Here is a 54,976-nt window from a genome sequence, read left to right as displayed (position 1 = left end):
ACCGCTGAGCCGGGCCCCCCAGCGCCGCGGTAGCGGTCGGCGGAGGAAGGGTGTCAGAGCGTCGCGAGCAGGTTAGTGCAGGCCTGTTCACAGCGGCGGCAGGCGTCGGCGCAGACCCGGCAGTGCTCGTGCATGTCCGCGTGGGTGTCGCACTCGGCGGCGCATGCGGCGCACGCTGCGCGCAACGCCTCCAGCGCGGCACGAAGCACGGTGGTGTCCGTGCCGGTGTGGCGAGAGAGCAGGCGCGCGGTGGTGTCGCAGAGGTCGGCGCAATCCTGGTTCAGACGGATGCAGGTGGTCAGATCGGCGACCATCTCCTCGCTGAGACAGGCGTCGGCGCAGGTCGTACAAGCCTGGCCGCACTCGAGGCACGCGTCGATACAGGCCAGGAGCGCGTCTCGGTTGGCGATGTCGTTGGCTCGGGGGTGGGTGTCGAACATTTGGGCGGTGACGGTCACGGCCTTCTCCTTTGAATCGGTGAGGGGGTTACGTTACGTCGCTGTTCCGGATGCCGGCGACCCCCTTGGGTTACGGTGCGGGGGTATGGTACGGACGGTAGGCTGGACGGGATGATCGGCCTGTCCGCGTTGCGCCTGCGGCTGCCGCACCCGGTGCGGTGGCTGGTTGCCGTGTGCTTCGCTGCAGCGGTCATCGTCGGGTTGATGGGGATGCACACGATCTCCTCGGGACACACCGCCCCTACGACCTCGGAGAATGTCGAGATGCCGGGCGGGGCACCTCACCACTCGTCGGCGCCCGCGACCGGCGATGAGGATGCGGAGGCGTGCGCGTCGTGCAGCCCGAGCGGGGGCCATGACGTTCTGATGATGATGTGCGTGCTGGCGTTGCTGGCAGCCGCCCTCGTGCTGCTGGTCCCCCGCGCCGCATGGTCGTCTGTGTGGGAGCGGCATGCATTGCGTCCGCCGGTGACGCGGTGCCGGCCGGCCCCGGACCGGCCTCCCTCACTCCTGGAGCTGTCGATCAGCCGAACGTGACACGCACTGTCCCTGCCCTCTGGGGCGGGGGTGAGGTTCATTGCCCGTACGCGGGTTTCACGAGTGTTTGAGAGGACTGATGATGAACAAGAAGATGCGTTTGGCAGCGGTCGCGGCCGTACCGCTGGCAGCGGTGCTGTTCCTGGCCGGCTGCGCGGACAACGGAGGCAGCATGCCTGGAATGGATCATGGTGGGTCGTCGTCGGCCCCGTCGGAATCGGCGGAGGCGGACTTCAACATGGCGGATTCGATGTTCGCGATGATGATGATCCCGCATCACGAGCAGGCCGTCGAGATGAGCGACATGATCCTCGCCAAGAGCGACGTTGATCAACGGGTGCTGGATCTGGCTCAGCAGATCAAGGACGCCCAGCAGCCGGAGATCGAGACGATGCAGGGATGGCTCGCCGAGTGGGGCGTGTCCAGTGACGACATGGACATGGGTGAGATGGAGCACGGCGGCGGGATGATGTCTGACGAGGACATGGCGGCGCTGGAGTCGGCGTCCGGGGCCGAGGCGGCACCCCTGTTCCTGGAGCAGATGATCGCCCACCACCAGGGGGCGATCGAGATGGCCGAGACCGAACTCGCCAACGGGAAGAACGCGGACGCGTTGGCGCTCGCGCAAGCCGTGGTCGATACACAGTCCGCGGAGATCGAGACCATGCAGGATCTGCTCGGCCAGCTCTGAGCCCGATCCGTCGAGTGGGGGCGCCGCTGCCATGCGCGGTGCCCCCACTCTTCGAACGCGGAGGTACGCGTATGCACGTCCATACGAAGACACTGGCGGCGGGCGCCGCTGCTTCCGCCCTCCTGATGCTGGCGGGGTGCGCGGACACTCCGACGTCGCCGCCGGCTGGGGACGGGCGCACCGGGGTACCGAGCCATGTCCACGCGGTGGTCGTCGCCCCGGACACTGACCAGCTTCTCCTGGGAACGCATGAAGGCATCTACGAGGTCACCGACACCGGGGAGTGGGGTGGCCGGGTCAGCACGGACAGCTTCGACGCGATGGGACTCACCGCCACTTCGCAGACACTGATCGCGTCCGGTCACCCCGGCCCCGGAAGCCCCGCCGAGTGGGGGGCACCGAACCTGGGCGTGATGCGCAGCACCGACGCAGGGGTGAGTTGGGAGTCGGTGGTGTTCGGTGGGGAGAAAGACTTCCACGCCCTCGCCGCCGGCGCCGATGACACGGTGTACGCCATCGCCACGGACGTCAGCGACGTGATCCGCAGCGACGACGCCGGGCTGACCTGGGAACCTACCGGTGCGGATCTGGTAGCGGCCAGTCTCGCCGTCGACGGTCGCGGACGGGTGATCGCGGCCACCGAAGAGGGTGTGCAGATCAGCACGGACGGCGGTGCGTCCTTCGCGGCGTGGCCCGAAGCGCCGCTGCTGTACACGTTGGGGGCTGCGGCCGACCGGACTCAGGTGGTCGGTGTCGGCACCGATGGGCAGATTTGGGTGACCGGAGCCGGTGCCGCGAGCTGGGAGCCGGCAGGTCGCGTGGACGGCCGGGTGCAGGCGGTCGGTATGGACGCCGCGGGCCGCATCGTGATCGTCGACGAGACCAGCGGCATCACGATTCTGCCCGGATAGCCCGCCGGGCACGCGACGGGCCGTATGCGAGGTGCCTACGGGAGTCGAACCCGTCTAGACGGCTTTGCAGGCCGTTGCCTGACCGCTCGGCCAAGGCACCGAGTGTCCCCTTACCGGGGACGTGGACGCAGCAGCGTGGGATCGCCCGTCTGGTCCGGTTAGGACCGGACCAGACGGGCGATCGCGTCGCTGGCTTCCTTGATCTTCTGCTCCGCCTGGTCACCCTCCATGCGCGCCGCGTCGAGCACGCAGTGTTTCAGGTGGTCGTCAAGCAGCCCGACGGCCACGGCCTGCAGGGCGCTGGTCAGAGCGCTGATCTGGGTGAGGATGTCGATGCAGTACTTCTCTTCATCGACCATCTTCGAGATGCCCCGCGCTTGACCTTCGATCCGCTTGAGCCGGTTCAGGTATCGGTCTTTGTCGGTGATGTACCCGTGGGGGGCGTGAGCGGTGTCGGGTGCGGGTGTGGTCATGGCCGGGTTCCTTCGGGTTTAGCTGTCCAGCGCTGCGCGGGTGCTGGCTTCGGGGCTGAGGTCGATGCGGCGCAGCAGCTGCGCGTTCAGGGCGACCACGACGGTGGACAGGGACATCAGGATCGCACCGATCGACATCGGCAGGACGAACCCGATGGGGGCGAGCACGCCGGCGGCGAGCGGCACGGAGATCAGGTTGTACCCGGCAGCCCACCACAGATTCTGCTTCATCTTCCGGTACGCCGCACGCGACAGCTGGATCACCGACAGCACACTGCGCGGGTCGGAGCTCGCGAGGATGACCCCGGCGGACGCGATCGCGACGTCGGTGCCGGCGCCGATCGCGATGCCGACGTCGGCCTGCGCGAGGGCGGGGGCGTCGTTGACGCCGTCGCCCACCATCGCGACCTTGCGGCCCTCCTTCTGCAGCTCGGCGACCTTGCTGGACTTGTCCTCCGGGCGCACGTGCGCGAAGACCCGGTCGATGCCCAGCTCGGCGCCGACGGCGTTCGCGACGGCTTCGGCGTCGCCGGTGATCATGACCACCTGGACACCCAGCTTGTGCAGGGCATCGACGGCTTCACGGGACTCGGGGCGGATCTCGTCGGCGAGCTTGAGCCCGCCGATGACTTTTCCGTCCCGGGTCACGTGCAGGATGATCGCGCCCTCGCTACGCCACGCGTCCGCCGTGTCGACCTCGCTGGCACCGACGTCCTCGAGCAGACGGGGACCGCCGACACGGATCTCCGCACCGTCGACGGTCGCGGTGACACCGACCGCCGGGGAAGAGGAAAACCCGGTCGCCTTCGGCAGGGTCAGGTTCTTGTCCTTCGCGGCGCGAACGATGGCCCTAGCGAGCGGGTGCTCACTGTCGGCCTCGGCCGCCGCGGCGATCGCGAGCACCTGGTCAGCGTCCAGGTCACCGACCGGTTCCACGGCGGAGACGGTGGGCTCGCCCTTGGTGAGGGTGCCGGTCTTGTCGAACAGCACGGTGTCGACGGTGCGCATGCTCTCGAGCGCGAGCCGGTCCTTCACCAACACCCCGCCACGGGCGGCGCGCTCAGTGGCGATGGACACCACCAGCGGGATCGCCAGGCCCAGCGCGTGCGGGCAGGCGATGACCAGCACGGTGATGGTGCGCACGACCGCCGCATCGGGATTGCCGACGACAGTCCACACCACCGCGGTGATCGCGGCGGCGCCCAGCGCGAACCAGAACAGCAGCGCCGCCGCCTTGTCGGCGATCCGCTGCGCCCGAGAGGACGAGTTCTGTGCCTCCGTGACCAGCCGCTGAATACCCGCGAGGGTGGTCTCATCCCCCGTGGCGGTGACCTCCACGCGAAGGCCGGAGTCTGTGGCGACGGTGCCCGCGGTAACGGGGTCGCCAGTGCCGCGGGCGACGGGGCGGGATTCACCGGTGACCATGGACTCGTCCATGTCGGCGCGGCCGTCGACGATCTTCCCGTCGGCGGGGACGCTGCCGCCGGGGCGGACCACCACCACGTCCCCGACCTGCAGGTCGGCGGGTGAGACCTTGACGATCTGGTCCCCTTCGACGCGCTCTGCCTCATCCGGGAGCAGCGCCGCGAGGGTGTCCAGCGCGGAGCTGGTCTGGGCGAGGGAGCGCATCTCGATCCAGTGACCGAGCAGCATGATCACGATCAGCAGCGCCAGCTCCCACCAGAACTCCAGCTCGTGGTGCAGCAGGCCCAGGGTGGCGCCCCAGGACGCGAAGAACGCGACCGTGATGGCCAGACCGATCAGCAGCATCATGCCGGGTTTGCGGGAGCGGAGTTCGCTGACCGCACCGGTCAGGAACGGCCACCCGCCCCACGCGTACATGACGGTGCCGAGGACGGGGGCGATGAACAGTGCCCAGTCGGGGACGGTGTAGCCGAGGATCATCGCGAACATCGGGGAGAACGCCACGACCGGGACGGCGATGATCAGGTTGATCCAGAACAGTCGCCGGAACTGGCCGACGTGATCCCCGTGCCCACCGTGCCCGCCGCCGTGGCCACCACCATCGTGACCTGCGTGGTCCCCGTGGCTGGCCTGCGTGCCGTGGCCGGTGTGGGTGTCGTGCTGGGTGGGCGGCTCGGGGGTGTGGTCGCCGTGGCGGGTGTCTCCCCCGGTGGCGGTGGCGGCCTTGCCGGTGGGGTGGTCGGTGTGGTGTGCGTGCGGGTCAGTCATCGGTTCACTTCCCTGTGCCTAGCGTTGGTGTGAGTCTGCCGTCGCGGTTCCCGCGGAGGCGAGGTCCTGCGGATCGGTCGCGGCAGGAGTATGAAGGTTCGGCATCCACCCGAACACCGCGGGCACGGCGTCCAGCCCGAGCACCCCGACGGGGACACCGTCATGCTCGTGGACGACCAGGAGCGGGTCGGTAGTGTCGATGCGTGCGGAGGTGTGACCCCCGGTGATCCCGGCACCGGCGACCATCATGCCGTGCACGGTTGCCGTGAAGGGGGCGCGGGGCTGGTAGTCGCCCGGGTGGGTGCCGGCGCCGAGGTCGGCGAGCATGGTGCGTGCGGCATGTTCACCCTGCGCGGCCGCGTCCGACCAGTGATCGATGCGCCAGGCGCCCAGGGTGGTGTCATAGTGTGCGGCGACCCCGCCGGCGCTGTAGACGCCGGGGGTGGCGGTGCGCAGCTTCCCGTCCACGATGACCCCGTCTTCCCAAGGGGCGGGGCCGGTCGGGGTGGTTCCGTGGGCGATGATCAGCAGATCCGCCGTCAGCTGTGTGGTGTCGTCCAAGGCGAGCTCGAGCTGTGTGCCGGTGTCAGTGACGGCGGTGAGGGTGCGGCCGAACGCGACGTCCACGTGCTCCCGGTGCGCGGCGGCGAGGCGCTCCGCGGCGCCGGCGCCGAACACGCTGACCCCGGGGGTGGTCGCGCGGGCGAGGAGGGTGACCTGATGTCCACGGTCGCGGAGCAGCGTGGCGGTCTCGGCCGCGACCAGACCGGCACCGGAGATGACGATCTGCGCGGGGCGGCCAAGCGTGCCCAGGAGGTCGCGGACGGCGACCGCGTCTTCCAGGGAGTGCAGGGTGGTGACCCGTCCTGCCTCCGTGGCGGCGGTCAGGCCGGGCAGCGTGTCCGGCAGCAAGCGGGGGGTGCTGCCGGTGGCGAGGAGGAGCGCGTCGTACGGTTCGATCCGGCCGGATGCGAGCCGCACGGTCTTTCCCTGTGGGTCGACCTCGACCGCGGTGTCACTTATGACCTCCACCCCGGGGGTGACGACCTGTTCCGGGGTGAGCAGCCCGATCGCGACCCCCTTGTTGACCAGGGTGCGGTTGTACGGGGCCTGTCCGGTGCGGTCGACGAGGGTGACGCTCACCGTGCCGGAACCGTGAAGAACGCGCGCCGCGGCCGCGCCGGCGGCGCCGGCTCCCAGGATGAGGACCTTCTGGGGTGACAATGTTGCTCCTTGCGTCTCGCGAATGTGGGGGCTGGTGACCGGTATCCCCGGCCTGTGGTCGGTTAGGCGGCCGTGGCGTACTTGGCGGGGTCGGCGTCGAAGAGGGGGCCGCAGGCGGAGCAGCAGAACCAGTACCGCTGCCCGTCGTAGTCCCGGTAGAGGCCTTGGGCTTCCGCGGTGCTCTTGCTGACGGTGCTGCCGGGCATCACCGGGCAGGTGACGATGTCATCGGCGGGGGTGCCGGCGGGTGCTTCGTGGTGATGGTCGTGGCTCATATCCGTTGCTCTCCGTGATGTGGGTCCGGGGCGGCAGCCGTCGTCGCTGCCTCGTTTGTCTGCGTCCGAACCCCTCCAGGCTATACCCTGTACGGGTATGACAACAGGTGGGGTGTGGCGTGTATTCCCTGGACTGCTGGTGCTCAGGGGCGGTAGGCGAGCACGGTCATCATCCCGGCTTCGCCGTGGTAGATGTTGTGGCAGTGGGTCATCCATTGGCCGGGGTTGTCGGCGTCGAACTCGAGGTCGAGGGTTTGGTTCGGCAGCACGATGGAGGTGTCTTTGCGGGGGCCGCCACCGGCGTGCTGATAGGTGTGGCCGTGCAGGTGGAAGGGGTGCCACATGTCGGTGTCGTTCGTCACCCGCAGCCGCACCCGTTCCCCCGCGACCAGTGCGTGCGCGCCGCGCAACGGGTTGTGCATGTCGAACTGGGTGCCGTTGAACCCCCAGTCGTAATTGGCCATGCTGCCGGTGAGGGTGAGGTCGAGGGTGCGGTCCACGTCACGACGGTCGAGGGTGACCTCGGGTGCGGCGAAGAGCATGCTCGCCACCGCGACGACGCGGCCTTCGCCCAGTTCGGCGATGTCCGCGTCCGGGGTGGGCGCCTGTCCGCTGCCGGTGCGGATGATGGCGAAGCCGCGTTCCCGCTTGCCTTCGGCCTCCGCCACCAGGGGGAACGCACCGTCGCCCAGGGTGACGATCACGTCGTAGCGTTCCCCCATTCCCACCAGGACGCTATCGGCAGCGACCGGGTCGACGGGGAACCCGTCGGTGTGGGTGACGGTCAGCCGGTGCCCGCCGATGGCGACGCGGAACGCGGTGTCGCCGCCGGCGTTGATCAGCCGGATCCGTACCCGCGTGCCGGGCGTGCCGGTGAATTGGGCGGGGTCGGCGGCGGGTTTGCCGTTGATCAGGTAGTGCGGGTAGTACACGTCGCCGGCGTCGCCGCCGAGTAGGTCGGAGTCGGCGCCCATCAGCATGTTCCCCATCCGCATGAACATGTCGCCGTGCCCGCCCATGTCGCCCATTCCTTCTCGCAGCTGCTCGAGCACCGCGTCGGGGGTGGCGGTGACCCCGTCCAGCCAGTCGTCGAGGACGATGACCCATTCGTCGTCGTAGCGCAGCGGCTCATTCGGGTCTTCGACGATGAGCACCCCGTATAGGCCGGTGTCCAGCTGGGCGCCGACGTGCGGGTGGAACCAGTGCGTACCGGGGTCGGGGGCGATGAACTCGTATTGGAACGACTCGCCGGGGCGGGTCGCGGTCTGGGTGAGTGGGGGGACGCCGTCCATGTCGTTGCGGAGTGCCAGGCCGTGCCAGTGCACGGACGTGTCGACGGGGAGGGTGTTGCGCAGGGTGGCCTGCAGGGTGTCTCCTGCCTGGACGCGCAGGACAGGCCCGGGGATGCTGCCGTAGGAGAACGTGGACGCGGGTGTTCCTGCCAGATCGAGGGTCGCCGCCGCCGCCGTCAGCGTCGCGGTGACCACGCGGCCGGTGCCGCCACGGCCCCGTTCGGTGCGGTCGACGGCCGCTCCCGTCGGGCTGACCCAGGCGGGGGTGGGGGTGCAGGCGGCCAGAGCTCCAACCGCGGCGGCGGTGGCGCCGAGGGCGAGGAAGCGTCGCCGGGTGAGGTGGGGGGAACGGCGGGGCGCGGGGGCGGTCATGGTCGGCGGGTCCCTTTCGGTCGATGTTGCGTGGCGGGCGGTGTGAGCTCCGTGGGGGTGCGCAGGTGGGTGAGGGTGGCGGTGATGCTGAGCAGCACCACCACTCCCCCCAACACGGCCGCGGCTCCAGGGAGGGTGAGAGCGGGGACGAGGAAGCCGGCCAGCACGACGGGGACGGACATCGCGAGGTAGGAGATCGTGTAGATCACGGCCATAACGGTGGCGCGCTGCCCGGGGTCGACGTGCGGCAGCAGGGTGCGCATCGCGCCCATGAAGGCAGTCCCGAACCCGGCACCCACGACCGCGACACTGGCGAGGTACCCGGGCAGAGTTGGCACGGCCAGCGCGGCGAGGCTGAGCACGGTGCCTGCGCCGAGAGACACGGCCCCGAACACGCTGATCCGCCGGGCGGTGGCCCCCTGCAGTGCGGTGGCGGCGACCACCCCGGCCGCGGCGAGGATGATGATGGACCCGGCCTGGTGCAGGTAGGTGTCGGCGTGGAACCGGGTGGCGATGATCCCCGGTCCCAGGGCGAGGAACAGACCGTTGGTGACCCACCCGGCGATGATGGCGGGGGCGACCGAGACGATGATCCGCCGCCGCGTCGCCGCCGAGACCCGCCGGGCCCGTGGGTCCGGTCCCGCGTCCCCGGGAAGGACGGGTGGGGTGGGAATGGTCCAGGCGGTGGCGGCGAGGAGAGGGAACACCGCGGCGAGGAGCAGAAAGATGGTGCCCGCGTCGATGCCGGGTAGGTCCAGCAGTCCAGCGGCGGTGAGCGCCCCGAGCCCGAGACCGGCCATGGGGGCCACGGTGTTGGCCAGCGCGGCCGCCCCCAGCCAGCGGGAGGGTTCGTGGTCGACCATCATGGCGTTCAGAACCGGGACCAGCAGTCCCGCCGCCAGGCCTTGCAGGGCGCGGGCGGCGAGCAGCAGCAGGAAGGAATCGGCGGCCCAGAACATCAGCAGGCTCACCGACAGGGCCACCGATCCGACGGTGAGGATGCCGCGACGCCCGACCCGGTCAGAAAGCGACCCGAGCGTCAGCAGTGCGAGCAGCAGCGGGATGGCGTAGATCGCGAAGATAAGAGTGGTGGCCACCGGGGGCAGCTGGAGCTGCTCGGTGAGTTGCGGGTAGAACGGGGAAGGCGCCGACGCGGCCGCCATTAGCACGACGGTGCCGGTCACGGCGAGACAGAACCCGCCGCGGGCACGAGTGGCCGGGGTCACAGGGGTGGCGGCGGTCATGCGGCGCTCTCGTGCAGGTGCTGGGCGGTTTCGTGGACGGTGGCGACCGCGTCGACACCGCTCACCCCCACCAGAGCACCGTTGAGCGTGTGCGTGACGAGGGTGCCGGGTCCTGGGCCCTGTCCTTCGGTGGCGGGCGTCATGGTGTACCCGATGCCGGTGATGGCGGTGCCGTGGATCAGTGACGTGTAGGAGCTACGAGGACGGTAGGGTCCCGGGTCGGCGGCGCCGGTGCGGTCGTGGAGCACCGCGGCGGCGGCGTGCTGTCCTTGCGCGGCCGCGTCGGCCCAGTGATCCAGGCGCCAGATCCCGAGGTGGTCGTCGCGGTGTATGGCGGTGCTGCCGGCCGCGTACACGTGCGGGGCAGTGCTCCGCAGCCGGTCATCGACAGGCACCCCGGAAGAGAACGGTCCCGGTGCGGTGGGGGCGTTGCCGAGGGCGGTGATGAGCAGGTCGGCGGAGAGCGTGGTGGTGTCATCCAGGGTGATCCCCAGCAGCGGGCTCCTGTCACGGACGGCGGTGATCGTGCGGCCCAGGAATGTGGTGATTTTGCCGCGATGGATGCCGGTGATGTGGGCGGCGATCTGCGCGCCGAAGGAGGCCCGCCCGGGGATGCGGGAGCGGCTGATGAGGGCGACGTGATGTCCGGCGGCGTGGAGTGCGGACGCGGTCTCCGCGCCGGTGAATCCGCCGCCGTAGATCGCGACCCGGGACGGCCCGGCGGTGCGGGTGAGGTGTTCTCGGATCTGTTGGGCGTCCTGGATGCTGTGCAGGGTGACGACCTGGTGCCGTGCAGCGGGAGTGTGCCGCCCGGGCAGGCCCGGGGTGAGGGTGTCCGGGCGGCTGCCGGTGGCGATGATGACCGCGTCGTAGCGCAACTGTGCGCCGGAGGCGAGGTGCACGATGCGGCTGATCGGGTCGAGGTGGGTGGCGGTGTCTGCCAGCACGGTGACGGGCGGGAGCGGCGCGTGGATGGTCTCGGGCAAGGTGGGACCGAACGCGACGCCGGTGATGTGCATCCGGATGTACGGGGTCTCGTGGGTTCTGCCGACCAGGGTGACGTGGATGTCCTCGTGGCGGGCGAGGGCTGTTGCGGCGGCGACGCCGGCTGCTCCTGCCCCGAGGATGAGGACATGGTGGGTGGGCATGAGGTGCAGTTCGCTTCCGGGGTACGGGGGTCGCGGCGCTGCGAGGAGGGCAGGGTCAGGACCGGATCAGCTGGGTGATCGCGGTCGAGGCGGCATCAAGGACGGTGTCGTCGGTGAGGGTGCCGGTGGCGTGCGCGTGGCGCAGGTAGTCCGTCAGCAGGGCGAGACCGACACCCTGGAGCGCGCGTTGGGTGGCGGAGATCTGGGTGAGGGTATCGATGCAGGGGCGTTCCTGCTCGATCATCCCGGTGAGCCCGCGAATCTGCCCTTCCAGACGGCGCAGCCGGTTCCGGTAGGTGCGGGGGTCGGTGATGTAGCCCGGTTCGCGGGCGGCCGCGATGGTGGAGGTCATGAAGGGTCCGGTCTCCCGGTGCCCGCACGGGGTGTGTGGGCACCGGGAGTGAGGCTCAGGCCATGGCGGCGGCGTAGCGGGCCGGGTCCGCGTCGAACGCGGGACCGCAGCCGGCGCAGCAGAAGTAGTACCGCTCGCCCTCGTAGTCGCGGAACAGGCCGGCCGCCACGGCGGTGGCCTTGTTGACCGGGGTGCCCTCCATCACGGGGCAGGTGGTCATGTCGGCGCCACCGGCGGCGTCGAGGAGGTTCTCACGGCCGCCGGGGGCGGGGGCGCTGGTGCTGCAACAGCTGGACATGGGTGGTGTTCCTTCCGATGTGGGTGGTAGGTGCTGCCGGGTTGCCCGGTCAGCGGGCGATGCTCTTGAATCCGCGCAGACGCAGGCTGTTGCCCACGACGAACACGCTGGACAGTGCCATGGCGGCACCGGCGAGCATCGGGTTGAGGAGACCGAGGGCTGCGACCGGGATCGCGGCCGTGTTGTAGGCGAAGGCCCAGAACAGGTTGGTCTTGATAGTGCCGAGGGTCTTGCGGGACAGCCGGATCGCGTCAGCGGCGCTGCGCAGGTCGCCGCGGACCAGGGTGATGTCCGAGGCCTCGATCGCGACGTCGGTGCCGGTTCCCATCGCCAAGCCGAGGTCGGCCTGCGCGAGCGCGGGGGCGTCGTTGACACCGTCTCCGACCATCGCGACGACCTTTCCCTCGCCTTGGAGGCGGGTGACGACATCGACCTTGTCCTTCGGGAGGACTTCGGCGATGACCTGGTCGATACCGACCTCGGCGGCGATCTGGCGGGCGACCGCCTCGTTGTCGCCGGTGAGCAGCACCGGAGTCAGGCCGAGTGCCTTGAGCTGGGCGATGGCCTCCTTGCTGGTCGGCTTGACGGTGTCGGCGACGATGAGGATGCCGCGAGCGGCACCATCCCATCCGACGGCGACGACGGTCTTGCCTTCGCTTTCGGCCTGCGCCTTCGCGGCGGCAACCTCGGCGCTCAGGCGCAGCGACCACTCGGCCAGCAGCGATTCCCGGCCGACGATGAGTGCGTGTCCGTCGACGACACCCTGCACGCCCTTGCCTTCCAGGTTCGTGAACCCTTCCACGGTGGGGAGGGTGCCGGTCTGCTGGGTGGCGCCCTTCGCGATCGCCTGCGCGATGGGGTGCTCGGAGGCGTCTTCGAGTGCACCGGCGAGGCGGAGTAGCTCGTCCGCATCGGTGCCCGGCTCGGTGACGACGTTGACCAGGGTCATCTTGCCGGTGGTGACGGTGCCGGTCTTATCGAGCACGACGGTGTCGACCTTGCGGGTGGATTCCAGCACTTCCGGGCCCTTGATCAGGATGCCCATCTGCGCGCCGCGGCCGGTGCCGACCAGCAGCGCGGTCGGCGTGGCAAGACCCAGGGCGCACGGGCACGCGATGACCAGCACGGCGACGGCGGCGGTGAACGCGGCAGCGACAGGGAACCCGGCACCCAACCATGCCCCCATCGCGACGACGGCGATGAGGATCGCAATCGGGACGAACACGCCGGAGATCTTGTCGGCCAGGCGCTGCACCTCAGCCTTTCCGGTCTGGGCGTCCTCGACGAGCTTGGCCATCTGCGCCAGCTGCGTGTCCGAGCCGACCCGAGTGGCGCGAACTACCAAGCGTCCGCCGGCGTTCACCGTGGCTCCGGTGACGGGGTCGCCTTCGGCGACCTCGACCGGGACGGATTCGCCGGTGAGCATGGAGGCGTCCACGGCGGACGTGCCGGAAACCACGACACCGTCGGTGGCGATCTTCTCGCCCGGGCGGACGATGAACTCGTCCCCCGCCTGCAGGTCCTCGACCGGGATCTTCGTCTCCACCCCGTCGCGCAGCACGGATACTTCCTTCGCGCCGAGCTCGAGCAGCGCGCGCAGCGCGGCGCCGGCCTGACGCTTGGACCGCTTCTCGAAGTAGCGGCCGGCGAGGATGAACATCGTCACCCCGGCGGCGACTTCGAGGTAGATGTTCGCGGCTCCTTCCGAGGGGGCGAGGGTGAGCTCGAACGGGTGCGTCATCCCGGGGGTGCCGGCGGTGCCGAAGAACAGCGCGTACAGCGACCACAGGAACGCGGCGGTCGTGCCCATCGAGATGAGCGTGTCCATCGTCGCGGTGCCGTGCTTGAGGTTCGCCCACGCCGCCTTGTGGAACGGGAACGCCGCCCACACGATGACCGGCGCCGCCAGCGCCAACGACGCCCACTGCCAGTAGGTGAACTGCAGGGCGGGGACCATCGCCATCGCGATGACCGGGACGCTCAGGACGATGGAGACGATGAGCCGATTGCGGAGGCTGGTCAGCTCCGGGTCGGCATCGTCCGCGTCCCCGCCCTCGGCGGTGTCGTTCTTGGCCTTCTTCGGGGCCGGAAGCGCCGCGCTGTAGCCGGTCTTCTCGACCTCGGCGATCAGCAGGGCCGGGTCGTATCCGGCGGGGATGGTGACCTTCGCCTTCTCGGTGGCGTAGTTGACCGTGGCGGCGACGCCGTCGAGCTTGTTCAGCTTTTTCTCGATCCGCATCGCGCAGGAGGCGCAGGTCATCCCGCCGATCTGGAGTTCGACGGCGGAGTCCGCGGTCTGTTCTGCGGGGGCTGTGGTGCTCATGGTGTTCCTTCTTCTCTCAGATCACCGCGGGGCGGTCAGTGACCGTCGCCCGTGTCGCTGTGTGTGTCGTCCGTGTCCGTGTCGCCGGTGCCGTGCCCGGCGTCCACGACGAACTCGGCGGTGTGGACCTGCCCGTCGACCTGGAAGTCGAGGTAGAGCAGGTACCGGCCGGTGGTAGGCGCCTCGGCCGCGAATCGGATGTCGGGTCCGGCGGTGTCGCCGTCCTGCGGGTCGTCGCCTTCGGCGTGCACGTGCAGGTAGGCCAGGTCCCCATCGCGCAGCGCGACGAGGTGCCCGAAGGCCCCAAGGTACGGCTGCAGGGTGGTGACTGGCTGCCCGTCACGGGTGACCGACAAGGTTAGCTCGGAGCTCTCCCCCGCGGTCAGGTCCCCATCGAGGGTGACCGTGTACCCGTCGACCTCGCTTGTCGTCGACGTGGCGGTCGCCGGGTTCGGGGTGAACGCGCCCGCGACGTCGACCGTGCGGGTCAGGGTGACCTTGTCGGGGCCGTCGGCGACGTCCGGCACGAAGTCGGCATAGATCCGGTAGCTGCCGGCTTCGGTCCACTCCCAGGAGGTCGTCCAGGTGCCGGTGGCCTCGTCGAGCGTGGGGTGCACGTGCCGGAACTGGGTTCCATCGGTGCGCACCACGATCAGGTGCAGGTCCTTCTCATGCGAGGACTCGTACGCGGTCAGCGCAGTCCCGTCAGCGTCGAGGATCTGGAAGCTCAACTCGCCTGACTCGCCCGTTCCGGTGGGCGCGGCGATCGGGCTGAGTTCGTATCCGTAACCGGAGAGGGAGACGCCGGGGATGGTGGCGGTCTCGGCGGTGTCCTCGCCGGTCATGCCGGCGTGATCGGCCATCGAGCTGTCGTCAGCCGCGGCCGTCCAGTTGGCGACGGCGCTGTCCGGGACGACAGCTGCCGCGATGCCGAACGCCCCGCCGAAAGCCACGACGACGCCGGCGCCATACAGGCTGAGTCGTCCCGCAGCGTTCATCAGGCGCGCACCGCGGAGTAACCAGCCTCGTCGACCGCGGCCAGCACGGCGGCGTCATCCAGAGCACTGGTGGAAGACACGACGAGCTTGCCGGTCTGGGCGCTCACCTGGATCTCGTCCACGCCGGGGATCTGGGAGACCTCTTCACGGATGGACATCTCGCAGTGTCCGCACGTCATGCCGGTGACCTGGTACTCGCTGGTGGCCATGATGGTTTCCTTCCGTCGGTGATGCGCCAGAATCGGCGACACCCACCCTAACACCCCTACCCCCCTAGGGTATTCCGGAGTACTGAGGAAATCGTGGTGTCCATGCTCAGATTTGTTTGTGGCATCGCGTGAGACCTACCGCCTCGAACCGGCCGCCTGTGCGTGAATTACGTCTCCCGCCCAGCAGCTATCCCCTTGCTGCAGGAGAGATCACCCGAACCACCCGACCGAAATGTCCATATGGACACCACGTGGACACTTCATCTGCGAAATGGACATTTTAGAAAAATCCCTACACCAAGTGCGGGCCAAGTTGACACAGAAACGGCCATCTTCACGTGGAACCTACAGCTGCTGTAGGTTCCCGCTCGAGATGGCGGATAACCCCAGGGATTCCACGCTAGTTGGCGGTGGTCCCGGACTCAGGATTCCACGGGAAATGGCGGATTCCTACACCGCTCTCTGACGCGCCGACCCTGTCTGGTCAGCGGCCTGTCACGGCGGCGAGAGCGCTGGAGGTCACTGCAGCTGGCCGAGCTCGAGCATCTCACCGTCGAGGAAGAACGTCGGAGGGGAATGCTGAAGCTTCGGTTGACTCTGGGACTGCCAATGACCCCACCACGAACGGATGCTCGCGGTCTCACTGTCACCGTTCCAGCACGACGGCGAGGCCTTGACCCACGCCGATGCAGATCGCCACGACGGCGACGCCGCCTCCGCGTCGCGCAAGCTCATGCGCGGCATGCCCGAGAATGCGGCCCCCCGAAGCGCCCAGCGGATGGCCGATGGCCAGCGCTCCGCCGTGGATGTTGACCCGCTCAGGATCAAGTTCAGGCCACCCGGCGACGCATGCGAGCGACTGTGAAGCGAACGCCTCGTTGAGCTCGACCACGTCGACATCGGCCCAGGACCGGCCGGCGCGTGCGAGCGCCTTGTTCGCCGCCTCGATCGGCGCGATCGGGAACAGATGCGGATCGACGCCATGCGCCCCGCGTCCCGCAATCCGCGCGAGTGGCTCGCCGGGCAGCGCACCCTCCGCGGCGATCAGAACGGCGGAAGCGCCGTCGTTGATCGGCGAGGAGTTGCCGGCGGTGACGGTGCCTTCGCCGTCGCGCGCGAACAGCGGAGTAAGCCCGGCGAGCTTGTCCACGGAAGTGTCGTCCCGGATGCCCTCGTCGCGTGCCAGGTCGGCCCCTGGCACGTGCACGATCTCGCCATCGTAGACCCCGTCAGCCCACGCTTTAGCTGCCAGCCGGTGAGAGCGCACGGCGAACTCGTCCTGGGCATCTCGGGAGATTCCCCACTCTCGGGCGATCTTCTCCGCCGATTCTCCATTGGAGATGGTCCACTGCTTCGGCAGCTTCGGGTTGGTCATCCGCCACCCGATGGAGGTGTTCCACAGTGTCTGGTTACCGACCGCCGGCCACGGCCTCGGCGACTTCTCCACGATGAACGGCGCCCGGCTCATCGACTCCACTCCGCCGGCGAGCACGAGACCGGCGTCGCCGGTCTCGACAGCGCGGGCGGCCTGGATCACCGCTTCCAGCGACGACGAGCAGAGTCGGTTGACGGTCACGCCGGTGACACTGGTGGGGAAGCCTGCCAGCAGCGCCCCGAAACGGGCGACGTCGCGGTTGTCCTCTCCTGCTTGGTTCGCATCGCCGAAGATCACGTCATCGATGCGCGCGGGGTCGAGGCCCATGCGCGCGACGGTCGCCTTCATGACGACTGCGGCGAGATCGTCGGGCCGGATGCCGCTGAGCGCGCCACCCGCCCGCCCGAAGGGGGTGCGGACAGCATCGTAGACAAAGCTCGCGGTCATGGCGGGCTCCCTTCCGTGGTCGGCCGAGGGTCAGGCGAACGCCGATATTCCGGTGATCTGGCGGCCGATGATGAGCGACTGGATGAAGTCGGTCCCCTCATATGTGTGGACGACTTCCATGTCGGTGAGGTGGCGGGCGACGTGGTTCTCCAGAAGGAGTCCGTTGCCGCCGAGGAGGTCGCGGGCATCCCGGCAGAGTGCACGCGCGTGCTGGCCGGTGAACATCTTCGCGAGCGAGGCCTGTTCGTTCGTCAGTCGCCCTTCATCCTGCAGAGTGGCTGTGCGGAAGCAGAGCAACTGCATCGCGGTGAGATCGGCGAGCATGTTGGCCAGCTTGTTCTGCACCAGCTGGAAGCTGGCGATGGGCTTGCCGAACTGGACACGTTCCTGGACGTAGACCGCCGCTGCCTCGTACGCGGCGAGAGCGTGCCCGAGCGCCTCCCACGCGACGGTGCTGCGGGTGCGGTTGAGGATCGCGGAGACGTCACGGAATGAGGTCGACTTCGCCAGCTTGTTCCCGGCAGGGATCCTCAGTCCGGAGATCTCGATGTGCGCCTGCTGGATCGCGCGCTTAGCGATCTTCCCGGTGATCGCCTCCGCAGAGTACCCCTCGGGATACTGTCCGTCAGCGCCTTTCTCGAGCACGAATGCCTTCACTTTGGCATCCGCTGTGTCGCGGGCCCAGATGATGACGAGGTCCGCAACGTGTCCGAGCCCGATCCACCGTTTGGCACCGTCTATGACATACGCGCTCCCGTCGCGGCGGGCAGTGGTCTCCAGGGCGACGGAGTCGGAGCCGTGATCGGGCTCGGTCAGCGCGAACGCGCCGAGCTTGCGGAGGGCTGCCATTTCGGGCAGCCAGCGCTGCTTCTGCTCGTCGTCGCCGAGCAACGCGATGCTGCCCATCGCAAGTCCCGAGTGCACGGCATTGAGCGTGTTCACACTCCCGTCTCCACGAGACAGTTCCATCGCGACGAGGCCGGTCTGCAGTCGGGTCAGTCCCGGACAGCCGTAGCCCTGGATCGCGGTGCCCACGATTCCCAGCTCGCCCAGTGCGGGGAGGATCTGGTAAGGGAAGTCCGCTAACTCCCAGTACTCGTTGATAACTGGCAGGACCTCGGAATCCACGAATCCGCGCACACGTGTGATGAGATTGCGGTCGTCGTCGCCGAGAAGATCACCGATCTGATAAAAGTCCGTATCCACCGGATGTGCCGCCTTCGTGATCGTCATCTCTCAGCGTCCCTCTTTCCGAATCGCCGGGACGGTAACCCGATCGCCGACGTGGTCTTCATCGTCTTCCGCGACTTGCAGCCACCGTCGGACCGCCTCGCCATCCTGGTCGAGTGCAGGAGGCGCGGCGCGGTAACTCGCGGGGGTGCGGGAGAACGTTATGGGGTTGCGAATGGTGGGCACCGCGTGGTCGCCGGTGCCGGCCGCGACGCTGGGCTCCAGGCCGATCTTCGCAGCGAACTCGACGCCTCCACGGACATCCAGGACCGGCGCACACGGGACCTGCAACGGGCTGAAGATGTCGAACCACTCCCATGCGGTCTTGGTGACCAGCCGCGCTGTCAGCAGCGGGCGCAGGGCGTCTCGGTGCGCGCTGCGGTCTGCGTTGGACGCGAAGCGAGTGTCTGCGGCCAGCTGCGGCAGCCCGATGGCGTCGCAGAACGTAGCGAACTGCGCGTCGTTGCCGATCGCGAGCACCAGTTCCCCGTCATGGGTGCGAAACGGTGCGTAGGGGTAGATACTGGGGTGGTCATTGCCCATCCGGGTCGGAGACTGCCCGCTCAGCAGAAACCCGCCGGTCTGGTTGACCATGCCCGACAATGCGGAGGACAGCAGGTTCAGTTCGACGTGCTGTCCCTCTCCCGAGCGCTGTCGGTGGTAAAGGGCGGAGGTGATCGCGATGCACGTGTGCAACCCGGTGATCACATCGAACACCGCGACGCCCGCGCGGAACCCTTCCGTGTTCGGCGCGCCGGTCACGCTCATCAGTCCAGACAGCGCCTGTGCGAGCAGGTCGTAGCCGGCGAGCCCCGCGCCTCCCGCGGTACCGAAGCCGGTGATCGACGCATAGATCACACTGGGGTTCTCCCGCTTGACGGACTCGTAGTCCAAGCCGAATCGCCGGAGCCCGCCGGGTTTGAAGTTCTCTGTGACCACATCGGCTCGGGCCGCGAGACGCTGTGCGAGGACAAGGTCATCGGGGTTGCGGAAGTCCAGCACCACAGACTGCTTGTTCCTGTTAATGGAGAGGAAGTAGGTCGACTCGCCTCGGTACTCCGGTGGCCGGTAGCTGCGTGTCTCGTCCCCTAGCGGACTCTCCACCTTGATGACCGTCGCCCCGAGGTCCGCGAGCAGCATCGTGCAGTAGGGGCCAGCGAGTACCCGGCCGAAATCCGCGACCAGGAGACCCTCGAAAGGACCACCGGCCACGTCCTGCACCGTCCGGCCATCCGGGAGCGAGCTCTTCATCATCGGGAACACCTCAGTCGTCGTGTTCGTCCAGACTCCCAGCAGCCGTTTATGTCCGTCCAATACCTGATCAGGCACGTATTGATGCTCTAATCTCATGAAACGAGGGCTGTTCCAGAACGGCACACTCGAGGCTCCCCATTTCGACGCCACCCTGGTGGTGTCGAGGCGATGGGGCCGGGAGCGGCCCGCGCCTGGGCGTGATCAGCAATGAGGCTAAGGAGAACCCATGGGTAGCAGGCTTGCAGGCAAGGTCGCGATCGTCACCGGCGCGGCGAACGGGATGGGGCGCGCACATGTGCGCCGCCTCGCCCAGGAAGGGGCGAGCGTCCTCGCCACCGACGTCGACTCGGCCGGGCTCGAGCACACCGTCGCCGAAGCGAACCGTGACGGCGGGACGGTCGTGGGGCTGGAGCAGGATGTCGCGATCGCGGCGAGGTGGGACGAGATCGTGGCAGAAGCCGAGCAGCGTTTCGGCCGGCTCGACATTCTGGTCAACAACGCGGGGGTGCTCATCCTCAAGCCCGTCGAGGAGACCACAGAGGAGGAGTGGGACCTCATCTTCCGCATCAACGCCAAGGGTGTCTTCCTCGGCACCAAGGCCGCGGTGCCTGCTCTGGTCCGCGCAGGCGGGGGATCGATCGTGAACATCTCGTCGATCTACGGCATCATCGGCGCACCGAGCGCCGCCGCGTACGAGGCGTCAAAGGGCGCCGTCCGGCTGCTGACCAAGGCCAGCGCGGTGGACCTGGCCAAGTACGGCATCCGGGTGAACTCTGTGCATCCCGGTGTCATCGCCACCCCCATGACCACGGGGCTGCTGGCGACGCCGGAGTCGACGAAAGCCGTGCTGTCCACGACGATCCTCGACCGGCCCGGCCAGCCCGAGGAAGTCTCGAACGTCGTACTCTTCCTCGCCTCGGACGAGGCTTCCTTCGTCACCGGCGCCGAGTATGTCGTGGATGGCGGCTATACCGCGCAGTGATCTCGGTCGGCCGGGGTCTGCGCGACCCCGGCCGACTCATCCAGACTTGTATGCCAATCCACCTTCCATCGGTACGGATTATGCAATAATCCCTGGATGGATCTGCAGCAGCTGCGCACCTTCCTCGCCGTCGCCGAGGAACTGCACTTCGGACGGGCAGCCGAGCGCCTGCATATGGCGCAGCCGCCGATCAGCCGCGGCATCCAGCAGCTGGAGCGGGAGTTGGGTGCGCGGCTGTTCGAGCGGAGCACCCGCAAGGTAACGCTGACCTCGGTGGGCGAGGCCCTCGTCGCCCCCGCCCAGGAGGTCCTGGACGCGCTGGACCGGGTGAGCAGGGTCGCCCGCGCAGCCGGGACGGGCGAGATCGGTCACGTCCGTCTGGCGTACGCGGGTGCGTCCTCCAACGTGATGGTCGGATTGCTCGCCCGAGCAGTCAACCAGAACCACCCAGGCATCCACCTCGAGCTGCTCAGTCAGCACTTCGCCCAACCGGCGATGCAGCTGCTCACCCGCGGCGACATCGACATCGCCCTCGGCAGGTGGGACCACATTCCCGCCGCCGTGCGCACCCGCGTGATCGCTGTCGAGGAACTCGTCATCGCCGTCCCGGAGACCCACCGTCTAGCCGACGCCGGTGCCGTGTCGATCGCGCAGTTCGAGGGTGAGCCGTTCGTGTCGCTCCAACCGCAGACCGGCACGTTGCTGCTGGAGCGGCTGCGACAGATGAGTAGAGCCGCCGGGTTCAACGCCGATGTCGTCCAGCACGCACCGGACTCGTGGACGCTGATGTCCCTCGTCTCCGCCGAGATCGGCTGCTCATTGACCCTGTCCTCGGTGATCGACAGCATCGCCGACCCGCACTTGCGCTTCCTGCGCCTGACCGACGACGTCGCACCTGTCGAGCTGCGGATGGCGTGGCTGCGCGACAGCGACGACCGTGCCTTGCACGCCGTGCTCCGGTTGTCCGAATCCGTCCTCCCGACGCCGCAGGACTAAGCCTCGATCCACCGATGGACGGGGCGTTGAGCGAGCGTCGTGACGTAGAAATGCCCCTCTGATCAGGAAGAATAGAGCTTGCTTAGGGTTCTGTTCGTCTGGTCGGAGAGGCATCTCGTAGATGCAATTCAAGCACGCCCCCGCCGCAGTGTCTGCGGTGTTCGATGATCCGAATCTCGTGTCGGCCGCGGGGCTGGTGCCGATGCTCCGCCTGGCGCGTTCCGCGGGGTTGGACGAGCTCGCGCGTGAGCGGTTGAGCGTCCCGACGGATAAGGGCGCCAACGCGGGTGCGAAGGTGATGGCACTGGTCGCGGGCATGCTCGCCGGGGCGGACTCGATCGACGACATGAACCTGCTCCGCCATGGCGGAATGGGCCGGTTGTTCGACCGGACGTATGCGCCGTCGACGCTCGGGTCGTTCCTGCGGGAGTTCCGGTTCGGACACGTCCGCCAGCTCGACGCCGTCGCCTCCCGGGTGTTCGCGAATCTCGCTGTCGACGCGCCGCTGCTCCGAGCAGGCGATGGCGAGCGGGTGATGGTGGATCTGGACGACACCATCATCGAGGTCCACGGATACCAGAAGCAGGGCGCCGGTTTCGGGTACTCCGGCGTCCGGGGGCTGAACGCCCTCCTCGCCACGGCATCGACCACCTCGTCGGCGCCGGTGATCCTGGCCCAGCGGTTGCGGCAGGGGAAGACCGGGTCCCCGAAGGGGGCCGCGCGGATCGTCGGCGATGCTCTCGCCACCCTGCGCCGCACCCGCGCCGCGACCGGGGCCAGGCCGTTGCTGCGGGCGGACTCCGCGTTCTACGGACACGCGACCGTCGGCACCGCGATCAAGGCGGGCGCCGACGTGTCGGTGACCGTGAGGATGGACCCGGCGGTGAAGGCCGCGATCGCGACCATCCCGGATGATGCGTGGGAGATGATCGAGTACACCGACGCGATCCGTGACGAGACCACCGGGCAGCTGATCTCCAAAGCCGAGGTCGCCGAGGTCCCGTTCACCGCGTTCCGCTCGAGGAAGAAGGCGGAACAGGTCGCCGGACGGTTGGTGGTGCGGCGCATCCCCGATCTGAACCCGAGACAGGTGGAGCAGCCGACCCTGTTCGACGTCTACCGGCATCACGCGTTCTTCACCACCACAGCGAAGGAGGTGATGGACACGGTGGCCGCGGACAAGACCCACCGCGGTCACGCGATCATCGAGCAGGTCCACGCCGACCTCAAAGCGGGGCCGCTCGCGCACCTGCCCTCCGGGGTGTTCACCGCGAACAGCGCCTGGCTCGTCATCGCCGTGATCGCATTCAACCTCACCCGCGCTGCCGGTCTCGTCGCCGACCGAGCGGGACGGCTCGCGAGAGCAACGACCGCGACGATCCGCCGCACCCTGATCCACGTCCCCGCACGGCTGGCGCGCTCCGCGCGCCGAATCACGCTGCACCTGCCCGAGGCCTGGCCATGGCAGACCGCGTTCGACCGGCTCTTCACAGCCACGCACGCGCCACCGCCAACGGTGACCACCTGACCATCGCCGCAACGCGGCACGACCGAGGACCAAGTGGACGACCGGGATGCGACGCCCGGAACTCAACCCTGCCCTCGACGCGTCACCGCGCCCCGATCATGCCGCCCCGGCACACCCACGGCTCATCGGTGGATCGAGGCTAAGGGTCGCCAGGTATCAATCCGCCTGCCATTTGGTATTGGAGAGAATCAGAACGAAGTGGAAGCGTGGAGTCCACTGTGCGTATATCAACGGCGAGGACAACCATGCACGCATTCGCGATCTTCCAAGACGATCACACGGTGACCGATGTGGAATTGCCGACCCCGACCCCCGAAGGCACCGAAATCCTCCTGCGCGTGGTTCGGTCCGGGGTGTGCCACACCGACATGCACCTGCGTGAGGGGTACTACGATCTCGGCAGCCGGGGGCGTCTGAATCTGATCGACCGGGGCGTCACCTACCCGCTTGTCCTCGGCCATGAGGTCGTCGGCGTCGTCGAAGCGGCCGGCCCCGACGCCGACGGGGTCTCGCCGGGTGAGCATCGCCTTGTCTACCCATGGATCGGCGACGGCTCCTGCGACGCATGCCAGGCAGGTCACGAGAACCTGTGCCCCTCGCCCCGTAACCTCGGCGTCGCCCGCCACGGCGGGTATGCCGAGTTTATCCTCGTCCCGCACCCCCGTTACCTCCTCGACGTCACCGGGATCGAAGAGCGGTGGGCCGCAACTCTCGCCTGCTCCGGCCTGACCGCCTACAGTGCCGCGCGCAAGGCCCTTCCGGCCACCGCGTCCGATCCGGTCGTGGTGATAGGCGCCGGCGGTGTCGGGTTGATGGCGATCGCCACGCTGCGCGCGCTCGGCCACGAAGCAGTCCTCGCGGTGGACCTGCAGGAGCGCAATCTGGAACTGGCGCGGCAGCTCGGAGCGACCACGACGATCTCCGCCCGCCAGGAAGACCTTGCCGCCGCCATCGTCGCCGGCGCCGGTGGGCCGGTCGCGGCGATCGTGGACTTCGTCAACAACTCCACAACAGCTCCCGCTGCGTTCGCCGCGCTCCGCAAGGGCGGAACGATGGTTCAGGTCGGGCTGTTCGGCGGAGAGCTGGTCATCCCCACCGCGTTGCTCACTCTGAAGATCATCACCATCCGCGGAAGCTTCGTCGGGTCCCTCGGCGAGCTCGAGGAGCTCGTCGGGCTCGCGCGGCGCGGCGCGCTCCCGCATCTCCCGATCATCGACGGGGAGTTGTCTGCGACGGCGGTGCAGGATGCGCTGGACCGGCTCGCCGCGGGCGGCGTGCCCGGCCGGATCGTGCTCAGCGCGTGACCGCGCCGGGCGTCCAGCCGGCCACGACTCACGCGTAGTCGAAGAAGCCGCGTCCCGTCTTGCGTCCCAGCTCCCCGGCCGCGACCTTGTCGCGGAGGATCTGCGGCGGGGCGAACCGCTCGCCGAGCGTCTCATAGAGGTATTCGGCGATCCCGAGACGCACGTCCAGCCCGACAAGATCGGAGGTGCGCAACGGACCTGTCGCGTGACGGTATCCCAGCACCATCGCCGTGTCGATGTCCTCAGCGCTGGCCACCCCCTCTTCGAGCATCCGCATCGCTTCCAGCGCGATTGCCGCGCCCAGGCGGGAGCTCGCGAAGCCGGGCGCGTCGTTGACGACGATCGGGGTCTTCCCCAGCGATGTCACCCACTGCTCCGCCCGTTGCCGCAGGTCCGGGTCGGTCGACGGCGTCAGCACGATCTCGACGAGTGACGAGGGCGGCACCGGATTGAAGAAGTGCAGTCCGCACACGCGCTCCGGCCTCGCCAGCTGCGCCGCGAGCCTTGTCACCGACAACGATGAGGTATTCGTGGCCAGCCACGCCGACTCCTCCACGATCCCCTCTGCTCTCTGCATCGCCTCGACCTTGAGTGCGAATGTCTCTGGGACAGCTTCGATCACGAGCTCGGCATTCCGCAGCGCCTCGTAGTCGGCGCTGGCCGCGACGCGGCCGGCGATTGCGTCGACGTCGACCGAGGCATCCCGCTCCGCGGCCTTGCGGATCCCATCGGCCAACCGCGCGGCGGCCGCGCCCGCCGCCGCCGGGTCACGTTCGATCACGGTGACCTGGGCGCCCGCCTGAGCGAACACTTGCGCGATACCGGCGCCCATGCGGCCGCCCCCGATCACGCCGACGGTGGAGGGAACAGTGATCATCGGGTCTCCTGAGAACGGTTGAGGAATCGGGTCATCAGCTGCGTCTTGGCGTCCGACTCGAACAGGATCGCCTGCGCGAGTTCGTCGACAAGGGGGTGGGCGTCCCGCGGCGCAGCGAGCACGCGCTTCGAGACGCGGAGGGCGAGCGGATCCTGGCCAGCGATCCGATCGGCGACGGTATCCGCCGCCGCCGCTAACTGGTCGGGTTCATGCACCGAGGCCACCAACCCACACCGCAGCGCCTCCTCGGCGTCCAGCCGGCGCCCCGTGAACAGGATCTCCTTGGCCAGCGGCTCCCCCACCAGCTCGGCGAGCCGCCAGGTCGCCCCGGCCGCGGCCAGGATTCCGATCGCCGTCTCGGGGTTGCCGAACACGGCGCGGGTGGACGCGATCCGGATGTCGGCCGCGTACGCGAGTTCCGCACCGCCCCCGATCGCGAACCCGTCGACCGCAGCGATCACCGGCATCGGCAGCCGCGCGATACGGATGAACAGCCCGGAGTTGATGCCGGCCAGCGCTTCGTCGCGGCCGCGCTCGAGCAGCTGCCGGATGTCTGCGCCAGCCGCGAACACACCCCGTTCGGGCGTAGAGGTTCCGGTGAGAATCAGGATGCGGGGCTCTCGCTCCAGGCTCGTGCATACCGCGTGAAGTTCGTCGACCATGTCGTCGTTGATCGCGTTTCGCACGTCAGGACGGTTCAGTTCGACGTGAAGCCGGTCCGCGCCCTCGCGGAGTATCAGAGTGGTCACCGTCCCAGCCTCCCACCACCGATCAATGCGCGTCCAATACCCGATCCACGTACATCTGATGCGCCATCGTCATCAATCTGGGCCGGGATCAGTATTGGACGAACTCGGCCACGGCGCGACAGGCTGAGTGGGCAGTATCGCGCCAGACGACCGCCGATCTGGGCGGGCGTGGCCCGAGAGCCGCACGACAGCAATGAAGCGAGGAGACCACGATGGGTGCATACCGGACCATCAACCCAGCCACCGGCCAGACGGTCGCCGAGTACCCCGTGATCGGCGATGCGGACGTGGCCGACATCGTCGCCCGCTCGCACACGGCCTACCGCAGGTACCGGGAGCTGCCGCTCGCCGAACGGACGGGGATCCTGGCACGCGCGGCGCAGCTGCACCGGGACCGCATCGATGAACTGAGCGCGCTGCTGACCCTCGAGGTCGGCAAACCCGTCACGCAGGCCCGCGGGGAAGTCGAGCTGGTCGCCTCGATCTACCAGTACTACGCCGACCACGCCGAAGCGTTTCTCACCGACGAGACCCTCGACATCGTCGGCGGAGGGGAAGCGCTCGTCCGCACCGAGCCGATCGGGCCGCTGTTGGGGATCATGCCGTGGAACTACCCGTACTACCAGGTGGCCCGGTTTGTCGCCCCCAACCTCGCACTGGGCAACACGATCATCCTCAAACACGCCCGCAACTGCCCGCAGTCCGCCCTCGCCATCGAACGCGTGCTCCACGATGCCGGGCTTCCGGCCGACGCGTACATCAACGCGTTCGTAGACAGCCGCCAGATTGCCGGCATCATCGCCGACCCGCGCGTGCAAGGGGTGTCGCTGACCGGCTCCGAGAAGGCGGGCTCGGCTGTCGGCGAGGTGGCCGGCAGGCATATGAAGAAGGTCGTCCTTGAGCTGGGCGGCTCGGACCCGTTCATCGTCCTGGAGGATGCTGACGTCGACGCGGCCGTGGCAGCCGGCGTACGCGGCCGCATCGCCAACGGCGGCCAGGCGTGCACGGCATCCAAGCGGTTCATTGTCGTGGATGCCGTCTACGACGAGTTCTCTCGGAAGTTCATCGACGCGATCACGAAGATCATCCCCGACGACCCCACGGACCCCGACACGTTCCTCGGCCCGTTGGCGTCCGCGGATGCCGGAGATGAGCTCGAGGAGCTCGTCGAGGACGCGGTCGCCAAGGGCGCCACCCTGCACATCGCCCCCGGTGCACGCCGAGAGGGCGCCTTCTACCCGCCCAGCGTGCTCACCGGGGTCACCCCGCTGATGCGAGCCTACGAGGAGGAGCTGTTCGGACCGACCGCGGTCGTGTACCGGGTGCCCTCCCCGCAGGCCGCGGTCGCCCTGGCCAACGAGTCGCCCTTCGGGCTGTCCAGCAGCGTCTTCACGCAGGATCCTCTGGCAGCCGCGCAGATCGCCCGCGAACTGGAGGTCGGGATGGTGTGGATCAACAGCACCAGCCGCAGCGCACCGGACCTCCCCTTCGGCGGCGTGAAGCGCTCCGGCGTCGGACGCGAGCTCGCCCGGTACGGCATGGACGAGTTCGCGAACAAGAAGCTCATCCGAACCCCCGCCTGATATCCCCGTGTAACGCCTCCGCCGCGCCGAGTACGCAACTGCGAATCCAGGCCTCCCTGGTCGGCAGGCGGGGGCGCTGTTTTCAGGAGATCAGGGTGTTCTGCCCGTCGAAACCGTACGCGCGCAGTTTCCGGTACAGCGTTGTGCGCCCGATACCGAGGATCTCCGCTGCGCGCGAACGGTTTCCGTCCGCTTCCCGCAGCGCCGCATCGATCGCCCGGTACTCGGATGCGGCGATGCCGCGCAGCTGGCGGGCACGTGTGCGCATCTCGGCGGACAGAAGGTCGACGTCCAGGATGGTGCCGACGGGGCGGTACGCCACCATCGCGGCAATCAGAACCCGCAGCTCCGAGGCGCCACCAGGCCAGTCCCACCGGGAAAGCGCCTGCAGCAGAGCAGGGCTCAGTGTCACCGAGTGCTCCTGAGCGAGTCTCACGGCCAGGCCGATGACACGGTCTGGGTCATCGCGCAGCGCTGGGAGGTCGAGTCGCGGCCCCCGGCGGCCCAGGTAACTGAAGACGACGCCAGTCGGGTCGTCTGCGACACAGAACACGACCCGGGCGGACCGGATGGGATCTGCCGCGCCAGCCAATTGCTGCAGGACCGGGAAGTCTGCGTCGGTCAAAGACTCGACGCTGCGGACGACCACCGACGTGCCTGTGCTCAGCGCGTGCGCCGCCGTGGCCACGGCCCCCGGTTCCCGAAATGCCGGGGCGTCGATGACGACCGGGTCGTGGCGGTCGCGTTCGCGCAGCCAGAGCTGGGCGAGAAGCGTCTTCCCGCTGTCGCGCGGACCGTGGATCGCGATGCACCCGCTGCTGCGGCCGAGCACGTCGAGGTGCGCGGCAAGGCGGGAAAGCCGGGTGGGTTCCGGCGCTGCGGCCGGCTCGGACTCGGCAAGTTCCACGAGGTAGATGCTCTCCCCTGCCCGATTCACGATGCGGCGGGCAGTGCTCGGCCGATCCGCGAGCAAGACGGATGCGACATCCCCCTGCCAGTGGTGGGCCTGGAGCTCGTCCCACAGGGTCACGTGCCGCTCGGCCGAGAGCATCGGCAACGCGCCCGTCGAGGCGAGCACGCCGCCACGGCCGATGGCCAGCACACGGTGGCGGGCGGTACCGTCCGCGAACCGGGCCAGCAGCGCCTGCAGCTCCAGCGGTGCGGTGTTAAGCAGCGCGTCCTGGAGGTCACGAGCGGCCTGCTTCGCGATCGCGAGCATCGCGGGGTGGGACGCCCCGACGGGAGAGGCGAGGGCGAGCGAGCCGATGACCCGCCGCGAAAGAGGGTCGTGGATGGGGGCGCCAGCGCAGGCGAGGGTCTGCAGCCGGTCGTTGACGTGCTCGGCGCCGCGCACGAACACTGCGGATCTTTCCTCGATCGCCGTTCCGAGTCCGTTCGTGCCCAGCGCGGACTCCGAGAATTCGAATCCTTCGGCCGCGGACACCTTGTCGAGCCGTCTCGCGTGGCTCGGGTCGCCCACCTTTCGGGCGAGGATCCGTCCGGATCGGTCGCTGACCAGCAGCGCGACACGCATGTCCGCGAGTGATTCCGCCCATCGCGCCAGGACGATCTCAGCGGTGTCCTGAAAGCGTCCCGCCGGTTCGGAGAACGGGTGGTAGGCAGGAGTCGCCGTCGGATCGTAGCCGCCACCGGTGGTGAACGAGCGACGCCAACTGCGCTCGATCACCGGGGGGACGTTCAGTGTTCGGGGAGTGAGACCGTGCGCGCCGACGCCAGCTTCGAGAAGGCGTTCACGAGCCTGCCGCGCGCTCGCGGCGGAATAGGTATCGGTGGACATAGCTGGGACCTCGCGTCACTGCAAGTGGTCCCACCCAGTATCCGCCTCCCTATTAGGACCCGCCAATACCTAGTCCGCTGTGGATCCATCCTCTGTGCGCATGAGTCCATGGTGGTGGGGAAGCCGGTCGCGTTCGTAGGTGATGTCGGTGTAGCCGTGAGGAATGGGCTGGCCGTGGTCGTCGAGGCCGACGAAGACGATCTTCTCGATCGTCAGAATGCGGTCACGGGTGATCATGTTGCGCACCTCGGCGCGCATCGTGAGGGAGGTGCGCCCGAACGCGGTGGCGCGCAGTCCCATCTCGATCAGGTCACCTTGTCGTGCGGAGCTGACGAAGTCGATCTCGGATATGTACTTGGTGACCGCCCGAGGGTTTCCGAGCTGGATGATGGCGTAAATCGCGGCCTCTTCATCGATCCAGCGCAGCAGGCTGCCGCCGAACAGGGTGCCGTACGCGTTCAGGTCCTCGGGACGGACCCAGCGGCGTGATCGGAAGGTGACGTCTTCTGACATGTTGTCGCTCATAGGACGACCGTAGGCCGGGAAGCACACTCCCGGCCTACGGTTACCGTCGATCAGGCCGGGATGGGCTGTCCGATGCTGAATCCTTCGAAGTCCTTCGCCTGGATCTCCGAGAGGAGGCCGCGGTAGGCGCCTAGGCCGCCGAGGTAGAACATCACGGCGTGCTTCTTGCCGGGGATGTTCGCCCCGAAGATCCACGAGTCGGTCTTGGGGAACAGCGTGTAGTTTGCGATCGTCGTGCAGGTCTCGGTCCATTCGTCCTCGACCTGCTGCGACACCTCGATGAGCCCGCCTCTCCGCTCCGCCTCGGTCACCAGAGTCGTGATGAACTCGACCTGCGCCTCGATGCTGGGCACCAGGTTGGTGAACGGCCCGTTGGGGCCGAGGATCATGAACATGTTCGGGAATCCGGCCGTCATGATGCCGAGGAAGCTGGTCGGGGCGTCGGCCCAGTGCTCGTCGACGCTCACCCCTCCGCGCCCGCGGATGTCGATGCGGCGGTAGTTGCCGTCGACCGCGTCGAACCCGGTAGCCAGCACGAGCACATCCAGCTCGTGCTCAACACCGTCCGCGGTCTTCACCCCTCGTGGGGTGATCTCAACGATTGGGTTCTCCTTGATCGACACCAGCTTCACGTTGTCCTGGTTGTACACGTCGTAGTAGCCCTGGTTGCACAGGGGCCGCTTCGCATACGGCTGGGTCGGGGTGAGCAATCGCGCCGTCTCCGGGTCCTTGACCGTCTCAGCGATCTTGCGGCGGATGAACGCAGCGGCTGCCTCGTTCGACTCCGGGTTGATAGCGATGTCGTTGAACGTGCCGAACATGAAATAGAATCCGTTGCCTCGGTCCCATGCCGCCTGGAACACGCGCTCCCGCTCGGCCTCGTCGACATCGGTGGCCGCGACGGTGGACTCCTCGAACCCGAAGGCGACGCCGGAGTTTCGGACCTGCTCCCAGATCTCCGGGAACCGGGACTTGTATCCGTCCACCTCCCCCGGGCCGACCGGTCCGTTGCCGGAGGGGACGCTGTACTGCGCCGAGCGCTGGAACACGGTCAGGTGCGACACCTGCTTGGCCGCGGCGACGATGAACTGTGTTCCGGTCGAGCCAGTGCCGATGACCCCCACCCGCTTGCCCTCGATCGACAGGTCCTCCGGCCACTCCGCGGTGTGCACGAGGCGGCCTTCGAACGAGTCGATCCCGGGGATGTCGGGGATGTTGGTTGCTGCGAGCAGTCCCAGCGCCGCCACCACGTATCGGGCCGTGAAGGATTCTCCGGCGGAGGTGCCGACCGTCCAGGTGTTGGTGGCTTCGTCGAAGACGATCGACGTGACTTCGGTGTTCAGCCGGAAGTCCTTGCGGAGGTCGTACCGGTCGACGACGGTCTCAAGGTAGCGGAGGATGTCGGGCTGGTCAATGTACTTGCGGGCCCAGTCCCACTCCTGCAGCAGTTCGTCATCGAACGAGTATCGGTAGAAAGGGCTCTCCGTGTCGGACATGGCGCCGGGGTACCGGTTCCAGTACCAGGTTCCTCCGATGCCGGCGCCCTTCTCGAACCCGCGGACGCGCAGGCCGAGCTTGTCGCGCAGGGTGTGTAGCTGGTAGATGCCGCCGAAACCGGCGCCGACGACGATCGCGTCGAAGTCCGTGGTCTGTGTGGATGTCATGGTGCAACTCCTTCGGTGAATGAGGTGGGTGGGGTGCTGCAGGTCAGTGGCGAAGCCACTGGCCGATCGCCGCAAGCTCCGCGTCGACGTCCGCGTCGCGGCCAGCCAGGAACGGGTAGACGTGCTGCTGTCCTTCGGCGACATGCAGGGTGACGTCAACGCCGGCGCCCTTGGCGCGCTCTGCCACGCGGATGGCATTGTCGACCAACGACTCGACCGAACCGGCGTTGACGTACAGCGGGGGGAACCCGGTGAAATCCGCGTAGAGCGGGTTCGCGAGCGGCGCCGACGGGCTGGTGGTCTCCCCCAGCACGCCGGCGATCATGCCCTCCAGGAGCGGCACGGAGATCAGCGCGTCGGTCGCATCGTTGGTGACCAGCGTCGCGCCGCGGTTCTCCATGTCCAGCCACGGGGAGAACGCGATGACGTGCCCGGGCAGCGGCCGTCCCTTCGCCTTCAACGCCAACGGGATGGCGATGGCGAGATTGCCTCCCGCCGAGTCGCCGATGGTGGTGACGTCCTCGGGGTGGACCCCCCGCTCCAGCAGGGCCTCGAACGCCGCGACCCCGTCGTCTACCTGGGCGGGGTGCGGGTGCTCGGGCGCGCGACGGTAGTCCAGCACGAACGCTGTTACCCCGGCCGCCTTCGCGACGTGCGCGGCGAGCTTCCGGTGGCTGGCCGCAGAGCCGACGGCGAACCCGCCGCCGTGCGTGTAGAGGAGGACCTTGGAGCGATCGGCTCCGGCCGGGAACGCCCAGATGCCGGGCACGCCGCCGACCGTCTCCTCCTTGTAGGTGACATTTTCCGGTTCGATGGTCGGCTGGTGCCATTCATCGAAGATGCTGCGGAACAGCCGCATGTCCAGCTCGTGGGTGGCCATGAGCTCGGACCAGCCCAGATACAGATCACGCAGGGCGCTCGGGACGACTGCGGTCGCGGTGGATGACGAGGACATCGCATAACTCCTTCGTTGATGCTCGGCGCCTGCAGGAACTAGGCGACCACTCGGTGGATGAGCTCTACTCTCAGGGAGGATTCCGCCACAGCGCTGTGCCGATTTGGAACAGCTCACCCGGGTTGCCCGGTGACCACGACAGAGATCGGCTCCGGCGCACGGCATGATCAGGATCCAGCGCACGAACGAGACCGGATCGGGCACGGTGCCAGACGATCAGCGCCGCCACGACGAGAGTCGCGGCGGTCACCGCCATTGCTCCGACCCAGCCGCTCTGCGTGAAGACCGTCGCCAGGACGAGACCGACAGCCGGGATTCCATCTCCACGGAGAGCGACGGCAGCACACGCCGGACGGCGAAGATCTACTCACCGCCACCGTCTCCGCTTCCGACGACGACGACAGCTTCGGCTTCTACTCCCGGCCCACCAAGGCCCACATCATCGCCGCCGGCATCCGCCGCACCGCATGAACGAGCGCCTCATGAACAGCCGCACCAGCCTCACCATCTACCCCGCCCACGACGAGCAAACCCTGCTCCCGCCGACGCCGATCCTCGTCGACGAGCACTACTTCGTCCGCGCCGGGCTCGAGCAACTCCCCGCCCGCCTCATCGGGTTCAGCCCCGCCGGCGCGCTCGCCATCACGGCGTGGGTTCACGACGTGTTCCGTGCCCCGGAGCTCGCACGCGACCTGTACCCGACTTTCATCATCGCCGGTCGCGTCCAGGCATATCCGATCCCCGCCGCCAGGGTCACCGTGCGCGAGCCCGCCGGCGTCGTCCAGGTCGTGATCACCGACCCTCGCGGCAAGAGATACCGGCCATACCTCGGCGAGGACCGCGACATTGCCGACCGCATCGCCGCGGCCTGGGGCTCCCACCGCGGATACTCCGCCACCGTCCAACCGATCACCTGACAATCACGAACGGAGACACCATGCGCTGCTTGATGTGCGAAGAGCCCACCACGATGTACATCCCCTCGGACGACGTCGACGGCATCGGGCTGCATAGCTGCGGTGTCTGCGGGTTCGAGATCGAAGGCCCCCGCGACGAACCCGCGCATGTCGCCGACCATCGGAAGCTCACTGCAACGACGACCTCGACGACGTGTAGGTTCCCGTTGGAAATGGCCGAGGATGCCGGGAATCCCCGGTAGTTGGCAGTGGCCGAAGGCTCAGGATTCCGTGGGGAATGGCGAATCCCTACAGCCCCACGCCAGTCAGTCCTCGGCAACGCTGTCAGCGGCGTCGAGGCCGGGCAGTGTGAGAGCAGTCGCTTCGATCTCTTGCTGGGGTGCAGGCTCGGGCGGCGCCTGCGCCGGCTTACCGAACCCTGCGATTAGAAGCTCGCTGATGTCGTCCTTCAGAGAGCCAAAGCTTCGCAGGAACGCTGCAATGAGGCTCACGCTTGATCTTGCCGCCGGATCATTGAGTCGAAGCTGAGCCCCCGCAGCTTCTGAGATGTCTCGCCCACGAGCTAGCCGCTCGTGAACGACGAGATCAAACTGTCGAGGCAAGTCTCGGAGCGCGGGCTGACGGCCTAGCCGGATTGCGAGTTCTGCAGCAGAGTCAGCCCACTCCGGCGGTGAGGGCTCAAACGCGCCCATGGCCTCAGTCCGCACCTCGGGCGAGGCCTTCGCCGCCGCGAGCAGTCCACTGATGAACTTGTCGAAGTCGCGCGACAACTGGCGCATGCGCTGAGCGGGCACAACTCCGTCTGCGAGGCGTTCGCGAAGAAAACTTGTGAATGCACTCGGATCCATCGGGCGGACAAATCCCACGATCGTTACGAGGTTGAGTACCCAGATACTGAGGGTCTCTGAAATGAGCCACCGTACCGCGAGCTGTTCGTCATCCTTGACGCCGGGCGTCCAGCGCTGGCAAAGCGTCTCAAGTAGACCCAGGCTCTGCTTCAGTGCAGCGAACGGATCTAGAAACCACACGGTGGAAGTGAGGAACTTGAACGCAGGTCCGAGCGTGGGATCGTCCTTGCTGACTACTTTGACTGTGCGCCGCAGAAGCAGGGCGTTGGGTCCGTGGGCCCCAAGATCTGTGAGTTTCGAGAGATTAAGTGCGGCCTCTCGCGCCTGGAGGTCGTTGATCGATTCGACGCTGACGCGGGAATGGCGGCCCAGCTCCCGGGTTCTGGGCGTCACGCTCGAGGCAACAGTCAGTTCCGCTCGCTCTGCGCCTACCAACTCTTGCAGTCCGCGTAGCCACACAATACGGTCGAGTGGTTTCGGCGCGCTCTTCCCCGTCCCGCTCTTGGACTCGCCAATGGTCCGGTGACTCTCGAGCCCGGGACCAAGCCCGATGGCGAGTAGATCCAGGTCGGTGACTTGGATGAGTTCCGCGCCGTAGTAGCTGATGAGGTCGATGCCTACCCGAGTGAAGTACCCCTCCCAGAACCACACTTGGCCTACGCGGCATTCGAGTCGATCACCGGGGGTTAGCGGGTCGGTCTTGACGGGTGGCACGTTGCAGTTCCTTTCTCAGCTCGAGGATCGCTGATCTCGCGATCTCGTCAGCGGCTCCGAGGTCGCCCGCGCCCGCACGTGTTTGCTCTGGGTTGGTGAACTCGCCTGGAGCTCGGAGGAGGTTCACCGTCGGGTCCGTCGTTCCTGCGGACGTTGATGAGTTCTGAAGCCACGCGAGCCCGCCTTCGACGATCTCCTCCTTCACAAGTTCGAGGTATGCCCGGCCGTGGTCCGTTTCACGGACGCGAACGATGCCGTGCGCCTCAAGCAGGTGGTAGTCGGTGCTGATGTTGCTCGCAGGCCCAACGCTCCCGCGGTTTAGGAGCGCCCGCACGAGGACCACAGGATCGTGTATTCGACCGCCGCTACGTTCCGCTCGTTCATGCCCGAAGAGCATGTGGGCGACAAAAAGCTTGCGCTGATTCAGCGCCTCGGTGGTTGTGAGCCGGTCGTCCTCCGACTCGAGAGTAGGTGAAAAGACATATGTCTGCGCTCCGGATCCTCCCGTCGACTTGACGGTGGCGGCCTGGACGAGTCCGACCTTCTGTGCTGCGCCGAACACGCCGGGGGTCGGTTGCGCGAGGAGTGGAAGTGCGAGGCCGGGGTGTTGCGCTGCCTGTTCACATATGCCGAGAAGCGCGTCGCGCTCGCCCGGGGGAAGGCCACGGAGGAACGACGCGATCTCAATCTGTCCTGACTCCCACACGTAAGGGCTATAAATTACGTCCTCGGCGAGATCGACGGAGTTGACGCGCTTTGTAAGGCCTGTCGCCAGTGCAAGGTTCAGACCGGTTTCGCTGACTTGGTCGTTGAATCCTCGTCGGTGGAGTTGGTCGAGATGTTGGGTGGTCGTCAACGGGGCGAACGATGCGACTTCGATCGAGTGCAGCGTTACGATCTCATCGATGGTCGGGTTGAGCTGCTGTAGAACGCGGTAGGACTGTTCGATGAGGTTCCCGGTTACGCCCAGAAACTCCTGCACCTCGATTACAACGCCTTGTGTGTCCAGCGCGAAGTCTGCAACATTGGCAGCCTTCAGCGCCGGCAGCACGGTCGAGTGAAGTGATTGCCTTCCAATTCCTGCCTGGACGGCGAAAGACTCGAGGGCGGATGCACTCAAGGGGTCGGAGAATCCATGGATGCGGGCGACGAAGTCCATCGCTTCGCCTGCGTGAAGTAGTGACTCGAGTCTGGGTCTCAGAGCCGGGTCGATTGTGCGCGAGGCTTGATGAACCCGCGTCACAGCGCGCCCGAGTCGCCGGTCGGACCTGTTGACGTCCAGATCGGCAGTGGTGCTCTCCGCCATTCGAATCTCCTCACCCGCTACCGAGATGAGCCTACTGATCGGGCGTACGCTCCTCGCAGTGCGCTCGTCTCAATTTGTGGGGAATCGCATTTCGAGCACTCGCTGCCATTTGACGACGTCGGCGGCGTCCTCGGGCCGAAGACTGCGCATGTGTGCCAGACGATTCCGAATCGGCATGATCTGCGCGCTGAACTGTCGCCAGTGAGCGGCGCTCAACCCCAAGTCGCCGATCTGGGAACGGTCCTTTAGTTGGAGCAACTCCCCGAGTGAGAGCCATTCGAGAGGGTCGCGCAATTGCTTGACCGACGTGGCGCCCATGTATGCCGATTCGCTCGCTCGCTCGAGCACTTTTTCCGGAAGGTCGCCGTTCAGGCACTGCGTGCGCCAGTTCTCCGCCCATGCGGCGATTGCGCGCCGACGCACTTCGCGTCGGATGATCCGCTCGATCTTCCAGAGTCCCGAACTCACCTCGGCAAGCTGCTGCTGAGGATCGAGGGCATCCGCGAGAACCTCGTCGAGCGCCTTCTTGAGCGGTCCGAGATGCTTCGGAAAATTCCATGTCCGAGTCGCACCGTCGGGCGCTGTAAGGCTGGAACCATCCAGCGCCTCAAGCTCCCTCGCGTTGAGCAGGCCCAGCGCGCTCTGGCCAATCAGCAGGCTCTCGTACACGACACGATCGAGAGACGCAGCCAGGTCCATACCGAGTTCTGTCAGCGCCCGGCACAGTACGTCGGCCGGGGAGGCGCCGTCTTCAACGCACGTTGGCCACTCGTGAGCGCCTGTGCTCTTGACGACCGGAGCATGCGCCAGGCTGGCGTCGTCAAGGAGCGAACTCCCGACCACTGGAGGGAAAGCAATCCGAGGCGCCCGGGAGAGGAGGATGACCCTGCCGCCGGCCTCGACGTCGCTGAAGACGCGCTCGCGTAGCGCACCCATCTGAGTGGCCTCACTCTGCATCGTGAGCGACTCCATCCCGTCGATCACGACTGTTCCGGTGGTAAGTGGGCCATCTGGCTGCAAGTAGTCCCGGACGCGCGTCACGTTCACCTGCGAAGCCCCCAGAGCGCGGCGGGCTGGCTCGTTGCTCGAGCCCAGCTGCAGGAACACGACGCGGAGTTGCTCCGCTTTTCGGTGAACGCCCAGTATCCAGTCGGAGTAGTCGGTCGCGCTCATACGAGCTCCAGGATCACGCTGACTTCGAACTCGCCGTCCTGTTCGTGAATCAGACCCAGGTCCTTCAGTCGACGAACTGCGACGTGCTCGCTGGATGCGAGTTCCTTGAAGTCGGCTGCACTGTCCATCAGCACGTCCAGCATGACGGCCTCGTTCGCGTAGTAGCGCTTGACGTGTTGGACCATCTCCTCAATGTTGCCTTGGACGCGACTCTTCCAATCATCAAGTTCTGTGAGCACGGAAGCGCGAGTCATCGTACGTTGGAAGACGTCGGTCGGAAGGTGCTGCACGACGGCTGAGCTCAGATTTCGATACAGATAGGCGTGACCACCGGACGCCTCGTGGAGTGCCTCGAGCGCACCAGGTTCGATCTGGATGCCCATCTTGCCGCCGACGGTGCTCGCGAGATCGTCCGCCTCTTCTCGCTCCAGCGGCTTCACGTACACGGCCTTCGCCCAAGAGAAGAGGGGATTCGGTCGACCATACAGTCGTCCACCTTCAACGATGGCGCTTGTAAGGCCGGACAGCACGAAGGTGAAGTTCTCAGACTCCTGCACGATGCTCCTGAGGGCCGATAGCAGCTGCGCAATGCGTGGCATGTCGCCTTCAGCGATATCGATGCGATCCGCTGGGGTCAAGTACTCGATCTCGTCCAGGAGGAGCAGGATCCTATGCCCGTCTTTGTGGAGATGCTTGAGTATCGCCTGGAGAGCGTTCTTCAGGTCGAGGATGCTCGGGCGTTCCTGCAGCTGCGAAAGCTCTTGGGTGCGCAGCTTGTGAGCTTTGAGTTCAGCAATCAGTCGTCGACGCAGATCGCTGACGATGTCGTCGGTGGGGTCTTCCGGCGGAGAGGGGAAGGCCTCCAGGTCCATGAGGACGGTCACCACTTTGTCCTCTTGCAACTCCTCCTTAAGCTGCATGAGGATGCTCGTCTTGCCCGACTTCCGCAGTCCGAAGACGCCTGTGACTCGCTGGTTGAACACGTCGTCACGCATCGACTGCAGCAGTGTCCTGCGGCCGAAGAAGCTCGCGCCATACACGGGAGTCGTCATGTAGAAGAGGTCTCGGGCATAGATGTAGTCGCGAAGAAGGGTAATTAGCGAGAGTTCGTCTTCGTCGTCAATCAAGAGCGGGATCGCTAGTTTCGCGGGGCGCGACCAGTCGTTCAGTTTGATCTGTAGACGCCGATCGGGCGACCACATGAAGAAGATGTCCGGAGTGATGGAACGATCGGCGCCACCGAGCTCGCGGGCCGCAGCCTGGAAGGTCCGGCCCTGGAGATCCTCATGCGGACTGTAGAAGATCATCACCTCGCGGGTAAACCCAAACCCGGCCTCGATCGCTCCACTGAATCGCACATGGACGATCGCGCAGTCCCTGAAGCCATCCTGACGGCAGAACCCCGCGTAGACCACCTGGGAGCCAAGACTTCGCAGAGCGTCGATGTGGTCACGCAGGACCGGGTACTTGTATCGAACGCGCTCGACGTTTGCCAGCAGGTCTGGGTGCTGGGGCGCCGCCACAGCGCCCGATCGCCAGCCGAACTGTCGAGTGGATGGTGCGGTCGGATCGAATCCCGGCCGATCGACATGCGGGTCTACGTGCTCACGTCGCATCGGCGATGGCCGAGGCGAACCGGGTCGAGGGGGTCGGGCACCGAACGACGCCCTCACCTTGCGAGCAACTGGAGCTTCTATCGATGAAGACGGGCTCTTGACGAACTCACCAAGTTCTCGCAGACGGACCAAGACGGCCTTTGCGTCGACTCCCAGTTCGGCGGCGAGCTCGTGCACTCGCATCTTCGCCATCTGTTCTCCGCTCGTGGTCACTTGGCCCGCTGTGTCTGCCAGGGGCTGTGCATTACCGGCGAAGCCGGGTTGCCAGATCAGTCTGTTGCATGCTGCAGACACCGGCTGCGATGACACGGCTCGATATATCAGTCGCCGTCCGCCGTCCCACCGAGGCGGCGCGCCTTGAGCAGCACGTTCATGTGCCTCGGGTGGGCTACCCATTGAGTTGTGATCGGTCCAGCGCGTCGAGTGAAATGGCCTTCCACCGGCTGCTAGGCCTTGCTGGGCCTCGGGCCAAACGGGGTCCAGGCCCATGCCCGCGACGAACGTCACGCAGCGCTGGATGTCGATGAGGTCTTCTGGGGCCGCTTTCAGCCGCTTGAAGTGTGCGATGCCATGAGGCGAGCATCTCACGACGGGCGAGACTTCCTGAGCGAGAGCAACCACTCGACTCGAACAGGCTCTGACCCAATCAGTGGACACAAATTCACCGGTGTGAGAGACTACTCCGTTCGCCAAACGAAGGGTCTGGCCGATGTCACACTCTGACGGCAACACGGACTGGGGGCGGATCATCCGCGACATGATCGCGCGTAGCACCGACTCTGCCCCCACCGAGCCCGGGGTCTACCGGATGCCGTGTGGGAACTGCTACGTCGACTTCTTCCTCGCCTCGGACGGCACCGAACGGTGGCTCGTCCCAGGCGATGAGCGCAGCTACACCCGCGACACCGTGGCCATCGCTCGCCACGGCGAGCACCCGTGGGAGCGGATGTACACCCTCGGCCATGCCGCCGCCGAGATCCGCCGCCGCGCGACCGCCGACGGCACACCCGTTCTTGTCCTGATCGATGAGCTGGCAGCGGTCGCCGCCACGGAGGATGCGGCGGAAGACGAGGAAATCGCCCGTATCGCCCGGGAGCGTCCCGCCGACAGTGCGGAGGTGGCGCGCTCCGATCTCGCCCGGAAATTCGGGATCGATCTCGACGAACTCTAGGAACATCTAGCGGTGTCTACCGAAACGCTAGACACCGCTAGATTCTGCTAGACATCCGTCACATGCGAGGAGCGTTAGCCGTGAGTGAGTATCCGTGGTTCGACTTCGACCGAGTCGACTACGTCACCGCGGACACCCACTTCAGCCACGCCCGGATCAGCGAACTCGCGGACCGTCCATTCACCACCGTCAACGAGATGAACACCGAGCTCATCCGCCGCTGGAACGAGACGGTCGCCCCGACAGATGTGGTGCTACATCTCGGGGATGTCGCGCTCGGGCCGATCGAGGAATCGATCACCCTCACCGCGCAGCTGAACGGTCACCGGTACCTCGTCCCCGGGAACCATGACCGGGTCTCACCAGCGACACAGTCCAGGAAGGCGATCGAACGGTTCGCGCCGCTCTACGAGGCGGCCGGGTGGACGATTCTGCCGGAGGTCATCGAAGGCACCCGGCACGGCTACCGGATCCTCGCATCCCACTACCCGTACAAGGGCGACTCGCAGGAGTCGGACCGACACACGTCGCACCGGCCCCGCTGGGACGATGGGATCCCGCTGTTGCACGGTCACACGCACGCACGCGACCACGGCCCGAATGGGCACCAGTTCCACGTCGGCGTCGACGCCCACGCATACGCGCCCATCCCGTTCACCGTCATCGACGAGTGGGTCCGGGGCCTACCGGATGTCGAGCCGTGGCTCGATGTGGCGGTCCGTGAAGCCCGTCAACTCCTCGCCAACCTCGACGCCACCGAAACCTCGAACTCCGACGCGATGTTCTACACGATGGGCTACAACGAACTGCGCGTCGCGCTGGAGGAACTCCTCGGCGCGCTCTACTCTTCCCACCCCGACTCCCCCGGGAACACCGCCAAGGCTTAGGCCTGCCTCGGACGCGCTTTCGGCGCGGGCGACGGTATGAACAGTTCGCCTGCCGCGGGGCCGGATCGGAGGGTCCGCGGTTCTCGTCGGAAGCGGATCCATCCACAACGCTGCCAGTGCACCATCGTCAGGTACCGCGGCGACGACGACGTCCAGGCAGCCTGATGCTCCGCGGCGCTGAGATCGTGCGACGCGAGCTCCGGGAATACTTCCCGGAAGGTCGGGGATTGGCCGTGTTCGCGGGCGTAGCGATGGAGGAATGTCACAGCGCGACGCGCCCACACCGGCGCCGTCTCGTCAGCGGTGAGTTCAATGAACAGCGGCGCGAGGTGAGGTGCCGACCACGGCTTGTCCTCCCGGCCTGAGTCGGCCGACACCACGCATTCCTTGCCCTCGACCGTCATCGCAGAGATCCCACCCCGGACTCAGCTCCGGTCACGGGTGTCGTCGGGTGCGCGTTGCGTGTCGGCGGGACCCGCAGGCTCCTCGCCCTGATCTCGTCCTCCAGCTCGGCTGCTGGATGAACCCGCATCCATGACTGCCTTCAGCGCCGTGGTGTACTTCTCTCCTGTCACCTTCACGCGTTCCCGCGCGTCGTGCCGCAGCCGACTGGAAGTTCGTTTCTTCTGCGTCATGCCGACGTCCTTCGCGTGTCTGGAATTCGAGTATTCGTCGATGGCTCGACGGGAGTGCTGCGACGGAGTCCGTGAGCCTGTGATGGGCCCCGCGGGGCGGGCGGGTCAGATCGTTGCCTGCCTGCGTCCGAGGTAGACCCGTTGATGCGCGCCCCGCGTGGGCGGACCGGGATGCCGGCGCTATGCAAATGCCGGTTGATGGTCATCTCGCTACAGCCGGCGAGCTGCGCGATCTGTGCGATGGTCCAGTGCTTCGTTTCATAGTGATCGCGGAGCCAACGGGGGTCGAGGTCGAAGGTGCGGGGTCGTCCCCTTCGAGTCCGGGTGCCCGCGTCGGCGAGAATGCGACCCACTGTCTGCCGAGACACCCTCGTGTCTGCGGCGATCGTGTAGGTGGAAGCTCCCGCCGCGTACACCTGCGTCAGCCGGTCTGGTGGCATGGCTTCTGTCGCTGTCGCTCGTGCCGGCCGGATGGGCGGCCACGACGGCGCGATCTGGGGTCCGACTTCCGGGAGCTGAGGGGTGGGTTCGGGTGTCCAGGTGACGGGCTCCTGAATGCCGTTGGCGACGAGGAACTCTGCGGCGATCTGATCGAGCGCCGCCCGCACCGCCGGCGGGAGCTCCTCTACGAAGCGGGCTACGGCGGGCGGGCTCGCCCTGGTCGTGTGCCACGCCGTAGGCATCGCACGCAGCGGGTTCCCGGAGAGTTCTTGGTACAGGGCTGCGCGCGCCAACTCCCAGCGTCGTCCGCTCCCTGGGGACACGCCCGCGTCCCGGCAGAGCTGCCCCCACTGTGATTCGGGCAGGAGATCGGTGTAGTCGAGGTGGCGGCGGCGGGCGTAGTCGATGGGCACGTCTTGCGTGTCCAATAGAGCTGCCAGGCGGAGGACCGCGTGCAGGGTCGTCACGTGGTGAGTGCTGCGGCCCAGCTCACGCATCACGTGCGTCACCTGCCGTGACGGTGCGTGCGGATCGAGCAGCGCGAGCGCGGCGGAGTGTGTGAGCCTCGTGCCGGTAAACACGACCGCTGCTGCCAGCGCGGACGCGGCGATCTCGTTGTCGACCCGCAGTGGGGCGTACTGGGCGATCCAGTCCCCCCACAACTGTGCCGGCACTTTCCGTGCTCGCTCTTCCGGGCTGACGCCCGACGGCGGTGCGGACTGCAGAAACACGGTGGGGCGGCGGCGGCGACCCAGCGCGGCCGCGATCAGGGTCTGTAGTTGTGGTGTGTGCGCGGTGTACGACGTGCTGTGCGCCAGCCGCCCCTGCAGCAGGGAGATGATCGCGGCCGGATTGGTCAGTGCGCGGTGACCGAGGGTGGTGCCGACAGCGGCCCCGACGGCAGAGTCTGGTCGCGCCCGGATCGCCCTCGTCCAGTCCTCGCTCATCTCGAACAGCCCAATGAGCTCCCGGCCCAGCGGGCTCGCGTCGATGCTGTGACCGCCGACGATTGCGTCCCGCGCGGTGCGGGACAGTAGCCGAATGTCTTCCAACACAGGCACGGCCGGCTGCGGTGCATCAGCATAGATCCCGAACTGCGCCTGACCGGTGGAGACGATGCGCATCATCGCCCGTTGCGCATCCAGCACCGCCTGCGGCACCGGCGTGCGGGTCCGGTCCTCGGTGAGGTCCGCGCGACACCGGTTGGCCTGCGGACCCCTCCCCGGACCCCGCACGGGATTGTGGCAACGCCCGGGAACGGGAACAAGTGCGAGCGGGTGAGCGCGGTGTCGGGCAGGAAGATCACAGGTCTGGCACCGATCCACGAGAAGGCGGCGGTGGCGGGCACAGGCGAACCCGAACGGGAACTGCCACGACATCCGCCACCGTCCACCCGAATCGACCAGGCATTCCGGGCAGTATCGTCCCGCGGTCCCTGCAGCCGGGCATTGCGCGCTGATCCGACCCTGCCGGGTATAGCGGATCGCGTGACGGGCGAAGCGCATCCTCGTCATCTCGTGAAACTGATCGGCAGGGATGCCCGTGGAAGCCTCAAGCCGGGCAGCCTGCTCCTCGGTGAGGGTTGTGGCCCACTTGTCCGCCATCCACGCGGTCGCCGATACAGCCAAACCCTTCTCCTGCTCGATGAGACCGAGCGCGCATGCCATCTCGTTCATCGTCGCCCCATAGGTGGCCGCCATCTTCTCCAGCCAGGAATCGAACGGCTCATCCGGCAGTGGCCGCACCCGAAACGGCAGCACCCGCACCTCGTCGGAACGCGTCGCGGCCTTGCCGGTCATGCGGCTGCCACCTCGCCACCCTGGGTCTTTCGGCGGCGGCCCGCTCTCTGGCTTCGAAGCTGCCGTTCCAGCTTCGCCTCCAGCTCACGACGTTCCGTCTCGGCGCCCTCGTCGATGCGAATATCATCGAGCAGCTCCCGATCGATGCGTTCCCTGCCGGTGCGGATTGCGCGCGATGCGCCGCGGCGGATCAGGTCCATCAGCGACCCGATGTTCCCGGTCGTGCGGGCGAACAGGTACCGCGAGAGGTCGACGAGCATCCCGTCTCTCCCGTCGGTCAGCACGAGGGCCTGGTCGATGCCGAACAGCAGCCGGTCCCATTCATCGCGGCCGCGTTTGTGGGCGAGGGTGAAAGGTTCCAGGCTGAGGACTGTCCACCGTCGGAAGGTCTGCGCCATTGCTGCGCCTTCGCCGGTCTGGCCCTCCCCGACGAGTCCCCGCTTGCGGAGGGCGACACCGGCGAACAGGAACGTGGCGTTGTATTCATTCGAGAGCCACTTCAACTGGTTCGCGACCTCTACCCCGTCACGGGTATTCATCCGCAGGAAGTGGAGATCATCAACGATCACCAGGCGCGTGTCGTGGCGTTCGATGCACTCCGCGGCTGCCCGGGCAAGATCTCTACCCGCCATCGAGCGGTGCAGGATCCCGGCGGTGGCGGGGTGGGCGTAGAACCCGAGGATCATCATGTGCAGACCCTTGATCGTCGGCCGGCCCGTCAACGTCACATGACACACCGGCAGGTGCCGCACGTCCCGGTCCTGATCCAGCCACTCCCCGGCCTCCGCGATCCGCTGCTGGTGGAACACTCGACCGAAGTTGTTCACCACCGTGGACTTCCCGAGCGCCGGCGGCGCGTCGATCGCCGCCGCTGACTTCACCCGGTCGGCGTCTTGCAGGTTCGAGTCCAGGATGTCGCCGAGTTGCAACTCGATCTCCTGCACCTGTCGGGTGCGCAGCAGGATGTTCGCGTGCCACTGACGCCGCGCCAAGTCATACCCGACACGCTCCTGCGTGGATAGCGCCGCCAGCCGCTTCAGCGTGAGGGTGTCCGGACGGGTCCGGGCTGGGCGTTCTGCGAAGTCGTTCCACCCCTCGTAGGTGGACAGGCTCCGCTGCCGTGCTCCCGCCTGCGGCTGGGGCTGGGTGGTTGTCATCGGAGCATCTCCATCGGCTCGAAGCGGTAGTCGCCACGGATGGTGGGCTCGTCGATGTCGTCCTCGTCGTCATCATCTCCGGTCTCCGGCACATCGACCCGTGTCCTCGGATCCCTCACCCCGCCGGTCAGCTCCGTCGCCAGGTCCGACCCGGCCGTGAGTTCTGCGTCCAGCATCCGTTGCACCGTCCGCAACGACCACACCCCTTCCGGATCGGGGTTCTTCTCATCCAGGCGGGCCGCCATCCGGGCGCTCATCCGCCGCTCCGACGGTGTCAACCCTCGGCCCGCGCCCCAGTCCTCGAGCAACTGCGCGGCAACATCATCGACCTGCGAGGGGCGGCCCTGCCGGATCGCAATCTTCTTCGCATACTCCAACGCGTCCAAACTGAACGGGGTGTCGAACGCGTCCTTGTGCTCCCACTCCAGGGTGTGCCAGGTGTGATCCTCCGGGTCGTGGAAGTAGATCTTCGTCAGGTCGTCCGGGTTCACCACGAACGGCCACTCCGTGCCCGTGTCCCGGTGGATCGACCGGGCCCGGTTGCGGTACTTCGCCACCGAATCCCCCGTGTAGCGAAGATTGTGAATCTCCACCCCATAGTGGTTGAACTGACGCTTCACCACCGGCAGCAGCTCCAACAGCACATTCCGGTCCGTCGGCATCCGCAGCGAACCCGCGACAGCGAGCCCCTGGTCATACTTCTGCGCCGGACTCAACTTCACACCCGGGAGGCTGGGATCGGCGAGCGACTCATGCGGGCGGAGGTGATAGACCGTCGCGATCCACTCGCGGATGATCTGCTCCAACTGCGGAACCGTATACACCGCCTCACCCTCAACATCGTCCCCACGACCCGACACGTCCGCACCCTTGTAGCCGGGGAGCTCCTGCAGGAGAGAGTCGAGAGTGCGAAAGAAGCGCTCCACCGGGCTCTTGTCGGTGGGCTGGTAGATACGGGCTGGCTGGATTGATATGCCCAGTCGGGCGCACGCGGTGGTGACATGCTCGGAGAGGAAAGGGCGACCGTGGTCCACGACGATCGTCTCGGGCAAGATGCCGGCGCGTGTGAAACGGGCGACATCGGTTCGGGTGGGGTCGACGAGCACCGTGTCAGGCACGCCGTGATACGGGACACGAGCGGCGGTATCCCAACTGCCCGGTAGGTCGAACGGCAGCATCGCTTCGACGAGAACACCGGACACGTCGATGGACTTGGTCGATCCTGGCGTCAAGCGCAGCCCGAGAATGCACCGTGAGTAGAGATCGATCGCGACCGTGAGGTCCGCGCAGACCCACTTGCCCGTCACCGGAGCGACGGCGAACACATTCAGTGGGGTGGTGTCAAGAAGTACGAACTCACCGGGACGTGACGCGGTCAACCGTCCGTAGGGAGCGGCGGGCCGGTTCGCGATCGATCTCTTTGCCTTCGTGGAACCCGCGAAAGTGCCTCGTCCGCGGGTGAGCTCGTCCAAGCCCCGGTATGCGCTGGCGGTGGACGGGAATGTGACGACGTCGGGGCCGTGAAGTCTCTCGATGCGTGCGCGGATCCGGGCGAGGATGATCTTCTTCTGCACCTTGGACTGATCGTCCTGCTCATCGAGTATCGTTCGCGCGGCGTCAACCCACCGCGGGTCGAAGTTTGTCAGTGCCGCACCCGTCCGTGACATCCGGGTATCGATGAGACCCGCTTCCCCGGTGTCTCGATACCGGGAGACCCATCGCTCCAGGGTCCGTAGGCCTATGTCGAGCTCTTTGGCCTTGGCCTTCTGTCGCTCTCGGAGCGGCCGTTGCGGGTGGTACTCCAGTCGTGGCTCGCCCTCTCGGGCGACCTCACGACTGCCCGACCGGTATCCCGTGAGCACCTCACGGACGTGATCCGCCCGATGGTGAGCACCCGCCTGAGCGGACTGGGTTGCGTCCGACCAGACAAGCATCAAAGGTTGCGTCTGCTCGTCGTCGCCCACCCTGCCTGGCACGTGCACTCTGCCGCCTTCCGACTCCGGTTGCAGCACATCGATCATGCGGAGACGGCGAGTGCGCCCATCCGCGGTGCGGACGATGACGGCGCCATCACCGATCTCCGCGACCGTGCACATCTTTCCGTCGTAGGCAATCTGGGCCCCCGGGCTGACCTTCCAGGTGTTCTTCATCGGACGCGTTTCCCTTCTCGTTGATCTGCGGGTGTGTGGATCGTCGCGCTCGACACTCATGTCTCCAGGAGGCTGGTGATGTCGAGCACGCGGGTGAGGTCCGTGTGCAGGCGCCGCGTCCACATCAGGTGCAACACAACGGACCGAGCCAATCGCGGATCGGCAGTGATCGCCGTGACAGCTCGCACCGCTTCGCCGAATGTGACCGGAGTGGATAGCAACTCTGCTGCGCCATCGACTTCGGACTCGAGGAACTGGAAGCGCCGCCTATACCCGGCGAGGAACCGCACGTTCGCCAGCACGACAGGATCGGGCTCGGATTGCACCCGGTACTCCCAGCCGTGCCCCTCGATCACGCGCCGCGACCATCCCAGAGAATCGCGCACTTTCGGGCGTGACAACTTCTCAGCCGGCTTCACATCAACCACGCACCCCGACTCATCGGCGTGGACGAACAGGTAATCCGGGACGTGCTTGCGGCGCGTGCCGCGATCATCGCCGTCGAGCAGAAACGGCTGCGAGAGGATCCACACCACCCGCGGGTCGAAGTCGGCCAGCAGCAGGTTCACATACTCCAACCGCGACTCGTACCCCACCGGGGCCTCCATCGTCGCCGACCAGTACGAGCCGGAGAAGTGTCGCTGCTTGCGGTACCAACGAAACTCCCGCCACGGCACCGCGGTATCGAACTGACGAAGACGAACATCATTCAAGGCGATGACATCGACGTGATCGTCTGACCTGCGAATCTGAACCGTCGACGCCAGCCCGGTCACAGCCCCGACGCTCCCTGGTACGACAACGGAAACGAACCAGCCCCTGCGGTCCGGCGGTTTGTGAACATGTCGCCATCATGGGCGCCCACACACGCGTGCATCCATGCACGAAACCACCACGAATACGTAACACACGTCATACCGAGTTGCTCTTGCGAATCGGTCAATTACGTACTACGTGACGTACGTTCTAGTGAATGTCACATTCACTGTACTCTCGAAACGACCAGAATCAAGTTGTGTACGTCAGATAGACAACACCGGGAAGGAAGTCGCCTCGGAATCACCTCGCGCACGTGCCGGACGTCGGTGACGTATGCGAAACTCGGGGCATGACGATAGTGGAGCCGATCGCACCAGCGGAGTCGCGGCTGTTCTTCGGCAACAGCTACATGAACGCTGTCGTCATAGAGATCGCCGCCCTCGAAGGCGACACCTTCTCTCCCAAGCAGATCGTCGAAGCGACTGGACTGTTGGGGAGCATCGTCCACCCACTGATCCACAAGCTCCGCGACGCACACTTCCTTGAGTTCGTCGGACGCGTGCCCGGAGAGCGGACCCTGCTCTACCGGATCCGTGACAACTACTGGTGGGAAGCCGCGCGACGCTACGCCGCCGACCGGGAAGCCGCATCGGCCGAGCGCACGGCTTCCTAACTGCCTGGGGACTGCAGCGGAACGTAATAGGCATCCAGATCGATTGCTAGAGCTGTTCCCAGCCGGGAAAGTGCGCGATACAGACGCGTCGCGAACCAGATCAGTTCCTGTCCTCCTGGGGAGTACGCGACCCCGTCAGTCTGATCGAAGGCGCCTCCTCGGACAGCAATGCCGAGATCGAGCCCCGTGGGCTGAGGCTCGGTGATCGAGCCCACAGCTGCAGCACCGCGGATATCTCCCCAATCAAGATCCGTGCTGAGAAAGACACCCAGGATCGGCTTGGCTTCCGGATCCTGAGCTGGATACGTACCGCCTGCATGCCGGATCTCCGCTGAGGTGCGGTGAAGTCGGCGAACGCTGGCGACCTTGTCCCGGGCGTAGTCGAGGTTCTCCTTGTTCATTCTGGGCTTCACCTCACAAACGGCGTACAAGCTCTCGACCGGCACGAAGCGGACGTCGCCCTGCTCGAAAAAAAGGGGCGAGTACTGTCGATCGAAGATCGCAATGTCGATCTGTCCGCTCTGTTGCCCGAGGGAGTCGATTGCGAAGATTGGCCCGACCCCGTATCGCTGGGGAAGAAACTCCCGGAGCACGCTGACCCATTGCTCCTCGGTGGCGTCACCCTTGGTGCCGGGATGATCTGTGAACTGCGGCATGAGCCCCAGCCCTGTGAGCATGTGGTCCTGCTTCGCCGTATATGCCTTGGCAAGGTCGAACGGTTCGGACATGGGTGGTCTCGCTTTCAATGGACGCGGCTGGGAGATCGCCCGCGGGGATGGTGTCGAATGTTCGTGTTCGGACGCCACGCGCTTTGTGTAGGTCCACGACGTAGTTCTACCCGTCGCGCATAGCGGTCAGCAATGATGTGGGCAGCGGCCGGTACTGGTGAAACCTCAACTTCGATGTTGGACTTCAGTGGCTTCGCCGGGTGGCATCTGGTTCCGCGAGCCCTGATCGGTTGCTGTGAGTGCGAGCGCGGCACGGTGGAGTTCGATGCCGTCTGGCGATTGCGCGAGCACCCATACGCTCAGGTGCGGGCGGGGATTCGGTGACCCAATAAGCGCGATGAATCGATGGAAGCGAAGTTCCAAGTCGACGAGGTGGGAGATGTAGGTGTTGAGATCCAGCGGGCTGGGTTCTGGCGGACCGTTGGGATGGGTGTGCCATTCTCCGATCCATTGTGAGCGGTCGACCTTGTGGGCGCGGTCCGCGGCGAGTTGGGTGTATTCGAGGTCACGGAGGAAGTAGCCGGGTTGGTGGACGGCGTTCGGACCGGGTGCGGAGGCGGATGTAATGACGAGGGCGTTTTCGTGTCCGAAGAGTGCACCGCCGGTTTCGAGCGTGGGGTCGCTTCTCGCGATGATCGTTCTGATCGATGTGAGCGCACCCTGGGTGATACCGACGGTCCAGCTCACGGGTGGCGATGGCATGCGGGGCAGTCCGGGTAAGGGGGCGTCGCGGAGGACCAGTGCGGGTGGAGTGCTCGTCGCGCATCGAAGGGGGCGGCGTAGCCGGGTGATGGGCGGAGGGCGATGACGAGGTTGTCATCGGTGAGGGTCTGATCGACTTCACCGGCGTTTTGCAAGAGAGTCGCGACGGCGACTTTCGCTGCGATGCTCCCAACGAGGTGAAGGTCTCCACCTATTGCGGTCATCGGGTTGTGTCGGGTGCCGTCCCCGTAGCCTCGGTCCAGGCTCGGTTCGGGATCGATCATTCCGTTGTCGCGCATGTATCGACGCTGACAGTCGAGGCATCCGACCTCGGGCAGTGCACGGATGCGCAGAATCTCTCCGTATCTGCCGTCGGCGAGGACGCAGGCGAACACAATCGGTTTGCCCGCACGGCGTGCAAGGTAGTTTGCGACGCGTCGGGGTTCGACTCCGTCGACGGTGCAGATGATGATGTCGGCGGCGTCAATCAGGGGTCGGGTGATGTTGGCGTTGGCGGTGAGGTCGATGGGCCATGGGCTGATGTTGCTTTCCGGCCACTGCCTGTTCAGGGATGCCTTTAATCCATCCACTTTGGACATTCCAACGCTCGCGGCAGCGAGGACGTGCCGGGGAACGTTGTGGAAGAGGATCTTGTCAGGATCGACCAGGTCGATGTGGCCAACTCCGTAGCTTGCGAGTGCTTCGGCTGCGGCTCCTCCGATGCTGCCGGCGCCTAGCAGGAGCGCCCGCGAGGTCGAGAGGAGGCTGGTTGGCCAGAGGCTTCCAAGGGCGGTCACATGCTGGGTTCCGTCCTGGATGTCCAAAGAAATGGGGCGGACGGTGTCGTTCGAGATCGTCCACGCCGACCAGGCCGGAAGCCGTTCCCCATCGCGGATCTCCGGAGGGTCGGGACAGAAGGTCACGGCGATGTGCCATTGGCCGGGAAGCGGTGCGATCGCCTGCGGGACGAGGGTCTGGAAGGCGTCGAAGGGCATTGTCGCGTGTTGGTGGGTGAGAAGGTACGCGCAAAACGCGGCGTCCGCCGGCACTCGGTACCAGTGGCCGACGCGATTGAAGTCGGCGACCGTGAGGAAGTGGTCGGGATCCTCCGTGAGATGGACGAGGTCCGAGTCTTCGTTCGAGAGGGCGACGACTATGGCGGCCTTGTCCGGTGCGGACAGACGGCAGGTGAGATTGCCCCACGCGTACGACTTGTCGATGACCTCCATCGCTTCGGTGGGCAACAGCACCAGCCAGTTCTCGCCACTCATGCGCTGTGCTCGGTCACGCTGTCTCTTCCGCGGTCGCGGTGATCAAGTGATCGAGTTGCTCGTCGGTGACGATGCCGTTGACTGTCATGTTCGGGATCTTGCCGCGCTGAAACAGGGCGAACTCGATCATCCATCCCGACGCTTTCAGGATCAGATCGCTGGTCCGCGAGAAGAGGTCCCACTGGTCGGCATCACGGAGCAGGCAGAGGCCGCCATTGGGGAGCACGTGGTACTGGGTGAAGCTTCGCAGGGTGACGTCGGGCTGCGGTTCCAAAGGGTAGAGGATTGGTGGGACCGCGGGGAAGCCGTGCCCGTACGCGACCCGCGCGCGCAGCGGCTGGTCGACGAGGTTTGACAGCCCGGCTGGTTCGGGTCGTGTGAATGGCCATACCGGGAGTGCGCCGCTGAAGTGACCGGCACCTTCGGGCGTCCACTCGAGGGCGGGGGCCACCGAACCGATGTCGTCGATCTCCTGCGCGAGACGACCCGGGTCATCCTCCCACCAGCTGCGGAGGATCAAGGTCAGCCCTGCGGGGAATCGCGAACCGGACGCGGCCCAGTCTCTCCCGCTCCACCGGGAGGCAGTACGAGCGGGAACGCAGTCCCGAAGACGGACTGCCAGTGACGTGTCGCGGCCGGCTGATCATTGGAGGCGACGGCCCGAAGCGCCGCGACGGCGTCAGCTGCTGCATCCTCTAGGGACCTGCGCAGACCGGCCACGTCCAGACTCGGCTGGATCAACCCGGAGAGCTCCGCGGGATCTTCAACGCGCAAGGAGTGCGTCGAGGCGTTGACGAAGAAGTTCTTCAACGCCTCGGGTCGGTTGTTGCTCACCGACAGGCAGTCCAACGCGAGAACCTCCATCACGAGCGACTTGACCGTGCCGGTCACATCTTCATGCTGACGCGACCAGTACTTGAGGACCCGGACCAGCGGGCGAAACAACGACCAGTCCTGCTGCCGCCGTGCGACCTCGTTGATGAGGTACTCAGGGTCTGCGAGCGACCAGCGCTCCTCCTTCTTGAACGGGATCAGGATCCCGTCCGGACGTCGCAACGCTGGCATCACATCGACAGTGAACGCGTTGTCCTGCTCCGGCGGATCGACGAAACACTTCGCGGCGCGATTGCGGTCGGCGGTGCGGATCAGGCGCACCAGCTGCGCGCGCGATCCGTGGGACACGGAGAGGAGATCGTTCACCAGATCATGGCAACGCTCGATCGCCTCTTCGGCAGAGCCCCCGTCCTCGCCCCAGTCCGGGTGCTCGTCCTGATCGAACTCGACCACGAGATCCACATCATGCACCGGCTGCAGCTGGGTGCTGCGGGCGAGCGAACCCGACCCCCACACCACCTTCACATCCGGCGCGGTCAGCAACGCGGACGTGAAGGTGTCGCGACGGTCACGGGCAATCTGCACGACCTTCACATCCGCGTCGACAACCGACTGCAGGGTAGCGAAAGACTCGAGAACCGTCATGGAGCACCTCTCCCCAGCGGCCCGGGTGCGGGCGCTGATTCAGCGTACGGCCGACCTCGGACATCTTGCGGAAGAGTCGCCGTCTCTCGTCCCGCATACTCGGCGCCCTCACGTCCGACTACATGCAGCGTTCTCAGGAACATGGCGGATCCGCCATTTGTCCGCCACTTCATCTGAGAATCCGCCATCTTCGCCGAGAACCTACAGCTGCTGTAGGAACCGCTCAGAGTTGTCCGCGGTGCCAGCCACAGAGCCGGGATCTCCCACCGAAGATGTCCACCGGAGTGCGGCCAGATTCTGTGCTGAGTTGTCCACGACGGCTGCGGCCAGCTTCGTCGAAGCCGTCAGTACTTGATTTCCGCTGGATCTCTGAACGCCACTAGACCTACGAGATTTCCTTCGGGGTCGCGAATGAATGCTTGCCATTCTTCTCGCCCTGCTGGTCCGAGCGCATCTCTGGTGTGAGTGAAGATCGGCCGCCCCGGGGATACGATTTCGACCTCGCCGGCTCGGTCGACGGCTAACTCCAGATCATCGACGCGGAGGTAGAGCAGCGCTGACGGTGCCGCGCTCTCGAGTAGCAAACGGACGCCGTCGAGATCGAAGAACACCAAACCGGGCGGATCGAATCGGGCCACAGGGGCGGAGCCGAGCAGTGCGGAATAGAAGGCTGTGGCGCGTTCCAGATCGACCACGCGCTGGGCTACTTGGACGAGAGACGCCATGCTCATTTGCCGTCGCCGTGCACGTCTCGAATGACGGCGAGGGAGCGATCGAGTAGTTCCCGCAGCGCATCTTGGTCCACCCCCGACAATCGGGGGAGGTAGAGGCACGCGCTACTGGTGCGGTGTGGACCGAGCCGCTCGAGCAGGTCGGGCCACCGCTCGGCAAACCCCTCGACCAGGTAAAGCGTGTGCTTGGACCCGGAAGCGAAGGCGATCTCAGGCGCGATACCCTCTCGCCCGCTGTCGTACGCGTAGCCGTATTGGCCGAACCCGACAATCCGTTCCGCCCACACCACCGGCGGGCGCTGTGCAACGTGCTCGAAGAGCTCGAGGAGTTCGGTTACCTCGCCGCGTCGTGGCCCGGTTGCCCGGTCCAGCGCCTCGTCGACGCTGGTGTCGGAAGGCATCACGAGGCGGTCTCCGTTGCTCGCTGCGATTCGATGTATGCCTTGAGTCGGGCCAGATGGTCGCCGTCCTCCTTCTTTGTGATCGCGGCCACCAGGGGCAGCATCATCCGCCGCAGTCCGCCGGCGGCGAGCTCGCACGTCCACTCGATCCGCGTGCCGGTGCCGGCCGGGTGCAGCCGGTAGACGTAGGTCGCGGTGATGCCCTCCGCCTCGCTGGCGACCGCAAAAGCGGTGGGCGGCTCGAGAGCCACGATCTGCAGCTGCCCCGTCGCCTCCTTGCTCTTCACTCGGCGCGTCTCCTCGATGACGGACCCCACAGCGAGCGGGCCATCCGTCACCTTCACGCTCTTCACGACACCGTCGACGTAGTCGACCGCCCTTGTGGGATCTGCCAGCACTGCGAACACTTCCTGTTGCGATCTGTCGATGTGCTCGGTGAACTCGAAAGCGATCATGGGCCTTCTCCTGGGTGATGGTCGGGGTGGTGATCAAGAGGCACATAGGCGTCTGTCCAGCTGACGCGAACGGCGTCGTTCGCGCGCTGGTCGACGTGATGGATCTCGAAGGGCGGTGCGCAGCGCAACCGCCACCCTTCTGAGGGCATCCATTGCACCCCGATAGCCGCGAAGGTCTTCGCGATCTGCTCTGCACCGCCGGTGTGCCGATGCGCGACGCACACCTGCGCCGGCATCTGGCGGTAGGTGAAGGGGTGGGGTGGATCTATCGGTGCGGCAATGGGGATGCCAGCGTCGAAGCGGATCTGCTCGTTGTCCACCACGTAAGGGTCATCTGGGGTGATGCCCACGAGGAGGTCGGAGGAGTGGGCGATGCCGTGCTCTATCGCGAAGGCCCTCAGCTGCTGCCACGGCTCGACCGATGGGTGCCCGATGCCGAGGCCGTTGTACCCGCGATGACGGAGGACGAGCAGGTGCCGCTCGGGGGTGCTCTCAACCCGTACCGGGACGGCATCGAGGTCATAACGGAGTGTCAGCGGCGTCTCTTCTGCGAAGCCCGCAAACGTCGTGCTCTGCTGCGCCAGGTCCGCGTGCTCGCGGTACGCGCGCAGCATCCTCCGATACTCCGATGGACTGATCTCGAACCGCTGCACGAACGCGCGTGTGAAGGTCTCGGGCGTTGCGAACCCGGATTCCAA

General features: G+C 66.6%; 54 protein-coding genes, 1 tRNA gene and 1 pseudogene (1 of these 56 cut by a window edge). 13 read left to right on the top strand and 43 right to left on the bottom strand.

Translation table 11 applies throughout. The features are described from left to right. On the top strand, window positions 1–8 hold the end of the coding sequence (locus ACGG9C_RS10835; RefSeq protein WP_067121073.1) for a cation diffusion facilitator family transporter. 934 nt of this gene lie to the left of the window's left edge; the window shows 8 of its 942 coding nt (coding positions 935–942); its start codon lies off the left edge, out of view; its stop codon occupies window positions 6–8. Between the two features lie 45 nt (window positions 9–53). Here the strand turns inward: ACGG9C_RS10835 and ACGG9C_RS10830 are convergent, their stop codons facing one another. Beyond that, a complete protein-coding gene (locus ACGG9C_RS10830; RefSeq protein WP_067121088.1) occupies window positions 54–440 on the bottom strand; it encodes a four-helix bundle copper-binding protein in 387 nt (128 codons plus the stop codon). A gap of 129 nt (window positions 441–569) precedes the next feature. On the opposite strand from ACGG9C_RS10830, the gene ACGG9C_RS10825 reads away from it, so the two are divergent. The 3 genes from ACGG9C_RS10825 (at window position 570) to ACGG9C_RS10815 (ending at window position 2,597) form a co-directional block, all read left to right on the top strand. Further along, a complete protein-coding gene (locus ACGG9C_RS10825) occupies window positions 570–995 on the top strand; it encodes a DUF6153 family protein (protein WP_067121074.1) in 426 nt (141 codons plus the stop codon). Window positions 996–1,074: 79 nt separating this feature from the next. Continuing rightward, entirely contained in the window at window positions 1,075–1,686 is a 612-nt protein-coding gene (locus tag ACGG9C_RS10820) for a DUF305 domain-containing protein (RefSeq protein WP_067121076.1), read from the top strand. A 71-nt stretch (window positions 1,687–1,757) separates the two neighbouring features. Then, window positions 1,758–2,597, top strand: a complete 840-nt coding sequence (locus tag ACGG9C_RS10815; RefSeq protein ID WP_082914452.1) for a F510_1955 family glycosylhydrolase — start codon at window positions 1,758–1,760, stop codon at window positions 2,595–2,597. Between the two features lie 29 nt (window positions 2,598–2,626). Here the strand turns inward: ACGG9C_RS10815 and ACGG9C_RS10810 are convergent. The 16 genes from ACGG9C_RS10810 to ACGG9C_RS10735 all read right to left on the bottom strand — a co-directional run bounded on the left by ACGG9C_RS10810 (window position 2,627) and on the right by ACGG9C_RS10735 (window position 19,379). Further along, window positions 2,627–2,697: transfer RNA gene (locus ACGG9C_RS10810), tRNA-Cys, on the bottom strand. 58 nt (window positions 2,698–2,755) lie between these two features. Then, window positions 2,756–3,070: a metal-sensitive transcriptional regulator gene (locus ACGG9C_RS10805; protein ID WP_067121078.1), complete on the bottom strand. Its 315-nt coding sequence runs from the start codon at window positions 3,068–3,070 to the stop codon at window positions 2,756–2,758. A gap of 18 nt (window positions 3,071–3,088) precedes the next feature. Continuing rightward, the gene (locus tag ACGG9C_RS10800; protein WP_067121080.1) at window positions 3,089–5,263 is read right to left on the bottom strand and encodes a heavy metal translocating P-type ATPase; all 2,175 of its coding nucleotides are present in this window, start codon (window positions 5,261–5,263) and stop codon (window positions 3,089–3,091) included. An 18-nt stretch (window positions 5,264–5,281) separates the two neighbouring features. After that, complete coding sequence (locus ACGG9C_RS10795; protein WP_067121082.1) at window positions 5,282–6,487, bottom strand: FAD-dependent oxidoreductase; 1,206 nt, start codon at window positions 6,485–6,487, stop codon at window positions 5,282–5,284. A 62-nt stretch (window positions 6,488–6,549) separates the two neighbouring features. Beyond that, a complete protein-coding gene (locus ACGG9C_RS10790; RefSeq protein WP_067121084.1) occupies window positions 6,550–6,762 on the bottom strand; it encodes a YHS domain-containing protein in 213 nt (70 codons plus the stop codon). 143 nt (window positions 6,763–6,905) lie between these two features. Beyond that, window positions 6,906–8,426, bottom strand: a complete 1,521-nt coding sequence (locus ACGG9C_RS10785; protein WP_101305190.1) for a multicopper oxidase family protein — start codon at window positions 8,424–8,426, stop codon at window positions 6,906–6,908. Beyond that, a complete protein-coding gene (locus tag ACGG9C_RS10780; RefSeq protein WP_184214646.1) occupies window positions 8,423–9,670 on the bottom strand; it encodes an MFS transporter in 1,248 nt (415 codons plus the stop codon). Before ACGG9C_RS10780 ends, ACGG9C_RS10785 begins: the two co-directional genes overlap by 4 nt. Then, window positions 9,667–10,818, bottom strand: a complete 1,152-nt coding sequence (locus ACGG9C_RS10775; RefSeq protein ID WP_067119688.1) for an FAD-dependent oxidoreductase — start codon at window positions 10,816–10,818, stop codon at window positions 9,667–9,669. The genes ACGG9C_RS10780 and ACGG9C_RS10775 overlap by 4 nt, the downstream gene beginning before the upstream one ends. Window positions 10,819–10,873: 55 nt before the next feature. Beyond that, window positions 10,874–11,170 carry a metal-sensitive transcriptional regulator gene (locus ACGG9C_RS10770; protein ID WP_067119691.1) on the bottom strand — a complete coding sequence of 99 codons (297 nt, stop codon included), beginning with the start codon at window positions 11,168–11,170 and terminating at the stop codon, window positions 10,874–10,876. Window positions 11,171–11,225: 55 nt separating this feature from the next. Continuing rightward, window positions 11,226–11,468, bottom strand: a complete 243-nt coding sequence (locus ACGG9C_RS10765; protein ID WP_067119694.1) for a YHS domain-containing protein — start codon at window positions 11,466–11,468, stop codon at window positions 11,226–11,228. Window positions 11,469–11,517: 49 nt separating this feature from the next. Further along, window positions 11,518–13,791 (bottom strand): cation-translocating P-type ATPase, encoded by a 2,274-nt coding sequence (locus tag ACGG9C_RS10760; protein WP_067119698.1) that lies wholly within the window; start codon window positions 13,789–13,791, stop codon window positions 11,518–11,520. 35 nt (window positions 13,792–13,826) lie between these two features. Continuing rightward, entirely contained in the window at window positions 13,827–14,789 is a 963-nt protein-coding gene (locus ACGG9C_RS10755; RefSeq protein ID WP_067119702.1) for a heavy metal-binding domain-containing protein, read from the bottom strand. After that, window positions 14,789–14,998 (bottom strand): heavy-metal-associated domain-containing protein, encoded by a 210-nt coding sequence (locus ACGG9C_RS10750; protein WP_067119704.1) that lies wholly within the window; start codon window positions 14,996–14,998, stop codon window positions 14,789–14,791. The genes ACGG9C_RS10755 and ACGG9C_RS10750 overlap by 1 nt, the downstream gene beginning before the upstream one ends. A gap of 646 nt (window positions 14,999–15,644) precedes the next feature. Continuing rightward, window positions 15,645–16,820, bottom strand: coding sequence for a thiolase family protein (locus tag ACGG9C_RS10745; protein ID WP_005055005.1), 1,176 nt, complete (start codon window positions 16,818–16,820; stop codon window positions 15,645–15,647). 30 nt (window positions 16,821–16,850) lie between these two features. Further along, window positions 16,851–18,053: an acyl-CoA dehydrogenase family protein gene (locus ACGG9C_RS10740; RefSeq protein WP_135950157.1), complete on the bottom strand. Its 1,203-nt coding sequence runs from the start codon at window positions 18,051–18,053 to the stop codon at window positions 16,851–16,853. A gap of 3 nt (window positions 18,054–18,056) precedes the next feature. Next, a complete protein-coding gene (locus ACGG9C_RS10735; protein ID WP_228179441.1) occupies window positions 18,057–19,379 on the bottom strand; it encodes a CaiB/BaiF CoA-transferase family protein in 1,323 nt (440 codons plus the stop codon). A 151-nt stretch (window positions 19,380–19,530) separates the two neighbouring features. Here ACGG9C_RS10735 and ACGG9C_RS10730 point away from each other — a divergent pair, with 151 nt between their 5' ends. The 4 genes from ACGG9C_RS10730 to ACGG9C_RS10715 all read left to right on the top strand — a co-directional run bounded on the left by ACGG9C_RS10730 (window position 19,531) and on the right by ACGG9C_RS10715 (window position 24,114). Then, window positions 19,531–20,286, top strand: a complete 756-nt coding sequence (locus ACGG9C_RS10730) for an SDR family NAD(P)-dependent oxidoreductase (RefSeq protein ID WP_135950158.1) — start codon at window positions 19,531–19,533, stop codon at window positions 20,284–20,286. A gap of 96 nt (window positions 20,287–20,382) precedes the next feature. Beyond that, on the top strand, window positions 20,383–21,282 hold the full coding sequence (locus ACGG9C_RS10725) for a LysR family transcriptional regulator (protein WP_135950159.1): 900 nt from the start codon (window positions 20,383–20,385) through the stop codon (window positions 21,280–21,282). 121 nt (window positions 21,283–21,403) lie between these two features. After that, window positions 21,404–22,810: an IS1380 family transposase gene (locus ACGG9C_RS10720; RefSeq protein ID WP_135950160.1), complete on the top strand. Its 1,407-nt coding sequence runs from the start codon at window positions 21,404–21,406 to the stop codon at window positions 22,808–22,810. Between the two features lie 245 nt (window positions 22,811–23,055). Further along, window positions 23,056–24,114: an alcohol dehydrogenase gene (locus ACGG9C_RS10715; protein ID WP_135950167.1), complete on the top strand. Its 1,059-nt coding sequence runs from the start codon at window positions 23,056–23,058 to the stop codon at window positions 24,112–24,114. Window positions 24,115–24,142: 28 nt separating this feature from the next. Here ACGG9C_RS10715 and ACGG9C_RS10710 read toward each other — a convergent pair whose 3' ends face one another. Further along, the gene (locus ACGG9C_RS10710; protein WP_005054991.1) at window positions 24,143–24,991 is read right to left on the bottom strand and encodes a 3-hydroxyacyl-CoA dehydrogenase family protein; all 849 of its coding nucleotides are present in this window, start codon (window positions 24,989–24,991) and stop codon (window positions 24,143–24,145) included. Continuing rightward, entirely contained in the window at window positions 24,988–25,740 is a 753-nt protein-coding gene (locus ACGG9C_RS10705; RefSeq protein WP_005054989.1) for an enoyl-CoA hydratase/isomerase family protein, read from the bottom strand. The genes ACGG9C_RS10710 and ACGG9C_RS10705 overlap by 4 nt, the downstream gene beginning before the upstream one ends. Window positions 25,741–25,952: 212 nt before the next feature. Here ACGG9C_RS10705 and ACGG9C_RS10700 point away from each other — a divergent pair, with 212 nt between their 5' ends. Then, window positions 25,953–27,323, top strand: a complete 1,371-nt coding sequence (locus ACGG9C_RS10700) for an NAD-dependent succinate-semialdehyde dehydrogenase (protein WP_273206760.1) — start codon at window positions 25,953–25,955, stop codon at window positions 27,321–27,323. Window positions 27,324–27,405: 82 nt separating this feature from the next. On the opposite strand, the gene ACGG9C_RS10695 is transcribed toward ACGG9C_RS10700, so the two are convergent. The 4 genes from ACGG9C_RS10695 to ACGG9C_RS10680 form a co-directional block, all read right to left on the bottom strand. Beyond that, on the bottom strand, window positions 27,406–29,121 hold the full coding sequence (locus ACGG9C_RS10695) for a helix-turn-helix domain-containing protein (RefSeq protein WP_390178643.1): 1,716 nt from the start codon (window positions 29,119–29,121) through the stop codon (window positions 27,406–27,408). Between the two features lie 69 nt (window positions 29,122–29,190). Continuing rightward, complete coding sequence (locus ACGG9C_RS10690) at window positions 29,191–29,646, bottom strand: acyl-CoA thioesterase (RefSeq protein WP_230005328.1); 456 nt, start codon at window positions 29,644–29,646, stop codon at window positions 29,191–29,193. 50 nt (window positions 29,647–29,696) lie between these two features. Then, window positions 29,697–31,310, bottom strand: coding sequence for an NAD(P)/FAD-dependent oxidoreductase (locus ACGG9C_RS10685; RefSeq protein ID WP_005054981.1), 1,614 nt, complete (start codon window positions 31,308–31,310; stop codon window positions 29,697–29,699). 43 nt (window positions 31,311–31,353) lie between these two features. Next, the gene (locus ACGG9C_RS10680; RefSeq protein ID WP_005054979.1) at window positions 31,354–32,265 is read right to left on the bottom strand and encodes an alpha/beta hydrolase; all 912 of its coding nucleotides are present in this window, start codon (window positions 32,263–32,265) and stop codon (window positions 31,354–31,356) included. 482 nt (window positions 32,266–32,747) lie between these two features. Between ACGG9C_RS10680 and ACGG9C_RS10675 the strand changes: the two genes are divergently transcribed. Continuing rightward, the gene (locus tag ACGG9C_RS10675) at window positions 32,748–33,182 is read left to right on the top strand and encodes a hypothetical protein (RefSeq protein WP_101305219.1); all 435 of its coding nucleotides are present in this window, start codon (window positions 32,748–32,750) and stop codon (window positions 33,180–33,182) included. A gap of 305 nt (window positions 33,183–33,487) precedes the next feature. On the opposite strand, the gene ACGG9C_RS10670 is transcribed toward ACGG9C_RS10675, so the two are convergent. The 5 genes and pseudogenes from ACGG9C_RS10670 to ACGG9C_RS10650 form a co-directional block, all read right to left on the bottom strand. Continuing rightward, entirely contained in the window at window positions 33,488–34,744 is a 1,257-nt protein-coding gene (locus ACGG9C_RS10670) for a hypothetical protein (RefSeq protein WP_005054973.1), read from the bottom strand. Continuing rightward, window positions 34,707–36,050, bottom strand: coding sequence for a hypothetical protein (locus tag ACGG9C_RS10665; protein ID WP_005054971.1), 1,344 nt, complete (start codon window positions 36,048–36,050; stop codon window positions 34,707–34,709). The genes ACGG9C_RS10670 and ACGG9C_RS10665 overlap by 38 nt, the downstream gene beginning before the upstream one ends. Window positions 36,051–36,119: 69 nt before the next feature. Beyond that, window positions 36,120–37,223 (bottom strand): hypothetical protein, encoded by a 1,104-nt coding sequence (locus ACGG9C_RS10660; protein ID WP_005054969.1) that lies wholly within the window; start codon window positions 37,221–37,223, stop codon window positions 36,120–36,122. Next, window positions 37,220–38,839 carry an AAA family ATPase gene (locus ACGG9C_RS10655; protein WP_230007221.1) on the bottom strand — a complete coding sequence of 540 codons (1,620 nt, stop codon included), beginning with the start codon at window positions 38,837–38,839 and terminating at the stop codon, window positions 37,220–37,222. Before ACGG9C_RS10655 ends, ACGG9C_RS10660 begins: the two co-directional genes overlap by 4 nt. A 47-nt stretch (window positions 38,840–38,886) precedes the next feature. Further along, a pseudogene (locus ACGG9C_RS10650) lies at window positions 38,887–39,031 on the bottom strand (translation initiation factor IF-2 N-terminal domain-containing protein); the annotation flags it as partial. Between the two features lie 517 nt (window positions 39,032–39,548). Here ACGG9C_RS10650 and ACGG9C_RS10645 point away from each other — a divergent pair. Then, window positions 39,549–40,010, top strand: a complete 462-nt coding sequence (locus ACGG9C_RS10645) for a hypothetical protein (RefSeq protein WP_005054965.1) — start codon at window positions 39,549–39,551, stop codon at window positions 40,008–40,010. Window positions 40,011–40,090: 80 nt separating this feature from the next. After that, on the top strand, window positions 40,091–40,897 hold the full coding sequence (locus tag ACGG9C_RS10640; protein WP_005054963.1) for a metallophosphoesterase: 807 nt from the start codon (window positions 40,091–40,093) through the stop codon (window positions 40,895–40,897). Here the strand turns inward: ACGG9C_RS10640 and ACGG9C_RS10635 are convergent. From ACGG9C_RS10635 to ACGG9C_RS10610, 6 genes are all read right to left on the bottom strand, one after another. Next, window positions 40,894–41,301, bottom strand: a complete 408-nt coding sequence (locus tag ACGG9C_RS10635) for a hypothetical protein (protein WP_390178642.1) — start codon at window positions 41,299–41,301, stop codon at window positions 40,894–40,896. The genes ACGG9C_RS10640 and ACGG9C_RS10635 overlap by 4 nt on opposite strands. 21 nt (window positions 41,302–41,322) lie before the next feature. Then, window positions 41,323–41,532 (bottom strand): hypothetical protein, encoded by a 210-nt coding sequence (locus tag ACGG9C_RS10630; RefSeq protein WP_133177970.1) that lies wholly within the window; start codon window positions 41,530–41,532, stop codon window positions 41,323–41,325. Further along, window positions 41,529–43,772 (bottom strand): TniQ family protein, encoded by a 2,244-nt coding sequence (locus ACGG9C_RS10625; RefSeq protein WP_101305218.1) that lies wholly within the window; start codon window positions 43,770–43,772, stop codon window positions 41,529–41,531. The genes ACGG9C_RS10630 and ACGG9C_RS10625 overlap by 4 nt, the downstream gene beginning before the upstream one ends. Next, entirely contained in the window at window positions 43,769–44,929 is a 1,161-nt protein-coding gene (locus ACGG9C_RS10620; protein ID WP_005055282.1) for a TniB family NTP-binding protein, read from the bottom strand. The genes ACGG9C_RS10625 and ACGG9C_RS10620 overlap by 4 nt, the downstream gene beginning before the upstream one ends. Beyond that, window positions 44,926–46,107, bottom strand: a complete 1,182-nt coding sequence (locus ACGG9C_RS10615) for a hypothetical protein (RefSeq protein ID WP_390178641.1) — start codon at window positions 46,105–46,107, stop codon at window positions 44,926–44,928. The genes ACGG9C_RS10620 and ACGG9C_RS10615 overlap by 4 nt, the downstream gene beginning before the upstream one ends. 1,028 nt (window positions 46,108–47,135) lie before the next feature. Next, on the bottom strand, window positions 47,136–47,855 hold the full coding sequence (locus tag ACGG9C_RS10610) for a TnsA-like heteromeric transposase endonuclease subunit (RefSeq protein ID WP_005055286.1): 720 nt from the start codon (window positions 47,853–47,855) through the stop codon (window positions 47,136–47,138). A 332-nt stretch (window positions 47,856–48,187) separates the two neighbouring features. On the opposite strand from ACGG9C_RS10610, the gene ACGG9C_RS10605 reads away from it, so the two are divergent. Beyond that, window positions 48,188–48,511 (top strand): hypothetical protein, encoded by a 324-nt coding sequence (locus ACGG9C_RS10605; RefSeq protein ID WP_005054589.1) that lies wholly within the window; start codon window positions 48,188–48,190, stop codon window positions 48,509–48,511. On the opposite strand, the gene ACGG9C_RS10600 is transcribed toward ACGG9C_RS10605, so the two are convergent. The 9 genes from ACGG9C_RS10600 to ACGG9C_RS10560 form a co-directional block, all read right to left on the bottom strand. Then, window positions 48,508–49,239 (bottom strand): DUF6602 domain-containing protein, encoded by a 732-nt coding sequence (locus tag ACGG9C_RS10600; RefSeq protein WP_005054591.1) that lies wholly within the window; start codon window positions 49,237–49,239, stop codon window positions 48,508–48,510. The two genes, ACGG9C_RS10605 and ACGG9C_RS10600, sit on opposite strands and share 4 nt — an antisense overlap. Before the next feature lie 165 nt (window positions 49,240–49,404). Then, a complete protein-coding gene (locus tag ACGG9C_RS10595; protein WP_052323164.1) occupies window positions 49,405–49,926 on the bottom strand; it encodes a Mov34/MPN/PAD-1 family protein in 522 nt (173 codons plus the stop codon). After that, window positions 49,923–51,212, bottom strand: coding sequence for a ThiF family adenylyltransferase (locus ACGG9C_RS10590; RefSeq protein ID WP_005054595.1), 1,290 nt, complete (start codon window positions 51,210–51,212; stop codon window positions 49,923–49,925). The genes ACGG9C_RS10595 and ACGG9C_RS10590 overlap by 4 nt, the downstream gene beginning before the upstream one ends. 13 nt (window positions 51,213–51,225) lie before the next feature. Further along, window positions 51,226–51,732: a hypothetical protein gene (locus tag ACGG9C_RS10585; protein ID WP_005054597.1), complete on the bottom strand. Its 507-nt coding sequence runs from the start codon at window positions 51,730–51,732 to the stop codon at window positions 51,226–51,228. Window positions 51,733–51,734: 2 nt separating this feature from the next. After that, window positions 51,735–52,691 carry a hypothetical protein gene (locus ACGG9C_RS10580; protein WP_005054599.1) on the bottom strand — a complete coding sequence of 319 codons (957 nt, stop codon included), beginning with the start codon at window positions 52,689–52,691 and terminating at the stop codon, window positions 51,735–51,737. Between the two features lie 344 nt (window positions 52,692–53,035). Continuing rightward, window positions 53,036–53,416: a VOC family protein gene (locus ACGG9C_RS10575; RefSeq protein ID WP_085603663.1), complete on the bottom strand. Its 381-nt coding sequence runs from the start codon at window positions 53,414–53,416 to the stop codon at window positions 53,036–53,038. A gap of 2 nt (window positions 53,417–53,418) precedes the next feature. Continuing rightward, the gene (locus ACGG9C_RS10570) at window positions 53,419–53,823 is read right to left on the bottom strand and encodes a DUF1801 domain-containing protein (protein ID WP_062637438.1); all 405 of its coding nucleotides are present in this window, start codon (window positions 53,821–53,823) and stop codon (window positions 53,419–53,421) included. Next, window positions 53,823–54,278, bottom strand: coding sequence for an SRPBCC family protein (locus tag ACGG9C_RS10565; protein WP_054687628.1), 456 nt, complete (start codon window positions 54,276–54,278; stop codon window positions 53,823–53,825). Before ACGG9C_RS10565 ends, ACGG9C_RS10570 begins: the two co-directional genes overlap by 1 nt. Then, complete coding sequence (locus ACGG9C_RS10560; protein WP_228164526.1) at window positions 54,275–54,892, bottom strand: GyrI-like domain-containing protein; 618 nt, start codon at window positions 54,890–54,892, stop codon at window positions 54,275–54,277. The genes ACGG9C_RS10565 and ACGG9C_RS10560 overlap by 4 nt, the downstream gene beginning before the upstream one ends. Window positions 54,893–54,976 lie beyond the last annotated feature (84 nt).

Origin of the sequence: Microbacterium sp. MTN4-26 (assembly GCF_042846595.1) — a bacterium.
GTDB classification, from domain to species: domain Bacteria; phylum Actinomycetota; class Actinomycetes; order Actinomycetales; family Microbacteriaceae; genus Microbacterium; species Microbacterium luteum.
Note: the sequence above shows the minus strand (reverse complement) of the source record. Positions and strands in the feature narration are given on the sequence as shown.

What these genes read in the sequence shown, in the direction of transcription:
- ACGG9C_RS10830 (WP_067121088.1), bottom strand. Translation starts at nt 440, where the DNA reads ATGTTCGACACCCACCCCCGAGCCAACGACATCGCCAACCGAGACGCG.
- ACGG9C_RS10825 (WP_067121074.1), top strand. Translation starts at nt 570, where the DNA reads ATGATCGGCCTGTCCGCGTTGCGCCTGCGGCTGCCGCACCCGGTGCGG.
- ACGG9C_RS10820 (WP_067121076.1), top strand. Translation starts at nt 1,075, where the DNA reads ATGATGAACAAGAAGATGCGTTTGGCAGCGGTCGCGGCCGTACCGCTG.
- ACGG9C_RS10815 (WP_082914452.1), top strand. Translation starts at nt 1,758, where the DNA reads ATGCACGTCCATACGAAGACACTGGCGGCGGGCGCCGCTGCTTCCGCC.
- ACGG9C_RS10805 (WP_067121078.1), bottom strand. Translation starts at nt 3,070, where the DNA reads ATGACCACACCCGCACCCGACACCGCTCACGCCCCCCACGGGTACATC.
- ACGG9C_RS10800 (WP_067121080.1), bottom strand. Translation starts at nt 5,263, where the DNA reads ATGACTGACCCGCACGCACACCACACCGACCACCCCACCGGCAAGGCC.
- ACGG9C_RS10790 (WP_067121084.1), bottom strand. Translation starts at nt 6,762, where the DNA reads ATGAGCCACGACCATCACCACGAAGCACCCGCCGGCACCCCCGCCGAT.
- ACGG9C_RS10785 (WP_101305190.1), bottom strand. Translation starts at nt 8,426, where the DNA reads ATGACCGCCCCCGCGCCCCGCCGTTCCCCCCACCTCACCCGGCGACGC.
- ACGG9C_RS10780 (WP_184214646.1), bottom strand. Translation starts at nt 9,670, where the DNA reads ATGACCGCCGCCACCCCTGTGACCCCGGCCACTCGTGCCCGCGGCGGG.
- ACGG9C_RS10775 (WP_067119688.1), bottom strand. Translation starts at nt 10,818, where the DNA reads ATGCCCACCCACCATGTCCTCATCCTCGGGGCAGGAGCAGCCGGCGTC.
- ACGG9C_RS10770 (WP_067119691.1), bottom strand. Translation starts at nt 11,170, where the DNA reads ATGACCTCCACCATCGCGGCCGCCCGCGAACCGGGCTACATCACCGAC.
- ACGG9C_RS10765 (WP_067119694.1), bottom strand. Translation starts at nt 11,468, where the DNA reads ATGTCCAGCTGTTGCAGCACCAGCGCCCCCGCCCCCGGCGGCCGTGAG.
- ACGG9C_RS10760 (WP_067119698.1), bottom strand. Translation starts at nt 13,791, where the DNA reads ATGAGCACCACAGCCCCCGCAGAACAGACCGCGGACTCCGCCGTCGAA.
- ACGG9C_RS10755 (WP_067119702.1), bottom strand. Translation starts at nt 14,789, where the DNA reads ATGAACGCTGCGGGACGACTCAGCCTGTATGGCGCCGGCGTCGTCGTG.
- ACGG9C_RS10750 (WP_067119704.1), bottom strand. Translation starts at nt 14,998, where the DNA reads ATGGCCACCAGCGAGTACCAGGTCACCGGCATGACGTGCGGACACTGC.
- ACGG9C_RS10745 (WP_005055005.1), bottom strand. Translation starts at nt 16,820, where the DNA reads ATGACCGCGAGCTTTGTCTACGATGCTGTCCGCACCCCCTTCGGGCGG.
- ACGG9C_RS10740 (WP_135950157.1), bottom strand. Translation starts at nt 18,053, where the DNA reads ATGACGATCACGAAGGCGGCACATCCGGTGGATACGGACTTTTATCAG.
- ACGG9C_RS10730 (WP_135950158.1), top strand. Translation starts at nt 19,531, where the DNA reads ATGGGTAGCAGGCTTGCAGGCAAGGTCGCGATCGTCACCGGCGCGGCG.
- ACGG9C_RS10725 (WP_135950159.1), top strand. Translation starts at nt 20,383, where the DNA reads ATGGATCTGCAGCAGCTGCGCACCTTCCTCGCCGTCGCCGAGGAACTG.
- ACGG9C_RS10720 (WP_135950160.1), top strand. Translation starts at nt 21,404, where the DNA reads ATGCAATTCAAGCACGCCCCCGCCGCAGTGTCTGCGGTGTTCGATGAT.
- ACGG9C_RS10715 (WP_135950167.1), top strand. Translation starts at nt 23,056, where the DNA reads ATGCACGCATTCGCGATCTTCCAAGACGATCACACGGTGACCGATGTG.
- ACGG9C_RS10710 (WP_005054991.1), bottom strand. Translation starts at nt 24,991, where the DNA reads ATGATCACTGTTCCCTCCACCGTCGGCGTGATCGGGGGCGGCCGCATG.
- ACGG9C_RS10700 (WP_273206760.1), top strand. Translation starts at nt 25,953, where the DNA reads ATGGGTGCATACCGGACCATCAACCCAGCCACCGGCCAGACGGTCGCC.
- ACGG9C_RS10695 (WP_390178643.1), bottom strand. Translation starts at nt 29,121, where the DNA reads ATGTCCACCGATACCTATTCCGCCGCGAGCGCGCGGCAGGCTCGTGAA.
- ACGG9C_RS10690 (WP_230005328.1), bottom strand. Translation starts at nt 29,646, where the DNA reads ATGAGCGACAACATGTCAGAAGACGTCACCTTCCGATCACGCCGCTGG.
- ACGG9C_RS10685 (WP_005054981.1), bottom strand. Translation starts at nt 31,310, where the DNA reads ATGACATCCACACAGACCACGGACTTCGACGCGATCGTCGTCGGCGCC.
- ACGG9C_RS10680 (WP_005054979.1), bottom strand. Translation starts at nt 32,265, where the DNA reads ATGTCCTCGTCATCCACCGCGACCGCAGTCGTCCCGAGCGCCCTGCGT.
- ACGG9C_RS10675 (WP_101305219.1), top strand. Translation starts at nt 32,748, where the DNA reads ATGAACAGCCGCACCAGCCTCACCATCTACCCCGCCCACGACGAGCAA.
- ACGG9C_RS10665 (WP_005054971.1), bottom strand. Translation starts at nt 36,050, where the DNA reads ATGGCGGAGAGCACCACTGCCGATCTGGACGTCAACAGGTCCGACCGG.
- ACGG9C_RS10660 (WP_005054969.1), bottom strand. Translation starts at nt 37,223, where the DNA reads ATGAGCGCGACCGACTACTCCGACTGGATACTGGGCGTTCACCGAAAA.
- ACGG9C_RS10655 (WP_230007221.1), bottom strand. Translation starts at nt 38,839, where the DNA reads ATGCGACGTGAGCACGTAGACCCGCATGTCGATCGGCCGGGATTCGAT.
- ACGG9C_RS10645 (WP_005054965.1), top strand. Translation starts at nt 39,549, where the DNA reads ATGTCACACTCTGACGGCAACACGGACTGGGGGCGGATCATCCGCGAC.
- ACGG9C_RS10635 (WP_390178642.1), bottom strand. Translation starts at nt 41,301, where the DNA reads ATGACGGTCGAGGGCAAGGAATGCGTGGTGTCGGCCGACTCAGGCCGG.
- ACGG9C_RS10630 (WP_133177970.1), bottom strand. Translation starts at nt 41,532, where the DNA reads ATGACGCAGAAGAAACGAACTTCCAGTCGGCTGCGGCACGACGCGCGG.
- ACGG9C_RS10625 (WP_101305218.1), bottom strand. Translation starts at nt 43,772, where the DNA reads ATGACCGGCAAGGCCGCGACGCGTTCCGACGAGGTGCGGGTGCTGCCG.
- ACGG9C_RS10620 (WP_005055282.1), bottom strand. Translation starts at nt 44,929, where the DNA reads ATGACAACCACCCAGCCCCAGCCGCAGGCGGGAGCACGGCAGCGGAGC.
- ACGG9C_RS10615 (WP_390178641.1), bottom strand. Translation starts at nt 46,107, where the DNA reads ATGCTGCCGTTCGACCTACCGGGCAGTTGGGATACCGCCGCTCGTGTC.
- ACGG9C_RS10605 (WP_005054589.1), top strand. Translation starts at nt 48,188, where the DNA reads ATGACGATAGTGGAGCCGATCGCACCAGCGGAGTCGCGGCTGTTCTTC.
- ACGG9C_RS10600 (WP_005054591.1), bottom strand. Translation starts at nt 49,239, where the DNA reads ATGTCCGAACCGTTCGACCTTGCCAAGGCATATACGGCGAAGCAGGAC.
- ACGG9C_RS10590 (WP_005054595.1), bottom strand. Translation starts at nt 51,212, where the DNA reads ATGAGTGGCGAGAACTGGCTGGTGCTGTTGCCCACCGAAGCGATGGAG.
- ACGG9C_RS10580 (WP_005054599.1), bottom strand. Translation starts at nt 52,691, where the DNA reads ATGACGGTTCTCGAGTCTTTCGCTACCCTGCAGTCGGTTGTCGACGCG.
- ACGG9C_RS10575 (WP_085603663.1), bottom strand. Translation starts at nt 53,416, where the DNA reads ATGGCGTCTCTCGTCCAAGTAGCCCAGCGCGTGGTCGATCTGGAACGC.
- ACGG9C_RS10570 (WP_062637438.1), bottom strand. Translation starts at nt 53,823, where the DNA reads ATGCCTTCCGACACCAGCGTCGACGAGGCGCTGGACCGGGCAACCGGG.
- ACGG9C_RS10565 (WP_054687628.1), bottom strand. Translation starts at nt 54,278, where the DNA reads ATGATCGCTTTCGAGTTCACCGAGCACATCGACAGATCGCAACAGGAA.
- ACGG9C_RS10560 (WP_228164526.1), bottom strand. Translation starts at nt 54,892, where the DNA reads ATGCTGCGCGCGTACCGCGAGCACGCGGACCTGGCGCAGCAGAGCACG.